50 protein-coding genes, 1 tRNA gene and 2 pseudogenes (2 of these 53 only partly in view) are annotated in these 57,671 nt (G+C 66.4%); 26 read left to right on the top strand and 27 right to left on the bottom strand.

Annotated elements, in window-relative coordinates:
• Nucleotides 1–1,157 carry the 3' portion of a hypothetical protein gene (locus tag L1892_RS02930; RefSeq protein ID WP_235721923.1) on the top strand. The gene continues 499 nt to the left of window position 1, outside the view, so the window shows 1,157 of its 1,656 coding nt (coding positions 500–1,656); the start codon falls outside the window, past its left edge; it ends in the stop codon at nucleotides 1,155–1,157.
• Nucleotides 1,158–1,264: 107 nt separating this feature from the next.
• On the opposite strand, the gene L1892_RS02925 is transcribed toward L1892_RS02930, so the two are convergent.
• The gene (locus L1892_RS02925; protein ID WP_235721922.1) at nucleotides 1,265–2,011 is read right to left on the bottom strand and encodes an SDR family oxidoreductase; all 747 of its coding nucleotides are present in this window, start codon (nucleotides 2,009–2,011) and stop codon (nucleotides 1,265–1,267) included.
• 171 nt (nucleotides 2,012–2,182) lie between these two features.
• Between L1892_RS02925 and L1892_RS02920 the strand changes: the two genes are divergently transcribed.
• Nucleotides 2,183–3,040, top strand: a complete 858-nt coding sequence (locus tag L1892_RS02920; RefSeq protein ID WP_235721921.1) for an MmyB family transcriptional regulator — start codon at nucleotides 2,183–2,185, stop codon at nucleotides 3,038–3,040.
• On the opposite strand, the gene L1892_RS02915 is transcribed toward L1892_RS02920, so the two are convergent.
• From L1892_RS02915 to L1892_RS02905, 3 genes are all read right to left on the bottom strand, one after another.
• Complete coding sequence (locus L1892_RS02915; protein ID WP_235721920.1) at nucleotides 3,041–3,976, bottom strand: oxidoreductase; 936 nt, start codon at nucleotides 3,974–3,976, stop codon at nucleotides 3,041–3,043.
• A 43-nt stretch (nucleotides 3,977–4,019) separates the two neighbouring features.
• Nucleotides 4,020–4,409 (bottom strand): hypothetical protein, encoded by a 390-nt coding sequence (locus L1892_RS02910; RefSeq protein ID WP_235721919.1) that lies wholly within the window; start codon nucleotides 4,407–4,409, stop codon nucleotides 4,020–4,022.
• Between the two features lie 86 nt (nucleotides 4,410–4,495).
• On the bottom strand, nucleotides 4,496–5,293 hold the full coding sequence (locus L1892_RS02905) for an SDR family oxidoreductase (protein ID WP_235722018.1): 798 nt from the start codon (nucleotides 5,291–5,293) through the stop codon (nucleotides 4,496–4,498).
• A gap of 207 nt (nucleotides 5,294–5,500) precedes the next feature.
• Here L1892_RS02905 and L1892_RS02900 point away from each other — a divergent pair, with 207 nt between their 5' ends.
• Nucleotides 5,501–6,679, top strand: coding sequence for a zinc-dependent alcohol dehydrogenase (locus L1892_RS02900; protein ID WP_235721918.1), 1,179 nt, complete (start codon nucleotides 5,501–5,503; stop codon nucleotides 6,677–6,679).
• A 23-nt stretch (nucleotides 6,680–6,702) separates the two neighbouring features.
• Here L1892_RS02900 and L1892_RS02895 read toward each other — a convergent pair whose 3' ends face one another.
• Nucleotides 6,703–7,470, bottom strand: a complete 768-nt coding sequence (locus L1892_RS02895) for a SigB/SigF/SigG family RNA polymerase sigma factor (protein WP_235722017.1) — start codon at nucleotides 7,468–7,470, stop codon at nucleotides 6,703–6,705.
• 382 nt (nucleotides 7,471–7,852) lie between these two features.
• Here L1892_RS02895 and L1892_RS02890 point away from each other — a divergent pair, with 382 nt between their 5' ends.
• Nucleotides 7,853–8,254 carry an STAS domain-containing protein gene (locus L1892_RS02890; RefSeq protein ID WP_235721917.1) on the top strand — a complete coding sequence of 134 codons (402 nt, stop codon included), beginning with the start codon at nucleotides 7,853–7,855 and terminating at the stop codon, nucleotides 8,252–8,254.
• Nucleotides 8,255–8,310: 56 nt separating this feature from the next.
• On the opposite strand, the gene L1892_RS02885 is transcribed toward L1892_RS02890, so the two are convergent.
• The 3 genes from L1892_RS02885 to L1892_RS02875 form a co-directional block, all read right to left on the bottom strand.
• On the bottom strand, nucleotides 8,311–8,751 hold the full coding sequence (locus L1892_RS02885) for an anti-sigma factor (RefSeq protein ID WP_235721916.1): 441 nt from the start codon (nucleotides 8,749–8,751) through the stop codon (nucleotides 8,311–8,313).
• Between the two features lie 123 nt (nucleotides 8,752–8,874).
• Nucleotides 8,875–9,939: a hypothetical protein gene (locus L1892_RS02880; protein ID WP_235721915.1), complete on the bottom strand. Its 1,065-nt coding sequence runs from the start codon at nucleotides 9,937–9,939 to the stop codon at nucleotides 8,875–8,877.
• A gap of 128 nt (nucleotides 9,940–10,067) precedes the next feature.
• On the bottom strand, nucleotides 10,068–10,283 hold the full coding sequence (locus L1892_RS02875) for a hypothetical protein (protein WP_235721914.1): 216 nt from the start codon (nucleotides 10,281–10,283) through the stop codon (nucleotides 10,068–10,070).
• A gap of 204 nt (nucleotides 10,284–10,487) precedes the next feature.
• On the opposite strand from L1892_RS02875, the gene L1892_RS02870 reads away from it, so the two are divergent.
• Entirely contained in the window at nucleotides 10,488–12,623 is a 2,136-nt protein-coding gene (locus tag L1892_RS02870; RefSeq protein WP_235721913.1) for an acyltransferase family protein, read from the top strand.
• Nucleotides 12,624–12,772: 149 nt separating this feature from the next.
• The gene (locus L1892_RS02865; RefSeq protein ID WP_235721912.1) at nucleotides 12,773–14,029 is read left to right on the top strand and encodes an acyltransferase; all 1,257 of its coding nucleotides are present in this window, start codon (nucleotides 12,773–12,775) and stop codon (nucleotides 14,027–14,029) included.
• A gap of 54 nt (nucleotides 14,030–14,083) precedes the next feature.
• Here L1892_RS02865 and L1892_RS02860 read toward each other — a convergent pair whose 3' ends face one another.
• The gene (locus L1892_RS02860) at nucleotides 14,084–14,701 is read right to left on the bottom strand and encodes a SanA/YdcF family protein (RefSeq protein WP_235721911.1); all 618 of its coding nucleotides are present in this window, start codon (nucleotides 14,699–14,701) and stop codon (nucleotides 14,084–14,086) included.
• 158 nt (nucleotides 14,702–14,859) lie between these two features.
• On the opposite strand from L1892_RS02860, the gene L1892_RS02855 reads away from it, so the two are divergent.
• From L1892_RS02855 to L1892_RS02830, 6 genes are all read left to right on the top strand, one after another.
• The gene (locus tag L1892_RS02855) at nucleotides 14,860–16,269 is read left to right on the top strand and encodes a WS/DGAT/MGAT family O-acyltransferase (RefSeq protein WP_235721910.1); all 1,410 of its coding nucleotides are present in this window, start codon (nucleotides 14,860–14,862) and stop codon (nucleotides 16,267–16,269) included.
• A 271-nt stretch (nucleotides 16,270–16,540) separates the two neighbouring features.
• Nucleotides 16,541–20,026 (top strand): (Fe-S)-binding protein, encoded by a 3,486-nt coding sequence (locus tag L1892_RS02850; RefSeq protein ID WP_235721909.1) that lies wholly within the window; start codon nucleotides 16,541–16,543, stop codon nucleotides 20,024–20,026.
• A 160-nt stretch (nucleotides 20,027–20,186) separates the two neighbouring features.
• Entirely contained in the window at nucleotides 20,187–21,440 is a 1,254-nt protein-coding gene (locus L1892_RS02845; protein WP_235721908.1) for a pyridoxal phosphate-dependent aminotransferase, read from the top strand.
• Nucleotides 21,441–21,680: 240 nt separating this feature from the next.
• Entirely contained in the window at nucleotides 21,681–23,468 is a 1,788-nt protein-coding gene (locus L1892_RS02840; protein ID WP_235721907.1) for an SDR family oxidoreductase, read from the top strand.
• Between the two features lie 4 nt (nucleotides 23,469–23,472).
• Complete coding sequence (locus L1892_RS02835; protein WP_235721906.1) at nucleotides 23,473–24,366, top strand: metal-dependent hydrolase; 894 nt, start codon at nucleotides 23,473–23,475, stop codon at nucleotides 24,364–24,366.
• A 4-nt stretch (nucleotides 24,367–24,370) separates the two neighbouring features.
• Nucleotides 24,371–25,507, top strand: a complete 1,137-nt coding sequence (locus L1892_RS02830; RefSeq protein ID WP_235721905.1) for a PDR/VanB family oxidoreductase — start codon at nucleotides 24,371–24,373, stop codon at nucleotides 25,505–25,507.
• Here the strand turns inward: L1892_RS02830 and L1892_RS02825 are convergent.
• Nucleotides 25,472–27,031 carry an MFS transporter gene (locus L1892_RS02825; protein WP_235721904.1) on the bottom strand — a complete coding sequence of 520 codons (1,560 nt, stop codon included), beginning with the start codon at nucleotides 27,029–27,031 and terminating at the stop codon, nucleotides 25,472–25,474. The genes L1892_RS02830 and L1892_RS02825 overlap by 36 nt on opposite strands.
• Before the next feature lie 98 nt (nucleotides 27,032–27,129).
• Between L1892_RS02825 and L1892_RS02820 the strand changes: the two genes are divergently transcribed.
• Nucleotides 27,130–27,705 carry a TetR/AcrR family transcriptional regulator gene (locus tag L1892_RS02820; protein WP_235721903.1) on the top strand — a complete coding sequence of 192 codons (576 nt, stop codon included), beginning with the start codon at nucleotides 27,130–27,132 and terminating at the stop codon, nucleotides 27,703–27,705.
• Nucleotides 27,706–27,740: 35 nt separating this feature from the next.
• Nucleotides 27,741–28,520, top strand: coding sequence for a MerR family transcriptional regulator (locus L1892_RS02815; RefSeq protein WP_235721902.1), 780 nt, complete (start codon nucleotides 27,741–27,743; stop codon nucleotides 28,518–28,520).
• A 25-nt stretch (nucleotides 28,521–28,545) separates the two neighbouring features.
• On the opposite strand, the gene L1892_RS02810 is transcribed toward L1892_RS02815, so the two are convergent.
• The 4 genes from L1892_RS02810 to dcd form a co-directional block, all read right to left on the bottom strand.
• Entirely contained in the window at nucleotides 28,546–29,538 is a 993-nt protein-coding gene (locus L1892_RS02810; RefSeq protein ID WP_235721901.1) for a hypothetical protein, read from the bottom strand.
• 204 nt (nucleotides 29,539–29,742) lie between these two features.
• A complete protein-coding gene (locus tag L1892_RS02805) occupies nucleotides 29,743–31,392 on the bottom strand; it encodes a hypothetical protein (RefSeq protein WP_235721900.1) in 1,650 nt (549 codons plus the stop codon).
• Nucleotides 31,393–31,491: 99 nt separating this feature from the next.
• Nucleotides 31,492–32,901: a UDP-glucose dehydrogenase family protein gene (locus L1892_RS02800; protein WP_235721899.1), complete on the bottom strand. Its 1,410-nt coding sequence runs from the start codon at nucleotides 32,899–32,901 to the stop codon at nucleotides 31,492–31,494.
• Nucleotides 32,902–33,020: 119 nt separating this feature from the next.
• Nucleotides 33,021–33,596 (bottom strand): dCTP deaminase, encoded by a 576-nt coding sequence (dcd, locus tag L1892_RS02795; protein ID WP_235721898.1) that lies wholly within the window; start codon nucleotides 33,594–33,596, stop codon nucleotides 33,021–33,023.
• Between the two features lie 212 nt (nucleotides 33,597–33,808).
• On the opposite strand from dcd, the gene L1892_RS02790 reads away from it, so the two are divergent.
• On the top strand, nucleotides 33,809–35,278 hold the full coding sequence (locus tag L1892_RS02790; RefSeq protein ID WP_235721897.1) for a hypothetical protein: 1,470 nt from the start codon (nucleotides 33,809–33,811) through the stop codon (nucleotides 35,276–35,278).
• Nucleotides 35,279–35,287: 9 nt separating this feature from the next.
• On the opposite strand, the gene L1892_RS02785 is transcribed toward L1892_RS02790, so the two are convergent.
• The 3 genes from L1892_RS02785 to L1892_RS02775 all read right to left on the bottom strand — a co-directional run bounded on the left by L1892_RS02785 (nucleotide 35,288) and on the right by L1892_RS02775 (nucleotide 37,597).
• On the bottom strand, nucleotides 35,288–36,076 hold the full coding sequence (locus L1892_RS02785; RefSeq protein ID WP_235721896.1) for an SDR family NAD(P)-dependent oxidoreductase: 789 nt from the start codon (nucleotides 36,074–36,076) through the stop codon (nucleotides 35,288–35,290).
• Nucleotides 36,077–36,092: 16 nt separating this feature from the next.
• Complete coding sequence (locus L1892_RS02780) at nucleotides 36,093–36,725, bottom strand: TetR family transcriptional regulator (RefSeq protein WP_235721895.1); 633 nt, start codon at nucleotides 36,723–36,725, stop codon at nucleotides 36,093–36,095.
• Between the two features lie 83 nt (nucleotides 36,726–36,808).
• Nucleotides 36,809–37,597, bottom strand: a complete 789-nt coding sequence (locus L1892_RS02775) for an SDR family NAD(P)-dependent oxidoreductase (protein ID WP_235721894.1) — start codon at nucleotides 37,595–37,597, stop codon at nucleotides 36,809–36,811.
• Nucleotides 37,598–37,774: 177 nt separating this feature from the next.
• Here L1892_RS02775 and L1892_RS02770 point away from each other — a divergent pair.
• The 3 genes from L1892_RS02770 to L1892_RS02760 all read left to right on the top strand — a co-directional run bounded on the left by L1892_RS02770 (nucleotide 37,775) and on the right by L1892_RS02760 (nucleotide 40,254).
• Nucleotides 37,775–37,848 (top strand) — tRNA-Gly (locus L1892_RS02770).
• A gap of 609 nt (nucleotides 37,849–38,457) precedes the next feature.
• Nucleotides 38,458–39,312 carry a hypothetical protein gene (locus L1892_RS02765; protein WP_235721893.1) on the top strand — a complete coding sequence of 285 codons (855 nt, stop codon included), beginning with the start codon at nucleotides 38,458–38,460 and terminating at the stop codon, nucleotides 39,310–39,312.
• 168 nt (nucleotides 39,313–39,480) lie between these two features.
• Nucleotides 39,481–40,254, top strand: a complete 774-nt coding sequence (locus L1892_RS02760; RefSeq protein ID WP_235721892.1) for an enoyl-CoA hydratase — start codon at nucleotides 39,481–39,483, stop codon at nucleotides 40,252–40,254.
• Between the two features lie 32 nt (nucleotides 40,255–40,286).
• Here L1892_RS02760 and L1892_RS02755 read toward each other — a convergent pair whose 3' ends face one another.
• From L1892_RS02755 to L1892_RS02735, 5 genes and pseudogenes are all read right to left on the bottom strand, one after another.
• Entirely contained in the window at nucleotides 40,287–40,493 is a 207-nt protein-coding gene (locus L1892_RS02755) for a hypervirulence associated TUDOR domain-containing protein (protein ID WP_235722016.1), read from the bottom strand.
• A gap of 129 nt (nucleotides 40,494–40,622) precedes the next feature.
• Nucleotides 40,623–41,108: pseudogene (locus L1892_RS02750) on the bottom strand (dihydrofolate reductase family protein); the annotation flags it as partial.
• A 103-nt stretch (nucleotides 41,109–41,211) separates the two neighbouring features.
• The gene (locus tag L1892_RS02745) at nucleotides 41,212–41,649 is read right to left on the bottom strand and encodes a hypothetical protein (RefSeq protein ID WP_235721891.1); all 438 of its coding nucleotides are present in this window, start codon (nucleotides 41,647–41,649) and stop codon (nucleotides 41,212–41,214) included.
• Nucleotides 41,650–41,732: 83 nt separating this feature from the next.
• On the bottom strand, nucleotides 41,733–42,956 hold the full coding sequence (locus L1892_RS02740) for an alpha/beta hydrolase (RefSeq protein WP_235721890.1): 1,224 nt from the start codon (nucleotides 42,954–42,956) through the stop codon (nucleotides 41,733–41,735).
• Nucleotides 42,957–43,130: 174 nt separating this feature from the next.
• The gene (locus L1892_RS02735; RefSeq protein ID WP_235721889.1) at nucleotides 43,131–45,860 is read right to left on the bottom strand and encodes a cation-translocating P-type ATPase; all 2,730 of its coding nucleotides are present in this window, start codon (nucleotides 45,858–45,860) and stop codon (nucleotides 43,131–43,133) included.
• A gap of 218 nt (nucleotides 45,861–46,078) precedes the next feature.
• On the opposite strand from L1892_RS02735, the gene L1892_RS02730 reads away from it, so the two are divergent.
• The 4 genes and pseudogenes from L1892_RS02730 (at nucleotide 46,079) to L1892_RS02720 (ending at nucleotide 48,551) form a co-directional block, all read left to right on the top strand.
• Nucleotides 46,079–46,501, top strand: coding sequence for a hypothetical protein (locus L1892_RS02730; RefSeq protein WP_235721888.1), 423 nt, complete (start codon nucleotides 46,079–46,081; stop codon nucleotides 46,499–46,501).
• 187 nt (nucleotides 46,502–46,688) lie between these two features.
• Nucleotides 46,689–47,090 (top strand): annotated as a pseudogene (locus L1892_RS24995) (DUF1254 domain-containing protein); the annotation flags it as partial.
• A gap of 293 nt (nucleotides 47,091–47,383) precedes the next feature.
• Complete coding sequence (locus L1892_RS02725; RefSeq protein ID WP_235721887.1) at nucleotides 47,384–47,833, top strand: DUF1214 domain-containing protein; 450 nt, start codon at nucleotides 47,384–47,386, stop codon at nucleotides 47,831–47,833.
• 109 nt (nucleotides 47,834–47,942) lie between these two features.
• A complete protein-coding gene (locus L1892_RS02720; protein ID WP_235721886.1) occupies nucleotides 47,943–48,551 on the top strand; it encodes a pyridine nucleotide-disulfide oxidoreductase in 609 nt (202 codons plus the stop codon).
• Between the two features lie 206 nt (nucleotides 48,552–48,757).
• Here L1892_RS02720 and L1892_RS02715 read toward each other — a convergent pair whose 3' ends face one another.
• On the bottom strand, nucleotides 48,758–49,186 hold the full coding sequence (locus tag L1892_RS02715) for a hypothetical protein (RefSeq protein ID WP_235721885.1): 429 nt from the start codon (nucleotides 49,184–49,186) through the stop codon (nucleotides 48,758–48,760).
• Between the two features lie 271 nt (nucleotides 49,187–49,457).
• Here L1892_RS02715 and L1892_RS02710 point away from each other — a divergent pair, with 271 nt between their 5' ends.
• On the top strand, nucleotides 49,458–50,177 hold the full coding sequence (locus L1892_RS02710; protein ID WP_235721884.1) for an alpha/beta fold hydrolase: 720 nt from the start codon (nucleotides 49,458–49,460) through the stop codon (nucleotides 50,175–50,177).
• A 49-nt stretch (nucleotides 50,178–50,226) separates the two neighbouring features.
• On the opposite strand, the gene L1892_RS02705 is transcribed toward L1892_RS02710, so the two are convergent.
• A complete protein-coding gene (locus tag L1892_RS02705; protein ID WP_235721883.1) occupies nucleotides 50,227–51,981 on the bottom strand; it encodes a BCCT family transporter in 1,755 nt (584 codons plus the stop codon).
• Between the two features lie 207 nt (nucleotides 51,982–52,188).
• Nucleotides 52,189–52,758, bottom strand: coding sequence for a DUF4333 domain-containing protein (locus L1892_RS02700; protein ID WP_235721882.1), 570 nt, complete (start codon nucleotides 52,756–52,758; stop codon nucleotides 52,189–52,191).
• Nucleotides 52,759–52,922: 164 nt separating this feature from the next.
• Here L1892_RS02700 and L1892_RS02695 point away from each other — a divergent pair, with 164 nt between their 5' ends.
• Both L1892_RS02695 and L1892_RS02690 read left to right on the top strand, forming a co-directional pair.
• Nucleotides 52,923–55,706, top strand: a complete 2,784-nt coding sequence (locus L1892_RS02695) for an ATP-binding protein (protein WP_235721881.1) — start codon at nucleotides 52,923–52,925, stop codon at nucleotides 55,704–55,706.
• A gap of 93 nt (nucleotides 55,707–55,799) precedes the next feature.
• Nucleotides 55,800–56,006 (top strand): hypothetical protein, encoded by a 207-nt coding sequence (locus L1892_RS02690; protein ID WP_235721880.1) that lies wholly within the window; start codon nucleotides 55,800–55,802, stop codon nucleotides 56,004–56,006.
• A 39-nt stretch (nucleotides 56,007–56,045) separates the two neighbouring features.
• On the opposite strand, the gene L1892_RS02685 is transcribed toward L1892_RS02690, so the two are convergent.
• Nucleotides 56,046–56,291, bottom strand: coding sequence for a three-helix bundle dimerization domain-containing protein (locus tag L1892_RS02685; RefSeq protein ID WP_235721879.1), 246 nt, complete (start codon nucleotides 56,289–56,291; stop codon nucleotides 56,046–56,048).
• A gap of 131 nt (nucleotides 56,292–56,422) precedes the next feature.
• On the bottom strand, nucleotides 56,423–57,316 hold the full coding sequence (ppk2, locus tag L1892_RS02680; RefSeq protein WP_235721878.1) for a polyphosphate kinase 2: 894 nt from the start codon (nucleotides 57,314–57,316) through the stop codon (nucleotides 56,423–56,425).
• Nucleotides 57,317–57,630: 314 nt separating this feature from the next.
• On the opposite strand from ppk2, the gene L1892_RS02675 reads away from it, so the two are divergent.
• A protein-coding gene (locus tag L1892_RS02675) for a MarR family winged helix-turn-helix transcriptional regulator (protein WP_235721877.1) crosses the window boundary here: on the top strand, nucleotides 57,631–57,671 show its start. Its footprint extends 436 nt past the window's final position; 41 of the gene's 477 nt are visible here — the first part of the coding sequence; the start codon lies at nucleotides 57,631–57,633; the stop codon falls past the right edge of the window.

The raw sequence follows: 57,671 nt of genomic DNA, 5'->3' as shown, positions 1-57,671 counted from the left end.
CAGACGCGTGCGCCGACAGTGACGCAAGCGTTGACGCAGACGCGAGCGCCGACAACGACGCGTGCACCGACGACGACCCGGATACAGGCGATGCAGTCGAGGACCACGCACCCGAGGACCCAGCGCAGGCGCCCGTCGATTTCGAAGACATCGCCCTGGAACTGGCCTACCGGCCCACCCCCGACACCGTGCTGCGCGACGAACTCGACAGCGCACTGATCAGCCTGGACCCCGACGCGCACGCCCAAGCCCGCGAAGACGTCGCCCAAGCCTTCCAGAACGTCACCTTCGCCAAAGAAGCCTTCGGCCACATGCAAATGTCGGCCTGCCTGAGCGCCGAACACGCCATCCACCTCCAACACCGCATCGCCGACCTCATCGCCGAACGCGTCTGCCGCCGCGACCCCCGCCGCGTCGGACACCGACGCGCCATCGCCCTCGCCGAAATCCACAGCGTCCCCGACACCCACCTGCACTGCGAATGCGGCTACGACACCTGCACCGCCCGCACCCGCAAGCAGACCGCCGACACGACCCCGCCGGTAGCGGTCGACGACGCGACCCCGTCGGTGGCGGTCGACGACGACGACAAGGTCACACCCGAGACCACGGCCACGCACACCGCCGACAGCACGGACTCCGCCGAACCCGCAGAGCCCGACACCACCACTGTCGAACCTTCTGCTGCACAGTCACATACCGCCGAAACCACCCCCGACCCGACATCCGACGACCCCGGCGACGGTAGCGAATCGACCCGACCCTGGACCGCACGCTGCGACGCGCCCACCCCCGACGAGCGCGCATCGTCACACACCGGCCCCGACCACGTAGGGTCTGCACATAACCCCACCGAGGCCGACCCACTCGCACACCACCACGCCGCCGAACGCACAGTCGACAACGAAAGATCAGGCCACCAAAGCCCACTCGACGCAAAACAGCACCCAGTCAACGGAAAACAGCACCCACTCGACGGGAAACGACGCCCACTCAACGAGAAACGACGCCCAGTCGACGTGCGGCGGGTGCGTTGGAACGAGTCCACACCTGCCGTCCTCCCACCGACACCTGCAGTGCTCGAATCCCGCTGCGCGGGCACCCCACGCGCCCACCGCATCGTCCGCTACCGCGACTACCGCTGCCGACACCCCTAGCCTGCAGGGGCCTCGGCAAGGCCCGCCCCGCACCCGTGCGTGACGCTCCACAACCGACCTTCCTGGCCGGTCGTTGAGTCATGTCTCCCGGTGATCTGCAGCGTGTTTCAGTGGGCCTGATGTGCCAGGGCCGCCATCAGGTCGTCGCGGTTACCTGCCGACTCGGCGAAGCGGAGCGGCTTCACATTCTCGACCAGGATCTCGCGCGTCGCGGAAGGCAGCAGCGACATGACCTCGTCGACGAAGTCGTCGAGGGGCATCGCCCACTCGGCGTCGGCCTGACCGGGCATCAGATCGGTCTGCACCGCCGGCGGTGCGAGTTCGAGCACCTCCACACCGGTGTCGGCGAGTTGCAGGCGCAGGCTGTCGGTGAAGGAGTGGATCGCAGCCTTGGTGGCGCTGTAGGTGGGCGTGGTGGCCATCGGTGTGAACGCCAGCCCCGACGACACCGTGATGATGGTTGCCTGCGGTTGCGCCACAAGGTGTTCCATAAAGGCGGCAATCAGGCGCAGCGGGCCGAGGATGTTGGTCTGCACTTCGGTGACCGCTGTCGGCAGGAAGTCGCGGTCGCGAAGGTTCTCGGCACGCATCAGACCCGCCATGGTGATCAGCACGTTCACACCGCCGAACCGTTCGAGCACCTCGGTTGCGGCGCGATCTACGTCAGCGGCATCCGCCACGTCGATCCGAACTGTGTCGATGCCGGGATACTCCTGTGCGACCTGCGCGAGCAGTTCGGTGCGTCGGCCACCGACGATCACATGGTTGCCCTCGTGGTGCAGCCGAACCGCCAGTGCCAGGCCGATACCGGAGGTGGCGCCCGGGATGAAGATGGTGTTGTCGTGGATGCGCATATCTCGTCTCCTGCGTTGTCGGTTCCCGATCGATGCCAGTGCATCGATCGATGGGATCCAGTCCAATCCGAGTCGCCGGTGACAACAAGGACGCACCGATCGGGGGATCGCCGATCCCTGGATGACGGGCTGCCGATAAGCCACAGTGGATGTCGACGATGCGATCGACGAATGACCGCAGGAGAGGAGCCACCGATGGCGATGGATCGGGCGGGACTCGCCGGGTTTCTCCGCCGCAGGCGCGAGGCCCTGCAACCGGCCGACGTCGGTCTGCCCGTAGGCGCGCGGCGCCGCACCCGCGGACTACGCCGCGAAGAAGTGGCGATGCTGGTCGGAATGTCGACCGACTACTACACCCGCCTCGAACAGCAGCGTGGACCGCATCCGTCCGAACAGATGCTGGCCGCGCTGGCTCGCGCCCTGCATCTCTCGCTGGACGAACGGGATCATCTGTTCGAGCTCGCGGGCCAGCACAGCCCCGTCCGGCGCGCACGGATCGACCACATCGGGCCGGGCATGATGCGGATCGTCGACCGCCTCGCCGACACCCCGGCAATGGTGGTCAACAGCGCCGGGGAGACGCTGTTCCAGACCGGCCCGGCGGCCGCACTCGTCGGCGACGACATGGCGTTCCGGGGACTCGACCGCAGCATCGCCTATCGGTGGTTCACCGATCCGGCGACCCGAGACCGTTTCCCGGCCGAGGACCACGATCATCACGCTCGCGCACACACCGGTCGTCTGCGCGTGGCGGCAACCCGCGAAGGACCGGACTCACGCGCCGCGGAGATCGCCGAGGCACTGCTGCCGATCAGTCCGTCCTTCGCCGAGTTGTGGCATCGCCACGATGTCGGTGCCCGACTCACCGATGAGCGCAAACGGCTACTCCACCCGGAGCTCGGTGTGATCGAGGTGTTCTGCCAGACGTTGCTCGACCCGGATACGGCGCAGGTGCTGCTGGTGTACACGGCGACCCCGGGAAGCGACGACCACGAGAAGCTGGCGATGCTCAGCGCCGTGAGCGTCTGATCAGAAGGGGTAGCGCACACCGGTCAGCGCTTCGGCGACCTCCCACAGCCGTCGTCCCAGGGCTGGGTCCTGCACACGTGGGCTCGGTCGCACCAGCACCGGTGGCCCGCTGAATTCCATCACACCCGATGGGCCGAAGTACTGTCCGCCGGTGACCTCCGAATCGGTGGCCGCCCGTAGTGACGGCAGAGCGCCGTCAGGTGCCTCCATGATGAAGGTGCTGCGTACCCGATGCAGCGACGGTGTGGTGAACAGCCAGCTCAGCACCCGGCCGGAGTCACGCATGACGCCGCTGTGCGTGGCGCCCGGGTGGGCGGCCACCGAGATCGGAGTTGTGTGACCGGTCGCGGTCAGTCGACGCTGCAACTGGACGGCGAAGACCAGCTGGGCGAACTTCGCTCGCTGATACGCACGCGAGGTGCTGAAGTTCCGGGCCAGGGTCAGATCGTCGAAATCCACCGTGCCGCCCCGGTGGGCGTTGCTGCCCACCGTCACCACCCGACCGGCATCGGCGGCCAGCAGACGTTCGAACAACAGGCCCGTCAGCGCGAAGTGCCCCAGAAAGTTGGTGCCGAAGTCCATCTCGAAACCGTCGGCGGTCAATTCCCGCCGGCCGGCCATCACGCCGGCGTTGTTGATCAACACGTCCACCACGGGATGGTCGAGCTCGATCTGATGTGCCGCTTTGCGTATTGATCCGAGTTCGCTGAGGTCGGTCTGCACCACGTGCACATTCGCATCCGGAACCGTGGCCAGCACGTCGGACCGTGCGGCGTCTGCGCTGTCGACGTTGCGGCAGGCCATCACAACGCGGGCACCCAGACGGGCCAGATGTCTGGCGGTCTCCAGGCCGATCCCGGAGTTGGCACCGGTCACCACCGCCACGCGACCGTCCAGCCGCGGCGCCTGAGCCGGTCCCCATCCACTCCTGGCCATGCTCCACCCCTGATATCGACGGATGGTTCACGATACCGAGCCGTCACCGGTTCGAGCGATAGGCCTTGCGTCCGGACAGCTGCACCACGCCGTCATCGTGCGTCGCCACCATGAGGCCCTCGACGGCGCGGTCGAGCAGACGCCACGCGTATCCGCGGCGCACCAAAGCGACATCACCGAGGAGGTGACCGGTCACCTGCAGTTCCGCACAGTCATCACCCACCGTGCAGACGCATCTCAGCCGACGGGATTCGCCCGAGGACGCGATGACCACGCTGCACATCGCGTCCAGAGCCAGCAGCACGTCCAGGGCGGTACTGTCGGGTACGGCCGAATCGGTGAGTACACCGGAGATCGCATGCCGGACCAGACCGACCTGCTCGGCCACTGCCGGCGCCGTGACCTGGACCGAGACATCACCAGTGATTTCCATGGTCGATCAGTTCCACATGTTGGCTTCTGTGATGGACAGTTACACAGCCGTACCGCTGCTCGGCCACGACAAACGCATCGCGGCGCTCACCCCGGAAGCGTCTCACCGCCGATCGGGGCCAAGACCTCGCCGCTGTAGTACGACGACAGTTGCTCTGCAGCAAAGAACACGTACGACGGCGCGATCTCATCCGGCTGCGCCGCTCGTCCGTAGGGCACCTGACGGCCGAACTCGCCAACCTGATCGGCGGGCAGAGTCGCCGGAATCAACGGCGTCCACACCGGGCCGGGTGCGACGCAGTTGACCCGGATTCCGCGCTCGAGCAGCGATTGCGCCAGCGAATAGGTCAACGCGGTGACAGCGCCCTTGGTGGCCGAGTAGTCGATGAGTTGCTTGTTGCCACGCAGACCGTTGATCGATCCGGTGTTGATGATGGCCCCGCCGCCGGTGAGATGCGGAACCGCGGCGCGGATGGTGTGGAAGAAGCTGTCGATGTTCACGTCGAACGTCCGACGCCACTGACTCGGCGTCAGTTCCATGAAATCGTCGACCGGGCTCTGGAACGCCACGTTGTTGACGAGCACGTCGAGACCTCCCAGCTCGTCGGCGGTCCGGGCGACCACATCGGCGCAGTGCTCCGGATCCGCCAGGTCACCGACAAATGAACGCGCACTACGCCCTTCTGCCTCGATCAGCTCCACGGTATGGCGCGCGTCGTCGGTCTCGGTCAAGTAGGCGATCGCCACGTCGGCCCCCTCCTTCGCGAAGGCCACCGCCACTGCTCGGCCGATCCCCGAATCCCCACCGGTCACCAGGGCAACCTTTCCCGCCAGCAGGTCGCGACCACGATACGCACGCATCTCGTCGTGCGGCTGATCGGGCATCTCCTGCGTTCGACCGGGATATTCGATTGTTTTCTCTGCGTGTGGTTTCTCGCTACTCACGCTTCAACGCTTACCCGCGCCGCGGCGGGCACAAACCGTTGCGACACGTGACCGAGAAGTGTTTGCCCCCACCATCTGGTGGGCACTCTCACCACGAACCGACATCGACCGGGCTCCGCAGCGCGGACCGGAGACAGGAGTGACGCGATGCGCGCAGTCACATGGCAGGGCAAGCGAAATGTCAGTGTGGACACCGTTCCCGATCCGAAGATCGAGGAACCCTCCGATGCCATCATCAAGGTGAGCTCGACCAATATCTGCGGCTCCGATCTCCATCTCTACGAGGTCCTGGGCGCGTTCATGAATCCCGGCGACATTCTCGGCCACGAACCCATGGGCATCGTGGAGGAAGTCGGCAGCGATGTCGGCGATCTGAGCGTCGGCGACCGGGTGGTGATCCCATTCCAGATTTCCTGTGGCAGTTGCTATATGTGCTCTCAGGACCTGTACACCCAGTGCGAGACGACGCAGGTGCGTGAACAGGGCAGCGGCGCGGCCCTGTTCGGCTACTCGGAGCTCTACGGATCCGTGCCTGGTGGTCAGGCGGAGTATCTTCGGGTACCTCAGGCGCAGTTCACCCATATCAAGGTGCCCGGCGATGCCCCCGATTCGCGCTACGTCTACCTGTCGGATGTGCTGCCCACCGCCTGGCAGGCAGTCGAGTACGCCGACATCCCGCCGGGTGGGTCGGTCACCGTCCTCGGCCTCGGGCCGATCGGGGACATGGCCGCGCGTATCGCCCAGCACCGCGGAGCACAGGTGTTCGGTGTCGATCGAGTACCGGAACGGTTGGCACGGGCCGAATCTCGTGGCATCACTACGATCGACCTCGATCGGGTCGACGACCTCGGCAGCGAGATCCGCGAGCGCACCCAGGGGCGCGGCACCGATGCCGTCATCGACGCGGTCGGCATGGAAGCCCACGGTTCGCCGGTCAACAAGATGATGCAGCGGATCGTCGGCGCCATGCCCGACGCCGTTGCCGAACCGCTGATGCAGCATGCCGGCCTCGACCGGCTGTCCGCGCTCTACTCCGCGATCGACATCGTCCGTCGCGGTGGGACATTGTCGCTGATCGGCGTGTACGGTGGCACGGCCGACCCACTACCGCTGATGACGTTGTTCGACAAGCAGATACAGATCCGGATGGGCCAGGCGAACGTGAAGAAGTGGGTGCCGTCCATCATGCCGTTGCTCGGCGACGACGATCCACTGGGGGTGGATTCCTTTGCGTCACACGAGTTGCCGTTGGAGGATGCGCCGCATGCCTACGACATCTTCCAGCGCAAGGCCGATGGAGCGGTCAAGGTGATCCTGAAGCCCTGATCGTCCCCGGAGAGATCGTCGGCTCACGCCTCGGTCGCTGCCGCGGCGGCTGCCTCGCCATCGGGGCCCGCCGCGGCGCCCTTCGGCGCCATCTCCGCGCGCAGTTGGGTCAACGTGCGCGAAAGCAACCGCGACACATGCATCTGGGAGATCCCCACCTTGGCAGCGATCTCACTTTGGGACATGGAGTGAAAGAACCGCAGCGACAGTATCTCTCGCTCCCGCTCCGGTAGCTTCTCCAGCGCCGGGCGCAGCATCACGAACTCTTCCACCTGGTCGAAGCGCTCGTCCTCCTCACCCAGTGTGTCCCGGATGGAACGACTGTCGTCGTCGCCCTCCGGCTCGGCGTCGATGGACATGGCGTTGTAGGCCGAGCGCGCCATCAGCCCGTCGATGACCTCATCGACCGGCATGTCCAGATGCGCAGCCAGTTCTGTCGGCCGCGGCGACCGACCCAGTTGCTGTACGAGTTCGTCGCTCGCCCGCCCTATGCGCAGCGACGTCTCCTTGGCCCGTCGCGGCACCCGCATCGACCACATGGTGTCGCGGAAGTGCCGCCGAACCTCACCCATCACCGTGGGCACGGCGAAAGACAGGAAGCTGTTGCCCCGATCCGCATCGAACCGATCCACGGCGTTGACCACACCTACACGCGCCACCTGCAACAGGTCCTCGAACGCTTCGCCGCGGTCACTGAAGCGACGGGCGACGTGCTCGGCCAGGGGCAGACATCGCTCGACGATCTGCGCGCGCAGCGCTGCCCGCTGCTCGTCATCGGACTGCTCGTGCATGCGCTGCAAAGATCCCGGCACATCGGCGTAATCGTCGTTTGTCGAGCTCCGACGGGGCGCAGATGAACTGTCGTCGAGTGCGTTGCCGACGGTCTCGGACGCGGAATCACCTTCCGATTCCGAGTGCACGGCCGACCCCTGTTCGGCCGATGGCGACGACTGCAAGCGAGCCCTCCGATCTGCGTGGCGTTGGGTGTCGACTGTGGCGTATCGACGATTGAGACACTATCGACTACCCCGCGCGAACCGTTTGGAAACACGGGTTGCTGCGCAGACGTCGTCGCCGTACGGTAGACGAAGCGGTTCAGTGAAAAGCTGCAGGCGAACGACCTTGTCGATGCCGGGTCGCTCGCGCTCATCCCGATATGAACGGGCGTGCTCGATGAACCTCGACACTCAAACCACCTTCCAGCCGTCGCACACCGCCGCAGAGTCGCGTCACCGCACTTCAACCGCCGGCCTGCGGGCAGACAATTCCTTTTGTGTGCAACGCTTCTCCGGTGAGATCGACATGGACAGCGCCGCCGACTTCGCGGCAGCGTTGGACCGGGTGATCAGCCGAGACCCCGAATGCGTGGTGCTCGACATGACCGGAATCGGTTTCTTCGGCGCCTCGGGCCTTCCGGTCTTGGCGCGTTTCGCCTCTGATGCAGCTGATCTGCACATCCCGGTGGCCATGGTGTGCCCACGCGTGGTTGCGCGTCCGCTCGAGGCGTGCGGACTGACCGATTTCATCGCCGTGTACGAAACAATGGAGGATGCGGGCAACGCGCTGAGCGCGTAGACACCCGATCATTGATCCGACCAACCCGGCGTCGGCCAAGTTGGTCGGATCAGTGGTCAGGGCGTACGACTCTTGGCCACCCGCACCACGACCTGACGCCGACGCCCGTCCCCCACATAAGCGACGGATTGGGCGTCGGTGACCGTTTCCACCACGCGCCAACCGAATCCGTTGGTGTCGACCTCGAAATCACCCTCCGGCCAGCCGTCGATCTGAACAATCGCTCCGACTGGGCCGGCCGCGACCGCTACCTCGATGCAGCTGCCGGGTTCTGCGGCCGCGATCAGCTGCGAACAGATCTCGTCGACGCCGAGTTTCACATCGGCCACGTCGTCGACGTTCCAGTCGTCGACGAAGAGGGTCCGTTCCACCACCGACCGCACGATAGTCAAGCGATCGGCATCGGCGGCGACCGACAGTTTCACCGGGGCTGCAGCAGCCTCCGTGATCACGTCGATCACAGAGTGCTCGTCGGTGATCCCTCCGAAGTCGGCCACTGGAAATCTCCTCAAACGACGGTCTCGGTGCAATCGAACCATTGTTACCCCTCGACTGTTACCCCTCGGCGGCGGAACCAAAACCTCAACCGCGCGCGTACCGCGGGTCACCACCCGAGGGCGTCACGACTCCTCTCGGCGTCGCTCCCGTTCGTCGGCGCGCTGACGACGGATGCGCTCACGATGCCCGTAGGTGGCCCGCAGGACGTCGTCATAGCTATCCGTACTGGACCCCAATCCGCCGGCGACCATACCCATCGATGTCGCCAACCACGCCAGATAAGCGTATTCGCGGATTCCGACGTCTTGCCCGAGCGTCTGGCCCATGAAATCCGACTCGATCACCACCAATGCGGCGACGAGCGTCGCGCCGAACAATCCGACGTAGAGCACCATGGCGCTGAATCCGACCGTCCCGATGGTCGCGGTGTTGTACAGCACACGCCGCCACCTGGGCATCACCCCGGCGGTTTCCCAGAGCCGATTGTTGACGATCAGCCAGACCGACGCCATGGCGATCGACAGCACGCTGATCAGGCTCAGACGTACCGGGCTCAGCGCGTTGGCCATCGACCAGATCGACGAGAAGAAGACGCCGAATGACGCCGTCGCGGCTGCTGCTGCGGTCATCCCGGTCAGGGTGGGAATCATCCGCCAGGGTCGATTTCCGCGGATCATTCCGCAGATCAACCGCACCCGGCTCGAGATACCGCGGGCGATCAACAGCTCCGTGTCCCCGTTGTCCTCGCTGCGCCAGCGACCACCCACCGGCCCGGTAGCGTCACGCGGTCCACCGGCCAGCCTTGCGAGGACCGCCTCAATGCACGCGACAAAGGCGCGCGACGGCAACAGGCCCAGTGCCGGCGTACAGATCACCGCCGCCGACCGCGTGTGGTCGAGCTCGACGACCACCACATCGCGCCCTTGCGCGCGCGGCAGTTCGGTCACGAAGATCACCGCATCGGATTCACCTGCTGCTTCTCCGGCCCAGCCCGAATCGAGGTCACCCTGCGGCGACATGTGCAGAGATGTCTGCTCGGTGACCGCGAACTCGCGGTAGGTGACGGCGCTGTCCTCGAGGATTTGATGAATACGCAGATCGGCGTGGTCGACAAGGGCCGCAGGCAAGCCGGGTTCGGTCACGATGCGCAGTCCGTCGGGGCGTCGTGGTGTGGGTGCTTTGTCCATATCGCGGGCGAGCGTACCCACCAGACGCGCTTTCGATACATGCTCTACCGGCGGTGCCGGGCGTCCACATCGGACAGTGAGGTGAACGTGTCGAAATCCGACACGTTCACCTCACTCCAGACCGATGATCAGTCCGGCGGCTCGGCATCGCCGGCCTCGGGACTGTCCGGGTCACCGGTCTCGGAATCGGTGGCGGCCTCGGGGTCGACGGTCGTCTCCTCGGTGGGCGGATTGACCACTTCCTCCTCGAGTCGGTCCACGGTCTCGCGGGCCGAACGCGGGTCCGGCTGCTCCTCGTGACCCTCCGGGACGCCCCCGCCGTTGGTCGATTCCGGGTCGGTCATGTCAGGCCCCTTGCTGTCGGAATCAGATGAGCCCAGAGTCCCCGTCGACGGCACCGACGAAACGTTGCGCATAGGCGAAGCCCTCCGGGGTGTGACCGGTTTGTGAGGTTGGTCGCGAATGACGCCGCTGACCACCCACAACAGCCCGGGAGTGTCGCCGCCAAATGCGGGTTCTGGCGGCCGCGCCCCGTAACATCCCTGGCTGTGAGCACGGCCGTCACCCCTACCCGGACCCCCAACGAGGATGCCGCCACCGGCAACACCTCGGGATATCGGCATGACCTCGACGGCCTGCGCGGTGTGGCGATCGCGTTGGTGGCCATCTTCCACGTGTGGTTCGGCCGCGTGTCCGGCGGCGTCGACGTGTTCCTGACCCTGTCGGGCTACTTCTTTGTCGCATCACTGCTCAAACACGTGGTGGCCACCCAGCCGGCGACGGTGTCGTGGCGCCGCGCGATCGACCCGTGGCCGCGGTTGTGGCGGCTGGTGCGCCGACTCCTGCCGGCGCTGCTGGTGGTGTTGGTCTTCGTAACCGCGATGATCGCGCTGATCATGCCGAAGACCCGGTGGGGTCCGCTGGGTTCAGAGATCCAGGCCAGCGCGCTGTACTACCAGAACTGGCATCTTGCGTTCGATTCGCAGGACTATCAGGCCGCCGATTCGGCGATCAGCCCATTGCAGCACCTGTGGTCGATGTCGATGCAGGGACAGTTCTTCCTACTGACGCTGCTGAGCGCACTCGCCTTGGGTGGGGTGCTGCGGGCGTTGTCGCGCCGATTCACCGTATTCGCCAACCCGACGGCCATCCGAGCCGTCGTGGGCGGGTCGCTGCTGGCCGTGGCGCTGGTGTCCTTCGCCTGGGCCAACTACCGGCACGGCATCAACCAACCGTTCAACTACTACGACACCGTCGCCCGACTGTGGGAGCCCCTTGCCGGCGGCCTGCTCGCCGTGTGGATACCGCGGGTACGGATGCCGGGGTGGCTGCGCAACGCGCTCGGCATCATCGCGCTGGGGCTGATCGTCACCTGCGGCTGGTGGATCTCCGGCGTGCAGGCCTATCCCGGCGCGATGGCACTGGTGCCGGTGGGCGCCACCCTGCTGCTGATCTGGACCGGTTCGGCGACCACGTTGCCGGATGCGACCTCGGCGCCGGGGGCGGTCAGCCGCGGCCTGGCCCACCCCCGTCTGGTGTGGCTCGGCTCCATCGCCTACGCCCTCTACCTGTGGCATTGGCCGCTGCTGATCTTCTACTTGAGCTGGCGTTACCAGGACGACGTGAACTGGCTCGAGGGAACCGGCATCCTCGCGGTATCGGTGGTGCTGGCGTGGGCCACCACCCGTTTCATCGAAGCGCCGCTGCGGGCCGGTCGCACCAGCGGCATTTCCCGAGGCGTCCGACGCGGCCTGGTCGCGCTGATCGTCATCGCCACCGTGATCGCCGGCACCACCGCCGTCGTCTGGCAGCGCGACGCGGCCAACGCGACGGTCAACACCGAGAACCTCGACCCGCGGCTCTACCCGGGTGCCCGGGCCTTCCTCGACGGCGCGGCGGTGCCGAAGGTCGATCCGCAGCCCAGCCCCGAGGTCGTCGACAAAGACTGGCCGATCACCTCCTACGACTCGGTGATTTCCGGATGGAAGGACCCGTCGATCAAGGTCGGCGTCTACGGCGACCCCAACGCGACCCGAACCGTCGCCCTCGTCGGCGGTTCACACGCCGAGTACTGGATCACCGCGCTCGACGCCGTCGGCAAACAACGCGGCTTCAAGGTGACGACCTACCTCAAGGTAGGTTGCGCGCTCACCACCAGCCACGTCTTCATCTGGTTCGGCCAGAAGTACTACCAGTGCAACGACTGGTCGCGGCGCGTGATGGACCGCCTTGCCGTCGACAAACCGGACGTGGTGTTCACCAACTCGACCCGCCCGGTGGAGGGCAAGGGGGCTCGCGGCGACTTCGTCCCGCAGGACTACAAGGACATCTTCGCCGAGTTCCGCGACCGCGGTCAGCGGGTAGTCGCCGTGCGCGACAACCCATGGGCGCACGGCAAGCTGACACCACCGGAATGTCTGGCCGAAGGCAAGAAACCCGAGGTGTGCGGGGTTGCGCGCGAAGTGGCGCTCGCCCCCACCGACCCGGCCCAGGCGATCGCGGCCGACTACCCGAACATGAGTTTCCTCGACTACACCGACGCCATGTGCGACCCCACCTACTGTCCGGCGGTGGTCGGCAACATCCTGCTCTGGCATGACTATCACCACCTGTCGGCGACATTCGTGCGCAGTCTCGTCCCCGCGCTCGACGCCGACCTCGGCCCGGCGCTGCAGTGGTGGTGACACGCGACACCACCGACAATGGGATGCAGCCCGCGGGATGGCCGGCGACGACGCCTCAGCCTGCACCCAGGTCGGGTTGCTAACTTGAGCGACGCGATCCGCGCCACGGCGGATCGGCCATCGAACGGTTTTGGGGCCCTGGCACACGCATGACGACCTACACACCACGGCACGACGACGGGGACTCCACGTCCACCGGCGGTGAGTCCGCTCCCACTGACACCAGCGCGGCAAGGGCCGCCGCGACAATCCACCGGGTCGGCAAACGTGCCTACCTCCACCATCTCGATCTCATCCGCGCGACCACATTCTCGCTGGTCATCTTTGTGCATTGCCTGACCCAGACCACCGACGAATTCAACAACCTGCCGGTCAACACCACCTCGTTGCTGCTGCACTTCACCCGCAACACGTTCTTCGCCCTCACCGGTTTCGTGTTGATGTATCAGAACTACGACAAGGCCGACTTCCAAACCACGACGTTCTGGCGGCGCCGCATCAAGTTGGTGATCTTCCCGTACCTCATCTGGTCGGCCATCTACTGGTTGGTGCAGCAGGTGTGGGCGCGCGGCCGAATCGGCGAGCTGGCCGCCGACCCGATCGGCGGTCTCCGCGAGTTCGCCGAGCTCGCGGCCTGGGGGCTGTCGGGCTTCCAGATGTACTTCCTGTTCGTAATGCTGCAGGTGTACCTACTCTTTCCGCTCATCCTGTGGCTGGTGCGGCGTACCGCCGGCCGCCACGCGCTGTTGCTGGGCGCCAGCCTGGCCGTGCAGGTCGCCATCACCATAACGATCACCTGGTGGACGCCCCCGCCGACGGTCGCCGAGTACTGGTGGCATCACTACGCGACCTTCGTGCCGTATCAGTTCTTCATCCTCTACGGCGCGGTGGCCGCGGTGCACCGCGACGCCATCGGCCGGTGGCTGCAGGGCAAGGGGTGGTGGCTGTTCGGTGCGCTGGTCGCGACCGGCACGCTCGCCGTGGGCATCTACCTCGGCGGCGTCTGGTTCGGCGGGCAGCCCGTGCACGACCACGACTCCGCGTTCTTCCCGTGGCTGTTGCCTTTTCTGATCGTGGCCATCACCTGCCTCTACGCGGCGGCCGCACACTGGGGAAAGACGTGGCGCGAGTTCACGCCTCGGTTCGCCCGCGTCGTCGCCTTCGCCTCCAACCGGTCGTTCGGGGTGTTCCTGGCACATGTGCTGGTGTTGTATTTCGTACTGAAACCGCAGTCCGGCGATCAGCCGTGGATTCTGGCCACCCTCGGTCAGCCGTGGGGCACGATCGGCACCTACGTGCTCACCATCGCCGGTTCGCTGCTGTTGATGGAGCTACTGCGTCGCCTGCCCGGTTCGGTGTATCTCACCGGTCGCCCCCGACTGCGCCTGCGACGCACCGCGGCGTGACGCCGGCCGGGCCGGTGGGCCTCATCTGACTGCCAGGCGTCGACGGATTGCGGCCTACCGAGCCGCCGAGAACAGAGAGCCGCGAACCGGCAATCCCAGCAACGCACGGGGTCTCGCCAGCAGCAGTTCGCGCAAATGGTTGCGGACGACAGTCCAGGTGGCGCACTCACACCGAGCCGTGACTCCGGTCGCGTCGACCCCATGCGCCCGGCACAGTGCGATGGCGCGGGTGAGGTGGAAGTCCTGGGTGACGATCACCACGGCGCGCAGGCCGAAGTCGTCGTGGACGCGGCGGCAGCTGGCATCGGTGTCCATACCCAGCGGGTCGTCGACGATGACGTCGGCCGGGACACCGCGTGACTTGAGGTCGCGGCGCATCACCGCTGGTTCGTCGCCGGCCGCGGCAGTGCCGTTACCCGAGTTGATGATGCGGCTGACCCGGCCCGATTCGTAGAGTTCGACAGCGGTGTCGAGGCGGCCCTGGACGTAGGAACCGGGTGTACCGTCCTCGACGAGCGACCCCAGAACGAGGGCAGTGGACCCGGCCGGCACGTCGTCGATCTCGAGAACCCTTCCGGCGGAAGCGAAATAGATCCAGGTCCCCGCACTGGTGACGATCAGTTCCACCGCCACCAACCCGATAAGCACCACCCACCGCGCCGCCGACTGCATCGGGGATCACGATACCCGAGCGCAGCCACCGATCCCCGTGACACGAACCCCACCAACTCAAGTGGCCGAAAACGCCCGCGCGGCGTGGACCCGGGCCGATACTGGAACAACGCATTGTCGCGGAGCACCCTGCTCGATGATCCCGGGAGGTCCTAACGATGCCCTACATGCCGGTCACCGAATCGATGTTCCTCATCGCCGAGACCCGGGAACAGCCGATGCATGCGGGTGGACTGCAATTGTTCATCCCGCGCGAGGGGCAGTCGGCGACCGAGCTCGCCGAGGAAATCGTCGAGACGTTTCACTCATGCGCGGACATTCGGCCACTGTTTCGCAAACGCCCGGCGTCACCGGCCGCGCTGCTCGGGACGCTGGCCTGGTCGTACGACGACGAGATCGACGTCGACTATCACGTCCGACGCGCGGTCCTACCCCGTCCGGGCCGGATCCGCGAACTACTGCGCTATGTGTCGCTCAACCACAGCGCGCTGCTCGACCGCACCCGGCCGATGTGGGAACTGCACATCATCGAAGGCCTCGACGATGGCCGGGTGGCGATCTACACCAAGATCCATCACTCACTGGTCGACGGGATCTCCGCACTGCGACTGTTGGAGAACTCGCTGTCGCCGGATCCCAACGACCGCACCGGGACCGCGTGGTGGGACACCGCACTGCTGCGCCGCCGACCGCCCCGCGAGACCACCGGCGCTTCCGTGCGCTCGCGGCTCACCGCCCCGCTCGGTCAGGCGCTGAACCTGACGGGGCAGATCGTGGGCGCCGGTCCGGCCGCAGCGAAGATCGCATGGGCGGGGATCACCGACGACGCCTTCGCGCCGCCGTTCGTGCCCGCACCCAAGACGATCCTCGACGTCCCGATCGGCAGTGCTCGCCGATTCGCCGCCCAACAGTGGCCGCGGCAGCGCCTCGATGCGGTCGGTCAGGCGCTCGACATCACCCTCAATGACGTCGTCGTCACAATGTGCGCCGGCGCGTTGCGCGCCTACCTGATCGACCAGGACGCGCTTCCGGATGACCCGCTGATCGCGGCGATGCCGGTCTCGACGCGCACCGACAAGAGCTCCGAGGGCAACGCGGTCACCGCCATCATGGCGAATCTCGCGACCGATCAGCCCGACCCGGAGCGCCGCCTCGCCGCCGTGATCGCCTCCACCCGCAAGGCCAAACAGGTGATTCGCGGGCTCTCACCGCTGCAGGCACTGGCGTTCGGTGCGGCGACATTCGCTCCGCTGGCGCTGGCGCCCATCCCGGGATTCGTTCGATCCACACCGCCGCAGTTCAATGTGCTGATCAGCAATGTGCCCGGTCCGTCGCGGCCGATGTACTGGAATGGTGCGGCCCTCGACGGCTGCTATCCGGTGTCGATCGCGATGCACGGGCAAGCGCTCAACATCACCCTCACCACCACCGCCGATCAAGTGAATTTCGGATTGATCGGCGCTCGCAAGGAACTGCCGAGCCTGCAGCGCATCCTCACCCACCTCGACACCGCGCTCGACGATCTGGAGAAGGTCGCCGGGGTTCGCCCGCTGAGGTCGGTCCCATGAGATCCACCCCATGAGACCCGCATCGCCGCTCCCCTCCGGTGACGCTTGCCACAAGAAGCGCCACCTACCGCGACCTGACTCGACAGTAAGTTACTCGCGAGTATTATCCAGTGGACCACGGCGGTGGACACCGAGCGTTAGTTAGGTCAGCCTTGGCAGCGCCGATCCACCGCCAGGAACTACGGTTACCTGTAGTACACGTCGGCCCGCGTGCGCCAAAGCCCTGCGCAGATGGGCCGATGCCGACCCAAAGAAAGGCCGGGACGCGCCCGTGACTTCCACGACGATCGCCATCGGTACCATCACGACCCTCGTCAGTCTCGTCTGCTGGGCGATCTTCTTCCAGGGCGTCGGGAAGATGGTCCGCACCATCAGCCACGGCCAGAAGATCGACTCAGCGCGAATCTTCCCGATCCTGCCGCGTATCAAGACGGTCGTCGTCGAGTTCGCTGCGCACACCAGGATGGCGAAGTTCCGAACCGTCGGTTGGGCGCACTGGCTGGTGATGGTGGGCTTCCTACTCGGCTTCATCTTCGTCTTCGAGGCCTACGGGCAGGCCTTCGATCCGCACTTCCACTGGCCGTGGCTGGGCACCTGGGGCCCCTACGTGCTGGCCGAGGAGGTCCTGGGCTGGGCCACTGTCATCGGCGGTGTCGCACTGGTGATCGTGCGCCAGCTCAACCACCCCCGTGTCCCGGAGCGCCTGTCGCGGTTCTCGGGCTCGAATTTCGGTGCCGCCTATTTCGTCGAAGCGGTCGTCATCATCGAGGGCCTGGGCATGCTCGGGGTGAAGTTCTTCAAGATCGCCTCGGGCATCGAGCACGCCCCGATCTGGGCGTCACCGACGCTGCACTACCTGGCGATGCCGTTCGAAGGCGCGCCCGAGTGGACCGTCTCGGCGATGGCCGTGATCAAACTGCTCTCGGCGATGATCTGGCTGGCCGTGGTCGGGCGCAACATCAACTGGGGTGTGGCCTGGCACCGGTTCGCGGCGTTCGTCAACATCTACTTCAAGCGTGAGGCCGACGGGGGCGTCGCTCTGGGCGCGCTCAAGCCGATGATGAGCCAGGGCAAGGTCCTCGACATGGAGACCGCCGACCCCGACGTCGACGCGTTCGGTGCCGGCAAGATCGAGGACTTCTCCTGGAAGGGCTGGCTGGACTTCACCACCTGCACCGAGTGTGGCCGATGCCAGAGTCAGTGCCCGGCATGGAACACCGGTAAGCCGCTGTCGCCGAAGCTGCTGATCATGTCGCTGCGCGACCACGGCTACGCCAAGGCGCCCTACCTGCTCGCGGGCGGCAAGCAGGACATGGCCGGCGACGAGGTGGGACTGGTCGACGCCGACGGCAACGTCGATGAAGCCAAGCTCAACGCGATTCCCGAGGAAGCCCGCGCCGAGGCAGCGCGCAAGCTGGTCGGCGAATCGCACGGCGCGCTGGGCGGCGGCAACGGCATCGAGGCCGCCGACGGCGAGTTCGATCCGGCCGCCCTCGGTGCCGTCATCGACACCGAGACCCTGTGGAGCTGCACCACCTGCGGTGCCTGCGTGGAGCAGTGCCCGGTCGACATCGAACACGTCGACCACATCCTGGACATGCGTCGCTATCAGGTGCTGATCGAGTCGGACTTCCCGACCGAGCTCGCCGGCATGTTCAAGAACCTGGAGAACAAGGGCAACCCGTGGGGCCAGAACGCCTCGGCGCGCACCAACTGGATCTCCGAGATGGACATCGAGATCCCGGTCTTCGGCCAGGACGTGGAAACCTTCGAAGGCTTCGAGTACCTGTTCTGGGTCGGTTGCGCCGGCGCATACGAGGATCGCGCGAAGAAGACCACCAAGGCCGTCGCCGAGCTGCTCGACGTCGCGGCCGTCAACTTCCTGGTGCTCGGCGAGGGCGAGACCTGTACCGGCGACTCCGCACGCCGCGCGGGCAACGAGTTCCTGTTCCAGATGCTCGCCCAGCAGAACATCGAGATGCTCGGCGAGGTGTTCGCCACCGCGCCGCAGCAGCGCAAGAAGATCGTCGTCACCTGTGCGCACTGCTTCAACGCGCTGGGCAACGAGTACCCGCAGCTCGGCGCGAAGTACGAGGTCGTACACCACACGCAGCTGCTCAACAAACTGGTCCGGGAGAAGCGCCTGGTGCCGGTCGCCCCGCTCGGCGAGGGCGTCACCTACCACGACCCCTGCTACCTGGGCCGCCACAACAAGGTCTACGACGCCCCGCGTGAGCTGATGGCCGCATCCGGCTCGAACCTCACCGAGATGCCGCGGCACGGCGAACGGTCCATGTGCTGCGGTGCCGGTGGCGCCCGCATGTGGATGGAAGAGCAGATCGGCAAGCGCATCAACATCGACCGGGTCGACGAGGCGCTCGATACTCTCGGCACGCCGAACGGGGATGCGCCGCAGAAGGTTGCCACCGGCTGCCCGTTCTGCCGCGTGATGCTCACCGACGGCGTGACCGCCCGCACGGCGAATACCGAGCAAGAAGGCAAGATCGAGGTCGTCGACGTGGCCCAGCTGCTGCTGGAGTCGGTCAAGCGCGGCGCCCCCGAGGTCAAGCGTGGCGGACGGTACCTCGGTCCCGCATCGGCGCCGACCACCGAACCCGAGCCCGCAGCAGCGCAGGAATCCGAACCGGAGCCGGCTGCGGCTGCGACGGCGGCGGGGGCAACCGCGACGGCCACCGAGGCCAAGCCGAAACCGAAGGTCGGCCTGGGCATGAAGGGCGGCAAGAAGCCGGGGGCGTCGGCGAAGGCCACGGCGCCGGCCGAGGCCAAGCCTGCCGATTCCGCACCAGCCGAAAGCAAGCCCGCCGAGAGCAAGCCTGCCGAGAAGAAGCCCGCTGCCAAGGGCTTCGGCATGGGCGCCAAAGCCAAGAAGCCCGGTACGGCCAAGGCCGACGCCGGGTCCGCGGCACCCGCGCCCGCCGAGGCCGAGTCGTCGGCGGCAGTCGAATCCACCGCGGCGGCCACCTCCGCCGACAACCCGCCGGTGGAGAAGAAGCCGGCCGCCAAGGGCTTCGGCATGGGCAAGGCCAAGCGCCCGGGTGCGGCGTCGAACGCCGCGGCCCCGGCCGCGGGGGTGACCGCGCCGGCGGAGAACAAGGTGGCCGAAGCGGAATCGGCGCCCGAGGCAGCAGCCACGGCCGACACCGAGACCGCCGCGACCTCCGGCGGCGCAGCCACTGAGGCAAAGGCGGGGAAGGCCAAGGGCTTCGGCATGGCCGCCGGCAAGAAGCGTCCCGGTGGCGTCGGCAAGGCCGCCGCGCCGGACGCGTCGGCGGCACCGGCGGGGACCGCGGCACCGGCTGAGGCGTCCGCTCCGGCGGAGACCGCCGAGTCTCCTGCCGATGGCGGGGCCGCAGCAGCCGAGGATGCATCCGCGACGACCTCCGCAGCTGCTGCCACGGAAGCGAAGCCCGGCAAGGCCAAGGGCTTCGGCATGGCGGCGGGCAAGAAGCGTCCCGGCGGCATCGGCAAGGCGGCACCGGCCGCAGCCGCACCGTCTCCCGAGACAGCAGAGCCTGCGACACCGGAGCCCGCGAGCGAACCGGAGCCGACCCAACCCGCACCCCCGGCGGAACCGGAGACGGCCGAAACCCCAGCCGACACCGAAGCCGATTCGCCTGCCGAGGAATCGGCCCCGTCGCCGAACGGGTCGTCGGACAAGACGATCGCCGAGACCGGCGCATCCAAGGCCAAGGGATTCGGCATCGCCGCGGGCAAGAAGCGGCCCGGCCACTCCTAGTCATCGGGTCGCCACCCTTATTCGCCAACACCACCTTGGAACCGAACCAAGGTGGTGTTGGCGCTTCGGGGTATCTGTTGTGACACCGTGAGCTCGCCGCGTCGTCGTGGTCACGGTGTCGCGGAAAACCCGTTTGCGCTGGACTGTCACAATTGAACTCGTGAGTAGACCGCATGTATCCCACCTGAACCAGAACCTCAAGCCGCTCGAGCAGTCACAGAAGCTGCAGAACGTGTGCTACGAGATCAGAGGTCCGGTTCACGCGAACGCGGCGCGGCTCGAGTCCGAGGGACACCGGATTCTCAAGCTCAACATCGGCAATCCGGCGCTGTTCGGGTTCGAGGCCCCCGACGTGATCATGCGCGACATGATCCATGCGCTGCCCTACTCCCAGGGCTATTCGGAGTCCGCGGGGGTGCTGTCGGCGCGGCGCGCCGTGGTCACCCGCTACGAGCTCCTCCCCGAGTTCCCCTACTTCGACGTCGACGACGTCATCCTCGGCAACGGGGTGTCCGAGCTCATCACCATGACGATGCAGGCCTTGCTCAACGACGGCGACGAGGTGTTGATCCCGGCGCCGGACTATCCGCTGTGGACGGCGATGACGTCACTGTCGGGTGGTCGGCCGGTGCACTACCGCTGCGACGAGGACAACGGCTGGAACCCCGACGTCGCCGACATCGCTTCCAAGATCACCGATCGCACCAAGGCGATCGTGATCATCAACCCGAACAACCCGACCGGCGCGGTCTACTCCCGCGAGGTACTCGAGCAACTCGTCGAACTCGCCCGGCAGCACTCGCTGCTGATCATGGCCGACGAGATCTACGACAAGATCCTCTACGACGACGCCGAGCACATCAACGTCGCCTCGCTGGCGCCGGATCTGTTGTGCCTGACCTTCAACGGATTGTCCAAGGCCTACCGGGTGTGCGGATACCGCGCCGGCTGGCTGGTACTGACCGGCCCCAAGGACCATGCGCGCGGCTTCATCGAAGGGCTCGGCATCCTCGCGTCGACTCGCCTGTGCTCCAATGTCCCCGGCCAGCACGCCATCCAGGTGGCCCTCGGCGGCTACCAGAGCATCGACGCACTCGTCGCACCGGGCGGACGCCTGTTCGAGCAACGCAACGTGACCTGGGAGAAGCTCAACAACATCCCCGGTGTCAGCTGCGTGAAACCGATGGGCGCGCTCTATGCCTTCCCGAAACTCGACCCCAACGTGCACGAGATCCACAACGACGAGCTGTTCGTCCAGGACCTGCTGCTACAGGAGAAGATCCTGGTGGTGCAGGGCACCGGCTTCAACCTCACCGACCACAACCACTTCCGGATCGTCACTCTGCCGTGGGCGCGTGACCTCGACGAGGCGATCGATCGGATCGGCAATTTCCTGTCGTCGTACCGACAGTGACCGCCAAACCGCTGGTCGATCTCGATACGCCACTCACTTCGTTCGCGGCTACTCGATCCACGCAGTAACTACCAAACCGCTGGTCGAGTAACCGCCGAGCCGCTAGGCGAGGTGGTGTATCGAGACCAGTCCTCACCCGACGCCCCTTCACTGTGACTCCTTGTCACAGACAACTCTGGACGTATTGCTGTGACGCTTGGTAACGTCTAGCACCATTCGATCGTCTCGAAGGGGAGTCGCATGGTCGATTGGCGTATACAGCGAGTCAACAACGACGGCGTGTCATTGGCCGTCTTCGAGGTGGCAGGGTCGGCCACCACCGACGACGACGGGCACCGGCCGACGGTGCTGCTCGTACATGGCTGGCCCGACACCCACCATCTGTGGACACATGTCGCACCGGCGTTGGCCGACGCCTTCCACGTCGTGGCCTACGACTGCCGCGGCTTCGGCGAGAGCGACCGTCCCGACGGCGATGCCGCCTACCGGCTCGAAGGGCTCGCCGACGACCTGTTCGCGGTCGCCAACGCCGTGAGCCCCGACCGGCCGGTACATGTGATCGGCCACGACTGGGGGTCGGTGCAGGCGTGGGAGGCGGTCACCCGGCCTGGCGCGGAGAACCGGATCGCGTCCTTCGTCTCGGTATCGGGACCCAACCTCGATCAGCTCGGCACGTGGGCCCGGGCGAAGCTGCGCCGCCCGACGCCACGCAACCTCAGACACGCTGCGGCGCAGATGGGTTCGTCGGCATACACCGTGTTCTTCCAGCTGCCGGTGCTGCCGCGGCTATTCTTCGGAGTCGCCGGTTCTGCGGCGGTGTGGCGCGAGTTCCTGCACCGGGTGGAGGGCACTGAGCGTGACCAGGTGATCGTCGGCGACACCCTGCGCCAGGACATGATCTCAGGGCTTCGACTGTACCGCGCCAACATTCGCGCCAAGCTGATCGATCCGCGGGCCCGACCGACGTTGGTCCCGACTCTCGAATTGGTCAACGAACGCGACATCGCCTTGCGACCGGCGATCTTCGATGACACCTACCAGTACGCGCAGCGCTTGTGGCGCCGCTCTACCCCAACCGGTCACTGGCTGCCCTACACCAACCCAGACCATCTGGTGCGCAGCGCATCCGACTTCATCGCAACGCAGGCCGCGCGGTCGACGCCCGACATCGCCGCCCGAATGGACCGCACCCGTGTGTTCGGTGCGCCGCAGGCGTTGTCGGGGAAGCTGGCCGTGATCACCGGAGCCGGCAGCGGCATCGGGCGCGAGACCGCATTCGCCCTGGCCGAGCAAGGGTGTGAGTTGGTCGTCGCCGACATCGATCTCACCAGGGCCGACGAGACGTCCCGGCAGAGCAAGGCACTGGGCGCGCAGGCCGCGGCCTACGAGGTCGACGTCGCCGATGTCGAGGCGGTGACCGAGTTCGCCACGCGGGTGCGTGATCGACACGGCACTCCTGACCTCGTCGTCAACAATGCCGGGATCGGACTGGCCGGAGGCGCGTTGGCCGCCACCGATGATCAGGTCGACCGACTACTCGACGTGAATCTGCGCGGGGTCATCTCCGGCAGCAGGGCGTTCGGCCGGCAGATGGTGGAACGCGGGATCGGCGGGCACATCGTCAACGTGGCGTCGGCGGCGGCCTTCACCCCGCAGCGCTCCCTGGGGTTGTATGCCGCTTCCAAGGCGGGTGTGCTGCTGTTCTCGGAATCGTTGCGCGCCGAGCTCGGCGAGCATCGGATCGGGGTGTCGGCGATCTGCCCCGGCATCGTGGACACCAACATCGTCGGCGCCACCCCGATCGCGGGCCTGCAGGCCGATGATGAGGACGCCGAACGGCGACGCCTCGACGGCCTGTACCGTCGCCGGGGATTCACACCCGACCGCGTCGCCCGCGTCATCGTCGACGCGATCGTGCACAACAAGGCCGTCGTGCCGGTCACCCCGGAAGCCGCGATCGGTTATTGCATCTATCGATTCGCGCCGTGGCTGTCGCGGATCGCCGCGCGCCGGAAAGTGACGGGGTAGCCCCATGATCGGCCAACCGCTCGATGTCGACAGCTCCGATCCCGGGCCGGTCGAGTTGCATGCCCGCAACGTGACCTTCGACTGGACCGAGACCCCGCTGCACTGGATACCCGGCCACCCGGTCGCATCGAACTTCATCAGCGTGCTCAATCTGATGCTGCCGGAGGGCGAACGATGGTTCGTGCAGACCTACAACGAGGCGCTGCCCCTGGTCGCCGACGACGAGCTCGCGGCGTCGATGCGCGGATTCATCGGCCAGGAGGCCATGCACGCCGAAGCCCACGACCATGTGCTGTGGGAATTCCTGGACATCCACGGCATCGACCCCCGGCCATATCAGCGGCAGATGGAATGGATCTTCCGCAAAGTGTTGGGTCCCATGGACTCCGGAACACCAGTTGCCCGGCGCAAGCACCTGATCGAACGCCTCTGGCTGATCGCGGCGCTCGAGCACTACACCGCCATCCTCGGGGATTTCGCCCTCAACAACACCTGGGTCGAGACAGGTGCCGACCCCGCAATGACCGACCTGTTCACCTGGCATGGCGCCGAAGAAGTGGAGCACCGTGCGGTGGCCCACGATGTGGCGGTCCATTTCGGTGACAGTTATCTCCGCCGCGGCCGCGCGATGCTGGTGGTGCTACCCATCCTGCTCGTGCTGATCCATCGAGGGTTCGGATTCATCATGAAGCAGGATTGCACGGTGCACTACAACTTCTTTCAGCGCCAGTACCATTACTACCGCGGGGTGCGTGCCGGTGTGCTGCCGAAGATGCGCAAGATCGTGTGGGCCACCTTCAGCTACTTCCGCCCCGGTTTCCATCCCAACGAGATCGGCAGCACCGCGCAGGCGGTGGCCTACCTCGCGGCATCACCGGCAGCGCGCAACGCAAGGTGATCCGGTGAATCAGCGCGCGCACCCGCACAGCACCGAGATGACTTCTCCCCCACCGCATCTTTATGGCCGTTGGCGGCACGATCCGTTGCTGTTGGCCGGCACCATGATTGCGAAGATGTGGTGGCCGTTCTGGCGTCCACTGGCACCGCTGCACGAGCCGCCCACCGACGACGGCGTACGGACTCTGCGGGTCATCGACCGCACCGTGGTGGCCGAGGACGAGAATGTGGTGGCCCTGACCTTCGGCGCCCCGGATGGCGGTCCGCTCCCGCAGTGGCATCCCGGCGCGCACCTCGACCTGCTGCTGGCCTCGGGACGTATGCGCGAATACTCACTGTGCGGCGACCCCGCCGACCGCCTCCACTACCGGATCGCGGTGCGGCGCATCCCCAACGGCGGTGGCGGATCGATCGAGGTCCACGACACCGTGACCGTGGGCACCGATGTGTCGGTCAAGGGACCACGCAACGCTTTCCCGTTGTCGATCCCCGGGCACGGATCGCCGGCACGCACGGTTCGCTTCATCGCCGCCGGCATCGGCATCACCCCGATCCTGCCGATGCTCGCCGCGGCCGAGCGCTTCGAACTCGACTGGTCGATGGTCTACACCGGGCGCAGTCGCGCGTCGATCCCGTTCGTCGACGAGGTGGCCCGCTACGGCGATCGGGTGGTGATCCGCACCGACGATGAACACGGACTACCCTCGATGGACGACCTGTTGGGACCGCTCGACCCGCACACCGGCCGCGCCCCGTCCGGACTCGCGGTGTACTGCTGCGGACCGGTGCCCATGTTGGAGTCCCTACGCGCCCATCTCGCCGACCGACCGGACATCGAACTGCATTACGAACGGTTCAGTCCGCCCCCGGTCGAGGACGGCGAGCCGTTCACGGTCACCATCGCCTCGACCGGCCGGCAGGTCGCGGTGAGCGCCGACGAGACTGCGCTGGCGGCCTTGCGGCGTGAGGTCGGATTGGTGCCGTACTCGTGTCAGCAGGGCTTCTGTGGCACGTGCAAGGTGAGAGTGTTTTCCGGCGAGCCCGATCACCGCGACAACATCCTCACCGAACCCGAACGAGCCGGCGGCGCATTCCTCACCTGCGTGTCACGCGGTCGCGGGGACCTCACGCTCGAGCTGTGACGCTTCGGTGTCGGGCTGGGCGCGGTGGCCGCGCGGTGCGCCCCGCAGCAGAATCAACGCAGCGAGCGCAGCGGCCGAAGTGATGGCGACGGCCACCCACACCGCGCCGTGGAGTCCGTCGACGAACACCTCCTGCACCGCGATCCGGATCGGGTCGGCCACCGTCGCGGGCGCCTGTCGCGCCACCTCCACGCCGGCCATCACCGAGTCCTCGGCGAGGCCCGACACGGTCTGCGGCAAACCCAACGCAGACAGTCGATCCGCCACCCCCGTGGTGTAGACCGAGGTGAGCACCGATCCCAACACCGCAACGCCCAGGGTGCCGCCGATCTCGCGGGTGGTGTCGTTGACCGCCGACCCCGCGCCGGCCTGCTCGGGGTCGAGCGCGTCCATGATCACCTGTGTGCACGGCCCGGAGATGAACGCGAGGCCCATCGCCATCAGCGACATCGACCAGATGATCAATTCCCAATACCCCGAGGTTCGCGACGACACCTCGACCAGGGCGAAGCCGCCGGACATCAGCAGCGCCCCGGCCACCGCCACCAGTCGCGGCCCGAACCGATGCGACAGCGCCATCGCCACCGGTGAGAACACGGCCATCACCACTGCGAACGGCACCGTGCGCAGGCCGGCCTCGAGCGGACCGTAGCCCTTGACCGCCTGGAAGAACTGGGTGATCAGGAAGATGAAGCCGAACAGTGCGAAGAAGGCGACGCTGATCATCGCTGCGGCGGTGGCGAAGTGGCGGTTGGCGAACAGCCGCACGTTGAGAATCGGATGGTCCACGGTGAGCTCACGCCACGCGAACAGGCCCAGCGCCACCACTGCGACCACCAGACCGCCGATCGTCCGCGGGTCGGTCCACCCGAAGTGCGGCCCCTCGATCACCGAATAGGTCAGCAGGCCCAGGCCCACCACCGACAAGGCGAGTCCGGGCAGATCGAACCGGGAGACGCGCGCGGGCCGGGTGCCCGGGACCACCGCGACGATGGCGATCACGGCGAGTGCGGCGAGCGGCAGATTCACCCAGAACACCGAAGCCCAGGTGTAGTGCTCGAGCAGCCAGCCACCCAGCACCGGACCGATCGCCACCGCGATACCCGAGGTCGCGGCCCAGATACCCACCGCCGCAGCACGTTCGCGTGACCCGACGAAGATCGAGACGATGATGGCGAGGGTGGCGGGAAACACCAGCGCGGCGAACAGGCCGAGTCCGGCGCGTGCCGCGATGAGCTGCCCGAGGGTCTGAGAGGACGCGGCGAGGGCGGAGACCGCGGCGAAACCGGCGATGCCGCTCAGCAGCATCCGCCGATGTCCGAAGCGGTCACCGAGGTAGCCGCCGGTGAGCAGCAACCCGGCGAACACCAGGGTGTAGGCGTCGACGATCCACTGCAGCCCGGAAATCCCGGCATCGAGATCGCGCGCCATGGTGGGCAGCGCGACGTTGACGATCGTGTTGTCGACCATCACCAACAGCTCGGCAAAGCAGAGGGCCGCCAGGGCCCACCAACGAGTACGCATGGTCTTTCCTCCGAAGAAGCGGACATTTAGAACGTTGTCATAGTGTTGTAGCACGTTGTTCTATTCAAGTAGAACGCCGTGCTAGTAGGGTTGTCAACATGTCGCCGACCAAGAATCCGCGCACCCGCGCGACGGAGGTTCGCGCCAACCTGCTGTCCGCGGCGCGCACATTGCTCGAGCGGGAGGGTCCGTCGGCCTTGACCGTGCGGGCGGTGGCGACCGAAGCCGGCGTGGCGCCGATGGGCGTCTACAACCATTTCGACGGCAAGGACGGCCTCCTCGACGCGGTCGTCACCGACGGTTTCCGGGACTTCAGCACGCATATCGCGGCGGTCGACGCCGATGCTTCGGCGCGACTTCTGGCCAGCGGGCACAGGTATCGGGAGTTCGCGGTGGCCCACCCCCGTCTCTACGAGCTGATGTTCTCCACCGAGTGCCACGCCGACGACGAGGTGGCGGCGGCCGCCTTCGGGGTCCTCGTCGACATCGTGCGATACGGCCAGGCAGCAGGCGTCATCCGCGACGGCGACCCCGTGGCGCTGGCCGCGCAGACATGGGCCTGCGTTCACGGGGCGGTGAGCCTGGAACTGACGTCGGCGCATCCGCCGTTCGTCGACGCCGCCGCAAACTACGAGGACGTCCTGCTGTTGATCGCCCGGGGTCTCGCACCCTGACCCGAGATCGGCACCCGATCTGGGAGAATGTCGCGGTGACCGAATACCGGATCGACGATCTCGCACGCGCCGCCGGCACCACGACCCGCAACGTCCGCGGCTACCAGGACCGCGGTCTCCTGCCCCGGCCGTTGCGCCGCGGCCGGATCGCGATCTACACCGACGCACATCTGGCGCGCCTCAAAGTGATCAACGACCTTCTCAAACGAGGCTTCACGATCCGCCACATCGGCGAGTTCCTGTCGGGTTTGCAGCGTGGCGAGAATCTGGCCGAGGTACTCGGTGTCGAAGAGCTCGTCTCCGAGCCGTGGTCGACGGCGACCTCGACGACGATCTCCGCCGACGATCTGCGCGACCTGCTCAACTCGGGGAACCCCGCACACTACGAGCGGCTGGCCGCCTACGGGCTGATCGAGGCCGACGGACCCGGCGACCCACCGGAGCGGTACACGATCCTCGACCAGGAGACCGTGTCCGCCTACGGACGTCTGGTGAAGCTCGGTCTGCCGTTGAGCGGCATCCTTGATGTACACGGTCGGCTCGACCACGAGATGTCGGCCGTCGCGGAGATCGTCATCTCGGCTGGCCGACGCGCCGTGACCGAGGGTCACGAGGATGGGTGGATACCTCGCACCGCAGCCGAATCTGACTGGGCAGCACAACTTTTGGGGGAGCTGAGGCGAGCCGGTTCGGTGTCGGCGCACAACGCGCTCGACCGTGCTCTCGATCGCGACCTGGCTCGCCAGCTCAACGACTACCTCAACCGGGCGCGCGCGTCGGCCACGGGCCCCGCGGACATTCCGCCCGCACAATAGACCGGGGCCCGCGACCTCCGCCTCGTCAGAACGGCACGACGATCGGCGGAAGCCCAGGAATCGGATTGGGAATGGTCCGCTGCTGGGGTGGAGGCGGTGCCGGGATCGGCGCCGGAGCGGGGGCCGGCGGAGGCGGTGGCGCCGGTTCGCCCGGAGTACGCCGCTGCGGCGGACCACCCGGCGCCGGATCGGTGGCCGACCACGTGGGCTCTGGCGGTGGGGGTGGGACGTACTGCGCGGCCGGTCGCCGCGCCGCGTCGAGTTGCGTCGGCTCCACCTGACCGGGATTCACCGGATCGGGCTGCTTCGGCCCCGAATCGTCGTCGCCACCGCCGGCAGGGTCGGCCGGGGCCGACGTCTGTTCGTCGCCGACGAATGCGGACAATCCGTCGGGGTTGTCGACGTCGTCGCCGGCGAACACTGCGATCACCGCAGCGAAGACCAGTGCGGTGCCGACGCCGATGATGGCGCAGACCGCGACGATACCGAGGGCGACCCGAGGTTTGGCGAGCCACTGTCGCTTCTCGGCAGGCCGATCCGACGTCGGATCCGTGGCCGGATCGGGCGGCGTCTGCGCCGTGGGCGCCGGTGTCGGCATCGCGCCGCCACCGGCATGCGGCGAGCGCGGCTCCACTACCAGGACCGGTAGCTCGGTCTGCGCTTCGATCGTCGCGACGAGATCGGGAGATGAGTCGTGACCGGTCGAGAGCACTACCGAGCCGACGTGTCCCGGCGCGGTCAGTTCCGCCGTGTGACACATTGCGGCGACATCGCGTTGGGCAGGTCGGCGCATGCGGTCGCGGCGATCAGCGACCACCGCCGCGGTCTCCGGGTCGATCGTCGATACGTGCGCACCGTTCTCGGTGATGTTCACCAGCAGAAACAGCGGCGACGGGTCGATGTCCCGCGCCCGTTGACTCTCCGCGACCTCACGCAGAAAGCCGGCACTGAGTCGGCGCACCGGAGATCTGGTCGTGGCGGTGGCGCCGCGACCGACGGTTGTCACAGAATGAGTCATGGGACCTGATGCCCTGCGGTTTCGAGCAGTTCCGGACCGCACGCCGGCTGGTTGCCGGTTCTCCAAATGACATGGCGATCATCGATCAACCGACCTCGGCACGACGGATCGTCCCAGCGTGCCGCGTTCCCGACAGTAACACGCATCATCGCAGGACACAGTTACAGCCGCATCGCCGGCACAGCCTTGCCGGGACGGTGCCCGTCAGCCGGGCAAGATGATCGGCGGCAACCCGGGAATCGGGTTGGGGATCACGCGCTGACGCGGACGCGGGCGTGGACGCGGCTGATTCTGCTGCTGTTGGGTCGGCTCGCTGGTGGTGGTGGACGGCGGTGGTGGCGGGGGCGGCGTGTAACGTGCCGCCGCCACCCCCGCGTCCACCACATCGGCCGGGTCCGCATAGGTCGGCGTGGGGGCGTCAGTGGTGTGGCTGGCAGCCGACGATGCGGTCGGCCGCTCGGCCGGGTCGCCGTCACCGCTGGCCGCGAATGCGACAGTCACCGCGATCGCCGCTACCACTCCCGCAGCGCCGACGCCCACCAGCAGCCTTGTCGGCATGCGCGGCCGCGACTTTCCGGCGGGCACCGACGGCACCGCAGCGGCGGGTTCGAGAGACCAGTCGCGCGGGTCGTAACCACCCGGGGGCGGGGACGGAACGTCGGTGACCGTGCGCGGTGCCGGGTCGTCGAGCGTCGCGGGGGCATCGAGCAGATATGGGTCGCCGGCTGTGCTCCGCTCGGGTTCGCCGTGGGGCGAAGGTGGCTGACCGGCACGCGCCGCGACATCGTCCGGCCGATGACCGTGGCGATCGTGAGTGGCGGTCACCACTGCAATCGGCTCGGTGATCGGTGTCAGCACATCGTCGATCCACGCGACGGGGAAGTCCCCCGATTGAGTGGGTTGCGCGACCGGCTCGGCGTCAGCAGGTTCTGCGGCAACGGATTCCGCGGCAACGGATTCTGCGGGAATCGTTTCGGGGGCAACGGATTCTGCGGGAATCGTTTCGGGGGCAACGGATTCTGCGGGAATCGGTTCGGGGGTAACGGATTCGGGGGAAACGGTGTCGGCGCCGAGGAGTTCCGCGTCGACGGCCTCCGAACCACCGTCACTGTGCGGGAATTCGGTTGCCACCGAGTCGATGAGCTGCGCCCTGATCGCCTCGCTCGGCATCGGACCGGCCGGCCGCTCGACGACCGATTCACCGACCTCATCGTGCGCGTCATGGCGGCTACGCGGGCCCGCGTCGACCGCCGTCCCGATCGCCAGGACGGGCCACGGTGTGCGAGCGGCGAGCGCCGTGAGCAGACCCGGCCATGTCTGATGTCCTGGCGCGAGCACCACCGACCGCACAGATTCGGTGGTGGTCGTGGCCACCTCGTCGCAGAGTCGGACGACCTCGTCGGCCAGGGATGCCGTCGCCTCGTCCAGGTCACGTTGGGCGACACGAAAGAACCGCACGTGCTCACGGCCCATGATGAAGGTCGCATCCGCGGTGGCCAGCCGAGCGCGGGCTCGTGCGGCAAGCGTGAGTAACTCCGCGGTCCACTCGTCACCGGTCGGCTCGGCAACACGACCGGTGCTCACGAGATGATCGGCGAGGAGCTGATCGAGCACGTCTGGACGGATACCGGCGGCGGTGCGCTCCCCGATCACCGCTTCCAGTCGCGGGTCGGCCAGCCCCACTCGTAGACCGCCGGGCCGCACGTCGATCACGACGAACGGCAGCTCTGGCGGGATGGCGAGCGCGTTCTGCTGGGCCGAGACGTCAGCGAGAACCGACCGGTCGATCGGACGTGCGTCGAAGTCGGTGGTCGCGTCGACCGACCGATCGTCATCCGTCGAGTCGTCTGTCATCCGATCCGATGCCCTGCGTCCGTGAACACTTCCCCCGGGTGCGCGCCTCGGCGACAACGTCGCTCCATGGCACGCGGTCACGACACTAACATGACCGCCTCACACGTGCGGTCGGGCGATCTCCGGAGCCATCGGATCGCCGCCGGATGCCAGGTCTGCGGGAAAGTAAGAGACCGCAGGCCGCATGGGGCCGCCGAGCGCATGCAACCGCCACCCCGCCGACCGCCAGGCGCCGGCGTCCAGGCAACGCCGACCGTCGACGATGACCCGAGCGCGCACGACGTCGGACAGTTCCTCGGGCACCATGTGCACGAACTCCGCCCACTCGGTCGCCACGACGACGGCGTCGGCGGCCTCACAGGCTTCCACCGCGCTGTCGGCATAGCCCAGCGTCGGATACAGACGACGCGAGTTTCCCGTCGCCTTGGGGTCGAAAACCGTCACGGTGGCGCCGCGCAGCGCCAACTGACCGGCGACGTTGAGTGCGGGCGAGTCCCGCACGTCGTCGCTCTCCGGTTTGAACGCGGCCCCCAGGATCGCGATGTTGGTGCCCAACACGTCGCCGCCGACCGCGTCGGCGACCAGGTCGACCAGCGCGCCGCGGCGACGGGTGTTGATGGCGTCGACCTCCCGCAGGAACCGCAGCGCGCGCCCGGCGCCCACTTCATCGGCGCGGGCCAGGAACCCGCGGATGTCCTTGGGCAGGCAACCGCCGCCGAATCCCAGTCCGGCATTGAGGAATCGACGACCGATGCGGTTGTCGTAGCCGATCGCATCGGCCAGGGTGGAGACATCGGCGCCCACGTTCTCGCAGATCTCGCTGACCGCGTTGATGAACGAGATCTTGGTGGCCAGGAAGGCATTCGCCGATACCTTGACCAACTCTGCGGTGGCCCAGTCGGTTCGAACGAACGGTACGCCGGATTGCAGCATGTCTCGGTAGATCTCAGCGAGCACTCGCGCCGCGCGGGTGTCGTCGCGGTCGGGATCGGCGCCCAGCACCAGTCGGTCGGGTTCAAGGGTGTCCTCGACGGCGAAACCCTCCCGGAGGAACTCCGGGCTCCACACGAGTTCGACGTGTGTGTCAGGTGCGGCGAGCACCGCGATCCGCTGTGCGAGTGCTGCCGCGGTCCCCACCGGCACCGTCGACTTGCCGATGATGAGGTGGTCGCCGCGGACCAGCGGCGTCAGGGCGTCGACCGCCGCCTCGACGTGCGACAGGTCGACCCCGTACCCGCGACGCTGCTGCGGGGTGCCGACGCCGAGGAAATGCACCGAGGCGAAGTCGGCTGCCTCGCGGTGATCGGTGGTGAAGCGCAGCCGTCCGGCGGCCAGATTGCGACGCAACACATCGGACAGTCCGGGCTCGAAGAACGGGACCTCGCCGTTCTGGAGCCGCGCCACCTTGTCGGCGTCGACATCCACACCCAGTACGTCATGTCCCAGCTCGGCCATGCAGGCCGCGTGGGTGGCCCCGAGGTAGCCACACCCGATCACCGTCAACTTCATGGTTCTGTGGGTACGCGGGGTATCCGTCGTCGACGCTACGGTGACGTGACCCGCCCCGATCGATCAGGTGAACACCAGGTCGTCGACGGTGAACGCGGCCCGAATCGGGCGCGGTGTCCTCAGTCGGCGGGCTGGGTGAAGTTCAGATATGCACGCGACGGCGTCGGGCCGCGTTGGCCCTGATACTTCGAACCGACCGACGAGCTGCCGTAGGGATGTTCGGCCGGGCTCGACAGCCGGATCAGGCAGAGCTGGCCGATCTTCATTCCCGGCCACAAGGTGATCGGGAGGTTGGCGACGTTCGACAACTCCAGGGTGATGTGGCCGGAGAACCCAGGGTCGATGAAACCGGCCGTCGAATGCGTCAGTAATCCGAGGCGCCCCAGTGAGGACTTACCTTCCAGACGTCCGGCGAGGTCGTCGGGCAAGGTGCAGACCTCGAGGGTTGAACCGAGCACGAACTCGCCCGGGTGCAGGACGAACGGTTCGCCCTCCGCGGGTTCGACGAGAGACGTCAGTTCATCCTGCCGCTGCGCCGGGTCGATGTGGGTGTACTTCGTGTTGTTGAAGACACGGAAGAGCCGATCGAGTCGCACATCCACGCTGGACGGTTGGACCAGCGCGGGATCGAACGGCTCGAGCGCCAACCGTCCGTCGGCGATCTCGGCACGGATGTCGCGGTCGGAGAGGAGCACGTTGTGAGGTTATCCGACGCGGGCCGGTGAACGACGGATGGCCGCCGGCTGTCGAACCGAATGCGAATCGTTCCGAAGCATGGTCAACGGGTCGAATCGTCTTCTACAGTGAGCCGCGTGATGCTCGCGTGATCGCTGCGTGACATGCGCGAGACAACGACCGTAGGTGGGTCCGGGGCGAACCCGGCGTCGCGTGTGGGAAAAAGGGGCACATGCGCAAGCGTGGGGGGTCGGCTTTGTCGGATGTGAGTGGTCACGCCGGACGGCGGGCGCTGGTGGTGGGGATCGCCGTAGTAGTGGTGACCGCGGTGGCGATGTCGTTCGGCACCGAGCGGGGCGTCGGCGCACTGGCCTCGGCGGCGCCGACCGTACCGTCGGCTGCAGTCCCATCGAGGACGACGGCCGAGCCAGAGGAATGCGTCGGGTCACGGTTCGCGACCTTCGGCGCCGTCTACGACGCGATCTTCGATTCGTTGCTACCGACGATGCCTGCCGATATCCAGCAGCGTGCACCGTCGATCAAGGCGCGCGCCCATCGCGATATGCAGGGGCTGCGAATCTCGAAACTCGCGGTCTCCAATCACCCCTACGACCTCGGCGCCGACGACGAGGACCCGATCATGACCTACCGGGACCCGATCTCGCAGTGGATCGTCACGCAGTTGCTCAACGTGCGCAACGGCGAGGCCACCGAGGCGATTCCGGCGGAGAACCTGACCGTCGCGCAGGCGGTCGAGACGGTGTGGCTGTACCTGTACGTCACGGTGATGGTTCCGCTCACCATTGCACGCCGGACCATACCGTCGATCGCGACGATCGCCGGGCCGATCTCGGTCGGCACGTTGATCACGTTGCCGATCCTGCTGGGGGTGTTTGCCGCGACACAGGTGTACCAGGCCGTGAGTGCACGTCTGGTCGAGGCGTGCATCGTGTCGGTGACGCATTCGGAGAAGGAGAATGCCGGCAAGTCGGTGAAGGATCTACGCTTCACCCGGGCCGTGCCCGGCCTGCTGCGCGACATCGCCGGTCAGGTGGACCTCGCCGACCCGGAGAACTGCCCGTCGATCGGCACGCTGCCGCTGTCGCGGATCGTCGAGCGTACCTCGAATTATCTCCAGTCGATCACCACTGATTCGGCAACCGATCGCCGGATCGCTGCGATGGGTGACGGTGTGGCGCAGTGGATGCGGAACACCCGGGTCCATCAGAATCTCATCCCGGCCGATCCCGCCGACTACAACACCGCCGAGTACGCGATCTCACAGATCGGCGTGTTGATCCCGTACGTCGGTGGCGCACCACTCGACGTGGTGATCGGGTTGAGCCACAACCGCAATCAGGGTGCCGACTTCGCGGCGACGGCCCCGATCGCCGATCTTTCGGTGACGAAGACGTTGACCGCGGCTTACTACGCGTACGCATTGACCGCACACATGGTCGAGTTGGCCTGGTCGGAAGCCGGGGTCGATCCGGCCGCCGCCCTGCTCAACGACCTGCTTCCCGACGCCGGCATCACTGCGGACATGATCCCGAAGTCCACCGGCCTCGTCGGCGCACCCAACCTGTATGGACTTGTGGTGTACCACAACGTATTGCGGTCGATGTGCCTGGCCGAGGACAAGCGTCCGGCTGGAGCGGGAGCGACAACGAAGCGAGGGTCGGTGTCGGCTGCGCGGTGGTAATGGACGCCGTCAGGCCCGGCGGCGAGGCCGCACGGCCCGCTCGGTGATCGCCAGCACCACGCGCCGAGGCGCAAACCGGTTCGAGACGGCCATGATTCGGTTCTGCATGCCATCGACCACGCTCGGTTTACCGGCGTCCAAAGCACGCAAGGCGGTGTCGACGACCTGGCGTGTCGAGCGCCGCGCACCGACAGCCGCGTCGTCGGAACCAGCCACGTCGAAGAACTCGGTATCGGTGGCGCCCGGACACAGAGCGAGAACCTTCACACCGTGCTGCCGACCCTCCCACCAGAGAGCCTCGCTCAGCGACAACACATACGCTTTCGTGGCGCCGTAGACCGCCATGTGTGGGATCGGTTGAAACCCTGCGGTACTGGCCACATTGACGATGGTTCCGGCGCCACGCTGCGCCATCCGCTGAAAGAAGACCGTGGTGAGATCGGTCAGGGTAGCGACGTTGAGGGACACCTCGCCACTGATCCGCCCTGGGTCGGCGTCGACGAGATCACCGTGGGTGCCGAAACCCGCGTTGTTGATCACCATGTCGACGGTCAGTTCTCGCTTGTCGATCTCGGTGATCAGGGTGTGCGCAGCCCCCGGTACCGACAGGTCGCAGGCGATGACCTCGGCGCGAATGCCGTGCCGGCCGGCCAGTTCATCGGCCAGTGCGGCGAGCTTGGCCTCTGTGCGGGCAACGAGGATCAGATGAGAACCCCTGGCCGCCAGCGTGCGGGCGAACTCGGCGCCAATGCCGCCGCTGGCGCCGGTGATGAGTGCGGTTGTGTCGCGGTGGTCCACGGTTCGCTCCTGTCGGTCAGGCTGCCGGAAGGTTGAGGATGCCGAGCCCGGCGAACGCGAGGTCGGCGAGAATCTCGGCGTGACGCTCCAATTGGGGGCCGCGGTCCGCGGGTGTGCCGGCGTCGGCGAGACTCTTGATGCCGTGGAAGGCACCCACGAGGACAGTCGCCACCCCGCCCGCGTCGAGTTCGGCACGGAATTCTCGCGTCTTCTGGCCGGCTCGGATGATGCCGGCGAGCAACTCCACCCACGCATCGGTCGGCTGGGCCACGTTCCCGTCGAGCGCGCCGTCGGCACCGAGTTCGCCGGCCAGCCGGACGACGCTCCAGGCACCGGGTTCGTGCTTGAGCAGGTCGAGCATCGCCGGGAGCAGGTCGGCCAGCTGCTCGGTCGGTGTCTGGTGGGCCAGGACCCGCTTCTCCACCTGGTCGACCCATCGTTGCTCTTGGTCGGCGATGACAGCCGAGGCCAACGCCGCCTTGGACGGGAAGTAGAAGTAGAACGCACCTTTGGTGAGTCCCGATGTTTTGATGAGCTCACTGAATTTAGTTGCCGAATAGCCCTTTTCAGCGAATCCGATGGCCGCGACCTCGAGCAGGCGGGCTCGCGTTGCGGCGCCTTTGGCCGTGGAAGGTTGTGGAGAGCTCACACCTGCCAAGAGTAAACCTGTCGGTTGGTTTTTACAAACCTCCCGGTAGGTTCTTTGCCCGTGCTGGAGTGACGGACGCCTGCTCAGCCCTGTGCGCTGGGCCGGACGGCCAGTTCGGCGACGGCCAGTGCAAGCCGCCGCGGGACGAGTTGGCTGACTGCAACGACGACCAGGTTGTACAGCCCGTCCACGAGGCTGGGCTTGCCCGCATCGAGAGCCCGAAGCGCCGTGTTGACGACCTGGCTCGTCGACCGTCGCGGTCCGACGGAATCGGCGTTGGCGCCGGCAGCTTCGAAGAACCCGGTGTCGGTGGCCCCCGGACACACGGCGAGCACCTTGACCCCGTTCTGCTTCCCCTCCCACCACAGCGCCTCACTGAGAGACAGCACGTAGGCCTTGGTGGCCGCGTATACGGCCAAGTGCGGAACCGGTTGGAAAGCAGCGACACTCGCCACGTTGATGATCGCTCCTGCGCCCAGTTGTGTCATCCGCGACATGTAGACGGCGCAGAGGTCGGTCAACACCCCGACATTGAGTGCGACCGCGTCACGAATCCGCGCCGGATCGGAGTCCGCGAAATCGGCGTGCATCCCGAACCCAGCGTTGTTGACCAGGATGTCGACGGCGAGTCCCCTACGATCGAGTTCCTCGACGACGTCATCGGACGCGCACGGCTCCGACAGATCCGCCGCCAGGTACTCGGCACGTATGCCATGACTGTCGTGCAGGTCGGTGGCGAGTTCCTTGAGCTTGGCCTCATTGCGCGCGACCAAGATGACATTGGCTCCGCGGGCAGCGAGACCCGTCGCGAAAGCGGCGCCGATACCTCCACTGGCGCCGGCGATCAGGACGGTCTTGTCGCGGTAGTCCACGCGTGACTCCTTCGTCGGGCATGTGCGGTCCGTCGAGTATGGAACCCACCTGCACCCCACGTCTGCCGAACGGCAGTCACCGCCACCGAACGACCCGTCACACCATCCACCGGGGCGTCGGCATCACCGCATGTCCGACCGTTTGCTAGGCTGTCGTTCGCGAGTCTCGGCTCGCACGCCGATGTAGTTCAATGGCAGAACATCAGCTTCCCAAGCTGAATACGCGGGTTCGATTCCCGTCATCGGCTCCACGTTTGAGTCAGATCGTGCTCAATACTCACTGTGAGCGCAGATGCCAACCACAGACGCTGTCCGCGGCAAGAGGCGGGAAAAGCGGCGCGTTCGGGCTTGGACACGTCGCGAAGGGCCTGGCGTGATTCGTGAACCTGACGGCGTCGGCGTTCTGGTGAGCGGAAGTTTTGGCTATGACTTCGACCATGGCCAAGCAACGTCGGGTTCCCGTACGGCAGCGCCGGCAACGGACCAAAATGGCGGTCCGGTCTCGAAGGTGCCGCCGTCTCCCCCACGCCGACTCCGGCGTGCGGGGGATCGGAGGTTCGTTCGTTCACGCGAATGAACTTCCGACCTTTCGTGATCGGCTGCGCGGGGCCGCACCACGGACGGTACATCGGCACAATTCGGCTGCACCCACCAAAAGCCACCTCGAAACCATCTGTCCCCCAATAGATTATGCGCCGCAATGTCGTTGCTTCCGGTCCGACCCGGATGGCCGCTGACACTCCTGATCGAGACAACTCCCGACCACCCCCTTGGCAGAGTCCGACCTCCACATCCGCTACGGTCGGCCCGTCCGGCTGATCGTGCCGATCATGCCGTCGGGGAATCAAAGGGGAACTCTCATGCAATTGTCGCGTGTGCGCACGACGTCGCTCAAGATGATCACCGGTGCGGTCACCGTGTCCGCAGCAGTCCAGTTCGGCCAGCTCGCCGGGCCTGCCGCCGCAGCTGCGCCGGCGGTGCAGCCGGTGACCACTGCGCCGGCGCAGCTGACGACTGGTGCGGCCGAACAGGTGATGAAGGTGATCCCGTCGACGCAGTCGGATCGGCTCACCGGGAAGCCGGCGGCAACCACTCCGACCGATGTCGCCGATGAGGTGATCGTGCTGCCGGCATCCGCGATTCCGACCAGGGCACCCAACGTCAACCCGTGGGCCTTCACCCCCGCCGACTGGCAGCGAATCGGCAGCGATGCGCAGACCGGCGCGCAGGTCGCGGGCTATGTCATCTTGGTGCCCCTGTTGGCCTTCGAGACCGTGGCGCTCATCGGCGGCGCGGCAGCGGGAGGCGTGATCGGCGCCGCGATCGGTGCCGGCATAGGCGGCCTGGCCGGCGGGATCGGCGCGATTCCCGGCGGTGTCATCGGCGGAGTGATCGGAGTTCCGGTCGGATTCGTGGCCGGAGCGGCGGCGACCCTCGCGGTCAGTTGGACGGCTGCGGGTGTCGGTGCGGCACTGGGCGGCGTCGGTACTGCGATGATGATTCACGACGAAAAACTCGGCCTGCGCAAGGGCGACGGAGCAAAAACCCTCGGGAACAACAACCTCGGCATGCCGACGACAGCACAGTGGCACAGGACCCAGCGGGACGTCGAGCAGACGGTACGCACGACGATTGACAAGACGCTCGACGACGCCAACAAGCAGTTCAACGGAGCCATCAAGGGCATCACAGACGCGCTACCCAAGCTTCCGTGACCCCGATCGCCGAAAGCTGACATTCTTCCCCGGGCATCGTTTCCTTCCCGCCTGTTACTCGGCGGCGAGCGAAACGAAACCCGGGGAAGAACACGTGTGGCAGTCGGCCTGTCCGGGCGGGGCGTGCGTGCTACAACCGTCCGGGGGGACTCGGGCAAGGAGGCCGTCATGTCACACGGAATCGACATCACCCGCGACGACAGCATCGGGGTGATCACCCTCACCGATGCACGTCGCCGCAATCCGTTGTCGACCGAGACGATGACGGCGATTACGGCCGCGCTGCACGAGTTCGGCCTCACGTCCGAGGTCCGGGTGATCGTGATCCGGGCACTCGGTCCGGCCTTCTCCGCCGGCCACGACCTGTCCGAACTGGTCGACCGGACTCTCGACGACGAACGCGCGGTGTTCTCCGCGTGCACCGAGATGATCTCGGCGGTGCACGCCGTTCGGCAACCAGTCATCGCCGAGGTCGCCGGCTTTGCCTTCGCCGCCGGTTGTCAGTTGGTCGCGACGTGTGATCTCGCCGTCGCCGCACGCTCGGCCATGTTCAGCACGCCGGGCGTCAAGATCGGCCTGTTCTGCTCCACCCCGATGGTCGCCCTCAGCCGGGCCGTCGGGCGCAAACGCGCCATGAAGATGCTGCTCACCGGCGACGCAATCGACGCGACCACGGCCGCCGACTGGGGCCTGGTCAACGACGTCGTCGACGACGACGCGCTGGGCTCGACAGTCATGGACCTGGCGCAGAAGGTGGCGGCGTCGAGCGCGATGACGGTTGCTATCGGCAAGAAGGCCTTCTACCAGCAGATCGATGAGAGCGAAGCAGACGCGTATGCGCTCATGCAGGAGACGATGGCGACGAACGCACTGACCTGCGACGCCCAGGAAGGGATGTCTGCGTTCCTCGGCAAGCGTGATCCGGTGTGGACGGACTCATGATCGGCCGAGACACCGTGACCCGCTTCTGAGCATCACTGTTTCTTCGTCAAGGACGATTCCTTGTGTGCAGCCTTGGCGCCGGTCTTCGACGACTCCACGATCCAGTACGGCTCCTCCTTGCTGGCATTGAACTTTTGCCCCTCGAAAGTGAACTCCGAGACCCGCTTCTCGCGGGCGTGTCCTTCCGTCGTGCCCTGCGACGTGTTCCATTCGACCTTGTCGTCTTTGCTGATCGCCATGTCACGAGCATGCCCCGCCGCAGCCTCGAGGAAACGGCCTACGACGCCGATGGTGTGAAGTCGAGACACAACGCCGGACAGATCACGGGATGGCCACAGCACCCGCCAGGATCCAGCTGACCGAGACCACTGCGGCGGCTCAGCGCCTTGCGGGAACAGGCGGCGTCCGCGTCCCTGCACCGTGAGATAAACGAAGAGCCGGAACTCGTCGACGAGCCGCGCCGAGATCAGCTCGTGTGTCAGTGAGATGCTGCCGGTGACCACAATGTCCTTGCCGTCCCGGTGCTTGAGGTCGTTCACCTGCCGCGCCACGTCTTCGGCCGCCAGCACAGTCGAGTTCTGCCAGGCGGGGTCGGCCATCGTCGACGAGACGACGTACTTGTGCACCGCATTCAGATAGTCGGAGATGCCAGTCGGATCGTCGTGTTGGTGTGGCCAGTATCCACGGAAATCTTCGAAGGTTTGTCGTCCCACCAGAAGGGCCTCCGCCGCGGCGTCTTGTCGGTGCGATTCCTCGATGAGGTCAGGGGCGTCCTCGGTCGGGTCGAACCAGGTGGTCAGCATCTCGATGGAACCGTCGAGGGTGATGTTCTGAGTCACGACGAGCTTGCGCATGTGTTCTCCTCTCTTCGATCTCGATCGCGTGCCACAAGAACAGACAAAACCCGCGGCCGTGATTCATCGGCCGACTACTCGCCCGGGGGATCGGCGCAGATCGCTAGCGGCGAACCCAGGAGCGGGTGAGAAACCCGGTGACCGTGGTGATCTCGACAGCGGGCAAGGTGCCGCCGTCGGCAACGCCGAGTTCCCGGATGAAGTAGCACGGAGTGGTCAGCCGGATGTGCAGCCGCGTGGTGTCGACAGCGACCCGGAAGATCCCCACCGCGCCGATGCCGGGGTCATCGTCATGCCACCCGATACCCACCGGAGCGAGAACCTCGTGCAGGCGCCCGACGTCGATGCCGACGTCCGATGCAAAGACGATGTGTGCGGAGTACAGCACACCGTTGTAATGCGTGCCGTAGGTGAGCGAATCGGCGACTGCGCAGCAGCCGGCCCACTCCTCGGTGGATGCCCGATCGTCGAGGATGACGTGTTCGGCGTCGACCAGCAGGTCGATGATTGCCTGCGTGACCTCCCTGGCACGTCGGCGCACCACCGCGCTCTGCGCAGCGGTCAGTGGCCGTTCATCGTCGACGGCTGATGTCCGATCTGGTAATGGTGCTGAGGAACTCGCTCTCACCGTCCTGCCTTTCGGGAGTCGACGGCCGGATCGCGACGCCCGCCGGACAGCTGACCGGCCACGACATCTGCCACGCTGCGTCGGTTCTCGCGCGTGATGTCACCACCTCGGCCCGACACGATCCGTCCCAGGTTCTCCAACGATTCCGAACCGATCTGGAAGTAGCTGCTGTGGTTGCCGACAACCGGCGCGAGGTCGCCGCCCTCGGCACGGAAACGTTGCGCCCCGAAAGCGGTTGTGGCGGGATCGATACCCAATCCGCCGATGCCGGTGGTCGACGTGGCCCCGCCCAGGTGTCCGATGGCGTCGTCGGATGCCGCACCCACGAAGACGTTGCGCGCCCCGATCCCGAACTCATCGGCCGTCGCGACGCCACCGGCACCCGGCGACCCCAGCATCGTGACCGTGTCGAGGGCACCTGACAGGCGCCCGTTGTCGCCGGCCCAGCCGACCGTCGTCGATCCATAGCTGTGGCCGATGAGTCCGAGGTTGAGGTGGTCGTCATCTCCGACCCCCAATTGTTCTCGAGCGGCGATGAACCCGCCGATGTCATCGGCGAGCATCCGACCGCCATCGCGGGCCGAACCGGTCCCCACGATCGCACCGAGATCGGCACCGCTGGGTGCGTCGTAGCCGATCCAGGTCACCACGGCGACATCACCGAGCTCCCCGCCGGCCTGCTTGTACAGGTCGGCCGCGTTCTGCACGTTGCCCGGGGTCGTGGAGATCTCGGTGCCGGCGCCCGGGACCAACCATGCGACGTTGCGTGCGGAGTCCAGATCACCGACGGCGACGACGGCCTTGCCGTCCTCGCCGAAAGCGTGCGGGTCATAGGCATAGAGCGTGACCGCGGCGCCAGGTGCCGTCTGTTGCGCCTTCACGAGGCCTGCGCGCACCGATTGTGCGTTGCGCAGTGTTCTCCGGGCATCGTCGCTGCGATCCTCGAGCGTGACCACAGCCTGCGCCTGGGCGAGGTCGCGGTCGAGCAGCAGGCGGTTGGCCCTGTCGCGCACCGATGCGGGCAAACCCTGTCCGACACCGATGATCTCGGGAAAAGCGAGCCCGACTGAGACCTGCTCGGTGGGTGTGAGCCCAGCCCACCAGCGGGCGCGTTCGGTTGCCGTCATCCCGAGTAGGTCCGGAGGCGACGCGCCGGGACGCACCTTGTCCAGCGCGGACCGGACACTCCCGGCCCGTTCCTGGTTCGTCGCCGTCGTCATCGATGGACCCCTCACGTCCTGCGACCAGTGTGTCACGGTGGCCGGCGACGGTTGGAGTTGTTCGTGCCCTTCGTGAAGCTCGCTCCTCAGGGAACAAACGGTGACGCTCGCAAGCTCGCTCCCCAGGAATCCGGAGGTGAAGCTCGTTCCAGGGGGAACAGGTGGTGACGGGCCTCAGTAGCCACCGGAGACAGATGCCATGCGCCGCAACTGGATGGCCTTGTCGATCCCGACAAAGGCCGGCGCGACCAGCGACAGACCGAGGACGACGAGCCACTGTCCACCCGAAAGCGACACGGTGTCCAGCAGACGTTGGAGCATACCGAGTTCCACGGCGGCCCACGCCAGCGACCAGCCGCCGATCAGCCACCCGAAGTACGGGAACACCGGCGACGACCACGGCGCCTCACGTTCCCGGCGCATCACCACGCCGAGGTTGACGCCGCTGAAGGCAACCACGGCGAACGCCATCGTCATCGCCACCGAACCGCGATCGGCGGACGGCTCGTCCGGCCCCCACTGCAGAACTGCGAGCGCACTACCCGCGATCAGGAAGCCACTGATCACCCAGCGAGCGATCTGTGGGCCGTTGACGATCCGTGTTCCCGGGGCGCGTGGCGGCCGCTGCATGACGCCGGGATCGGAGGCGTCGACGATGAACCCGACCACCACCGTCACGATGACGAAGAACTTGCAGAACAACAGCTGCATCGGCAACAGTGCAACGCCGCCGTTGATGTTGAGGATCGTCGCCAACACCATCATCTGCAGCACCGCCGACAACACGGTGAGCTGCAACCGGATGTAGGAGGAGATGCGTCGATAGATGTCGCGGCCGAGTTCGACCGCGCGCACCAGGGTGGCGAAGTTATCGTCGGTGAGCACGATCTTGGCGGCCTGTTTGGTCACCTCCGAGCCGCTGCCCATGGCCACGCCGATGTCGGACTGTTTGAGAGCCGCCGCATCGTTGACGGCATCGCCCGTCATCGCGACCACGTCACCGTCCTCCTGCATGAGCCGGGCCAACCGCAGTTTGTCCTCGGGCGCGACCCGGCCGAACACATGCAGGTCGGGCAGTTGCGCCCGGACTTCGTCGTCGCCGAGATGTTGCAGATCGGTGCCGGTGATGACGCCGGGTCCCAGACCGAGTTGGTCGGCGATGGCCCGAGCGGTGATGGTGTGGTCGCCGGTGATCATCCGGACATCGATCCCCGCCCCGAGCGCGGTGTGCACAGCCGCGGTCGCCTCGGCGCGCAGCGGGTCGATGATGCCGACGAGCCCGATCAGCACGAGATCACCGACGGCGGCCATCGGGTCAGCAGTGGCGGCTGCCATTGCGGTGTCGTCGAGCCCTTTCGCGGCGAACGCGAGCACGCGCAATCCCTTCTCGGACAGCTCCCGGTTGGCGTCGAGGATGTTCTGGCGCATCTGGTCGACGGGCACGATATCGCCGTGCCGCAGCGCGTGGGAGCACCGATCGAGCACCACGTCCGGCCCTCCCTTGACCACCACGAGATGGGGCTGGTCCACCACGGTGCCGTGGACTGTGTCGGGACGGTCGTGGAATGTCGCCATGAACTTGTAGTCCGAGTCGAATGGGACCTCGGTGACGCGCGGGATGGCTCGGCGTGTGACCTCGGCGTCCACCCCGATCTTCGCGGCCAACACGACCAACGCCGCCTCGGTCGGATCGCCGATGATCGATTCGTCGTCGGCGACTGTGGCGTCCGAACACAGACACAACCCCAACGCGAGTGGCGTGAAGTCGGGCAGATCGCCTGCCGCGCCGAGGATTGCGCCGGTCTTGGCGTAGCCGGAACCCTCCACGCGGAACCATTGGTCCCCCGCATACAGCGCCGTGACGGTCATCGCGTTCATCGTCAGCGTGCCGGTCTTATCGGAGTTGATGACGGTGGTGCCGCCGAGGGTCTCGACGTCGGCGAGCGACTTGACCACCGCCTTCTCGTCGGCGAGATGTTGTGCACCCGAGGACAACATCGTCTGCACGAAGGTCGGCAGACCGGTGGGGATGGACGCGATCGCGGTGGAGATACACAGTAACGCAAGCGTTTCGCCGTTCTGTCCGCGCAGAAGTCCGATGATGCCGATGACCGCGACGGCACCCCAGGCGAGGAAACCGAAGACCTTGGTCATCCCGTCGAGTTCGCGCTGCAGCGGCGACTTGGACCGTTTGGTTGCGGTGACCATGTCGGCGATGCGGCCCATCTGCGTGCCGGCTCCGGTCGCGGTCACCACGAACTGCGCCGACCCACGGGTGACCTGGGTGTTCTGGAATGCCATGTTGGTGCGGTCACCCAGCGCGACCTCCGTGCCCGCGATCGGCGCCGAGTCCTTGGGCACCGGCGCACTTTCACCGGTCAGCGCGGCCTCCTGAACCTCCAAAGTCGCGGAGTTGAGGAGTCGTCCGTCCGCCGGAACGAGGTCGCCCGCCTCCACCAGCACGATGTCGCCGGGTACCAGCTCGGCGGCCGGCACCTCGGCCACCTGTCCGTCACGGCGCACCCGCGCCACCGGAACCTGCAACTGGGCGAGCGCGTCGACGCTGGCCTGGGCTTTCATCTCCTGTTTGGTGCCCATCACCACGTTGAACACAACCAGCAGCCCTACCACGATGCCCGTGGCGAACTGGCCGATCGCGAAGCTGGCGACGGCAACGATGAGCAGCATGATGTTCATCGGATTCGCCAGCTGACCACGGGAGACCGCCCAGAGTGTCGGCGGCGGCTCGGGAGTCACCTCGTTGGGGCCGAAACGTGCCAACCGACCTGCGGCCTCCGCGGACGTCAGCCCGACGCGGGCGTCGACGTCGAGCGCGGCGGCCACGCCGGTCGTGTCGCGGAGGTAGGCATCGGTCAAAGGCGCTGCGACACCAGTGGAAGCCATGGAAGTGGTCCTCTCAGAGAGCCCGTGGGCGGCCTCACGACCAGGCGAGGACCGCCCCGCCTTCTCGGCGAAACACCAGACAATCATGCCGGACGATCGGGCGCGATGCCGGATTTCACCGATCTCGAGCGCACAAAATCGCAAACCACCTCGCGGTTCGCGATTGAGATCGACCCCGTCTGGGTATCTCCCGGTGCACTCGAGTGAGGAGAAACATCATGGACACCGCAGTCTGGATCATTCTGGCCGTCGTCATCGTGATCGTCGTACTTGCAGTCATCGCCCTTTTCTTGCGTCAGCGCACCGTGCGGCGCCGCAGCAAAGCACACGAGATCCGCGAGAACGCCACTTCGCAGGTGTCCGAGGTCCGCCACCGCGAGGCGATCGCCGAGGAAGCCGACGCCCGCGCTCGCAAGGCCCAGGCCGAAGCCGACGCGAAGGCCGCCGAGGCCAAACAACTCAACGAAGAGGCCCAGACCCACCAGGGCCACGCCGCTAAATCCCGTACCGAGGTCGAGCGCGAGTTCGCGCGCGCCGACAAGCTCGACCCCGACGTCAAGAACGACCGAGGCACTCGCAACGGAGCATCGCCCGAGGTTCCCGTGGAGCCCGGACCCGACGACACTCCGACCCACCGCTGAGTACGCCCGCCGTGCGGCTCTGACCGCGCGGCGAGCACGCGCCCGTCACCATCCACGCAGAGAACCGATTCCGACATTTCGGTACCGGCAACACCCGGCTCGCAGCAAAATCGCGCAGGTCGGCTCGGGCCCGGCCGCGATTTCCGTGCGGACACTTCGTCGAACGCGAGGTGCGGAGGCCGCCGCCATGTCCACCAGCCCTGCCCGGTTCACCAGTCCTGCTCGGTTCACGAGATCTGCTGCGCGAGTATCGTTTCGGGTGACAATGGCGGTCGCCGTCGTCTTGTGTCGCGGCCGCCGCGCTGATTTCTGTGCCGGCTCATGCCGACACGGTGTCCGCGCTGACGAAGCGGTAGGTGGAGACGTTCTATCCGTTGTGGTTCGCGCAAACCCAGTTCGACGTCGCCCCGCACAACGGACTCATCGGACCGACACCATCTCGCCGCTCTATCAGGGCGTCGTGGACATCAATGACGACACCCTGTATGCCAGTTCGCCTGTCGACACCTCGGTCGGGCCGGTGATGGTGACCGTACCCAACACACCGGTCAGCTATTCGGGCCTATTACTCGATGCCTACGGAAACGTCTACGACTCGCCCCACCGCATCCGCCCGGTGGCCGAGTTCGCCCTTCCCGTCAAGACCCTCGCCGACACGCTGATCCAAACCGCACCAGTCGAGTTCTTGCGTCAAACCCAACGTGCGGCCGACAATGCGGCGCGGGTGCCTTCTTTTGTCGCCCGACAGCGCACCCTGGCAACCGCTTTCGATCGGACCTTCGCCGTCGGCACCGATCTCATCCGCGCTGATCAACAACTACCTCGGAAACCGGTACCGCAACAATTGGATCCATTTCACCAACCTCGGCAACTGGGGCGACAATGTCCTCGACCGCGCGTCGCTCACCGAGCTCATCCAGTTCGGCAACGGAATCGCCACCGCCGCCTATTACCACGCGTTCCGCGACCAAGCCGGCGTACTGCTCGACGGCAGCCAGGCCCGGCGGCTACGTCCTCACCTTTCCGGCATCGGTGATCCCCGAGGCCTCCCGCTTATGGTTGTTGACGGCCTACACGCCGAATTCCATCGAGATGATCCCCAATCCGATCAACAAGTATGTCGTCGCCGGCTACACACCGGGCCTGGTTCGCGACCGCGACGGTTCCATCTCCATTCACATCGCGCGGGTGCGGCCTCCCGGAGTGCCAGAGGCGAACTGGTTGCCAGTCGGCTTCCGTCCCTTCAATGTGATGCTGCGCCTCTATGGCGTCGCGCCCGGATCAGCCGCGGCGAACAACACATACGTGCCACCACCGGTGGTGCCGCGGTAGCCCGGCCGGGAATCAGACCAGCCCGGCGTCCACGACCAAGTCGACTCCAAGCGCCCCGCAAGAGCCGATCGACAAGCTGACGGCAACTCAGCTACCGAAAGGCTTTCCGATGTCCACCCACGCGTCCACCCCGCAAACGCCCATCACCTACATCACCGACGAACCCCCACACCCCAGCGCGCGGTGGCCACTTGCTCGACACTGCGCACTCCTGCTGGCCACGGTCGGACTCGCCGCGATGACGGCGTGCAGCGTCTCGATCGGTACCGACGACTCAGCGGTGGAATCCACCTCCGACATCACGATCGGTGACTGCCTGCAGATCGACGACGAAGCCGATGACCAGGGGAACGTCCGGGCCACCACCATCGCCTGCGACGCCGACGGACTCACCTTTTACGCCGCCGAGACGGTCGCCGCCGACGCCGACTGCGCCGGGGACAACAGCGCAAGCCTGTCCTTCGACGGAGATCCGCAGAAGCTCTGCATGACTCCCAACTTCGTCGACAGCCGGTGCTATCAGATCCCGTTGCCGGGCGGACAACTCGTCGACTACCGGGAGTCGGACTGCGCGGCCCCCGCGGCCACCGACACCGTCATCGCCAAGGCCGTCACCCGTTCGGACGACTCGATCACCTGCGCCGCCGATCAGACCGCGTGGGTGTTCTCCGAGCCGGAGGCGATCGGATACTGCCTGCGTGCGGTCGAACCCGCCTGAGCCGTTGCGCCGTCCGTCCGAGAGCGACGCCCGTCCGGTGTATCTGTCTGCAGCCTCAGCAGCCACCAGCGTCAATTATCGTCGCCGCCCACCGCTGGCACCGCAGACAGATACACCGACCGGTGGCCCATCGGTGCCGGTGCTCCGCGACCTCGCGGCAACTCGCCCGCAGCCGCTGTACCCGACCACCGCGCGGTGAGCGCAACTCAGAAGTCGAGGCTTCCGCTCCCGATTCCACCTCCCGCACCCGAGGTGGTCTGCACGCGCACCGAGGCACTGCCGATGTCCAGGTCGGCGATGCTGGTGCAGGTCACGGTGACGGTGTAGTCGGTGTCGGCCTGCAGGTTGGTGATCGTCAGGTCCGTCGCTCGGTTGGGTGCAACAGGTACCGGGTTGCTCGGAATGGACACGTTGACACCGTCCGGGAGTCCGTCGGGCTGCGCCACGGCGAGGCACAGGTATGTGCCGGCGCCATCGTCACCTCGGGCGACCTGCACGGTCACCGAATTGGCGGTCTCCCCCGCCGACGTCACCCCGAATTCGGGAAGCGCAGCGGCCGCGTTGCCCGCCGCGGCGACACCGACTCCGAGGGCCGCCGACAAACCCACTACAGAACAGAGAATTTTCTTTGCCATGGCGACCGAAGGTATCAGCCCGAACGTCCTCCAACAATCCATTCTCGTCACCTTTTTCGCCATTCTCATTCTCCACGCCCGTTGAGTTGCGACTGCGCGAAGATGGCCTGCGGCAATACTTTTGGTCGTACTCGTGCAATCGAATATCGTGTCCGACGGCAGTGCGGAAATGCCATCGACGGACAAGTGCCGAAATGACACTGCCGACCTGGTGTTCCGCGTCGGTGGCACACCGGTGACGTGTGCGACCGCGGCGCGGTAGTCTCCGGCAATGGCGCACCACGTCCAGAACTCCGATCGCACTCTCGTGCTGTTGCACGGTGCGCCGCTGACACCGGAGATCTGGGCGGACACCGTCACACATCTGAGTGGGCGGACAGTGATCACGCCCGATTGCACGCATGTGCCGAACTCCCGTGATGCGCAATCGATCCTGGCCGAACAGGTGGCTGCCGACCTCGAGGGTGATCTCGATCTTGTCGGGCACTCGTTCGGTGGGCAGATCGCGATCGACCTCGCGCTGGCGCACCCCGATCGGGTTCGGACGCTGACCGTGCTGTGCACCCGCGACACCCCGTTCCCGGCGTTCGGACCGGTGGCCGCGCAGGTCCGCGCGGGGTCGGGACCATCGGTTGTCGGGTCGCTGGCACGCTGGTTCACCGCCGCCGAACTGATTGCCGACTCTGATGCGGTGTGTGCTGCCCGAGAACAACTCTCCCAGGCCGACACCGAGGATTGGGCTGCCGCTCTGGCCGCAATCGCCACCTATGACCGATGGTCGCGGACGAGCTCCCTGGCCATGCCGGTCACCGTGGTGGCCGCGGGTAAGGACGGCGTGTCCACGCCCGAGGTCATGGCCGATCTCGCCCGACGCATCCACGGTGCCGAGTTCGATCTGCATCCTGACTGGTCGCACATGTCGGCCTTCATCGACCCGAAAGCATTGGCAGGGCTGATTCAACGCGCCACCGCAGCCGATCACGCCGAGTGATCGATCCCCTCCGATCGATCACTCGGCGCGGGGCACCGCAGTGTGCGTATCAGCTGGTGTCAGAACGTGTTTCCGGATTCGCGGTGGGTGTCGCGGTTTCCGATGGCGGCGTTGTCGAGGCGCTAGGCGCCGCACCGGACTTCGGCGCGCTCACCGACTCGTCTCCCCCGCCGGATGCCTCTCCGGTGTCCGACCCGTTCCCGTTGCCGTTGAGTTGATCGGAGTACATCTGCACGAAGTGCTGATGGGTCATCGGCGTGACCTTGTGTTTCTCGTGGCGCAGACCGATAAACAGCGTCGGGATCATCAATGTCACCAGGATGAAGATGGGTAGGCCGACCACCGTGATCACTTCCTGCAGCGCACTGAGTCCGGCCTCGCCGCCGACGACGATGAGCGTTGCGGCCACCGCGCCCTCGGTGAGTCCCCAGAAGGCGCGCTGACGGATCGGGCCGGCTTCGGCATCGCCTGAACACAACATGTCCACCACCAGGGATGCCGAATCCGACGACGTGGCAAAGAACAACGCCACCACCACGACGGCAATACCCGAGATCAACGTGGTCAGCGGGAAGTTGTCGAAGAACTCGAACATCGCCAACGGCACACTCTCGGCGACGGCCTCGGAGATCGGGCCGCCGTCACCGCCGATACCGTCGATCTCCATGGCCGACCAGCCGAAGATCACGAACCAGACCAGGGTGAACAGCGACGGCGCGACCAGCACACCGATCACGAACTGGCGGATGGTGCGGCCGCGGGAGATGCGGGCCAGAAACACCCCCATGAACGGCGCCCAGGTCACCGTCCACGCCCAGTAGAACACCGTCCAGCCGCCCTGCCAGCCCCAACCGCCGTCCTTGGTGAACTCGGCCATGGCGTCGTTCCAGAAGGCAAGGGGCACGACGTCGGAAGCATATGTGCCCAGACTCTCGATCAGCTGCCGGAGCAGGAACACGGTGTCGGAGAAGATGAGCACGAAGATCATCAGGCCGACCGCCACCAGGATGTTGATGTTGGAGAGCCGTTTGACGCCTTTCTCCAAGCCCACCACGATCGATGAGGTCGCGACGATCGTCAGCGTGGTGATGATGATGACCTTGGCCCACACCGAGTCCGGCAGACCGATGAGTTCGCTGAGACCGGCGTTGATCTGCGAGGTGCCCAGACCCAACGAAACCGCAAGCCCGAAAACTGTTCCCAGCACCGCGACGACGTCGATGGTCTTACCGATACGCCCGTGAATGCGCTCCTTGAGGACCGGATAGAACACCGACGAGACACGCATCGGCAGCTTGTAGCGATAGATGAAGTAGCCAAATGCCAAGCCGGGCAGGGTGAAGATGGCCCACGTGTGCAGGCTCAGGTGATAGAGCGAGATGCTCATGGCATCTTCGGCGGCCTCCGCGCTGTAGGGTTGCACCCCCTCGAACGGCGGATTGGAGAAATGTGAGATCGGTTCTGCCACACCCCAGAACATCAACACCGTGCCGATACCACCGGCGAAGAGCATGGCGAACCACGACAGGTTGGAATACGCCGGTTTGTCATCGTCGTCGCCGAGGCGGAGCCGCCCATAGCGACTGATGGCCACCCAGATCAGGAAGACCAGCCATACCGTCACCCCGAGGATGAAGAACCAACCGAGGTTGGTGACAATCCATTCACGGCCGGACCCGAATGCGTCACCCACCCAATCCTGGAAGATCAGGAACAGCACCAGCAGTAAGATGGTGAGCCCTGCCGACCAGAAGAAGATCTGCGGGTTCGTCTTGAGACCGAGCTTTCGAGCGAGTGTGTCCACAGGTCGCCGTCTCCATCCTCGACGGCTCGATGTCGGGTCGGGATCGCGCGTGTCGGATGTCGTGTGAACCGTCGACTAGAACCCCAGCATCGTCCCCCGATTCGACGATGGCCACCGATGCAATCGCTTCGTTACATTTGCCCCGATTGCCGCAATCGCGTCGGCTTCCGTTCTGATGCACCCGGAGCCGGCCCGCTCGCCAACCGCTCACGACGCGCCGGTCGGCAGATCCCACGAGAAGTTGACGACCATCCCCTCGGCCCCGTCCATCGTCAGGCGTAGCGGGCCGGTCTCCCCTTCCGCCGTCGAGGCGTCGCAGGTCACGGTGGTGCCCGGTTGAGCGGAGATCTCCTGCTGAGGACACTGGACGGCGGTCAACGTGTAGCCGGTCTGCCGACCGAAGTCCGCGCCGATCGAATCGACGATCGAGGACGCCAACAGCCGCTGAGATCCGTCCTGTACCTGCCAGCTGAAGTCGATGGAGTCGTTGTCGTCGTCCACATTCGTGACCTTCACATCCCAAATCGCGACCACCCCCTTCTCGGTCACCGAGCAGTTGGTGGCGTCGTCGACCTCCGCGTCGAGACCATTGGTGCAGTCGATGGCGTCGAGCGCGTCGCCCGTCTGGGCGGCGGCCTCGTCACCGAGTTCGGTCTCGAGTTGATCGGCGCTGAGACCTTGCGAGTCACCGGTGCTGACCGACACCGAGCACCCGGCGAGAACAATCGCCACCGCAAGGATGGCAAACCGGCTCAGGGATTGGTGTTTGCTGGTCACTGCTACTCCTGTCGCGAGGACGGCCGCGGCGGGCGGGCCAGGTCGTGGAAGGGGCGATCTCAAGGCTGTCATGAACGCGCACCCGTCGAGTGGTCTCGGCACCGAAGGGTTTCGGCGGCCGGTCCGTAGGCCAACGGGACATATCCGACATAGGATCTGGTGTCATGCGGTCCGCGGGTGTCGGCAGTCCGGTCCTGATGGAGCGTGACGACGAGTTGCGCATCCTGACCGATGTGCTCGCGCGAGCCGCAGACGGCGACGGCGAGGCAGTCGTGGTCCGTGGGCCTGCCGGCATCGGAAAGACCTCCCTGCTCGAGGCGTTGGCGCAGCGGAACGAACAGTTCCGGACGTGCCGTTATCGGGGTCGCGCCAGCGAGGCCGGCCAGCCCTTCGCCGCCATGGTCGGTTTGCTCGATCAGGCGGTCTTCGACACCGATCCCGCGGTGTTCCGGGGTGCCAGTGCACTGAGTCTGCCTCTCTTCTTCGAGGGCGAGCGAACCGATCTGCACGAGTTCCAACTACTCCACGGCCTGCATTGGCTGACCATCAGCCTCAGCGAACAGCGACCGCTGCTACTCATCGTCGACGACGCACAGCTCGCCGATCCCCAGTCATTGCGTTTCCTCCGGTACCTGGCCGACCGACTCGCGGGTCATCCGATCGCCGTGGTCGTGGCCGCGCGCAGCGCGACCCCCGCCCCGCCCGAACTCGACGAGCTGACGGGCGCGGCGCACCGACGCCTCGAACCGCAACCACTCAGTCCGGACGCAACCCGTGACCTCCTCGCGACCCTCAGCGGCCTCGACGATCACGCCCTCGACGCGGTACTACCCGCGCTGACCGAACGCACCGGCGGCAACCCGTTCTACGTCTGCGAGTTCGCCCGCCATCTCGCGGCGCGGGGCGCTCGCCTCGACGAGGTGCCGGCGACCATCGTCGAATCGACCGATCGCCGGCTCGCCACCGTGGGCCGCGCAGCGCGGTCGATCGCGGTCGCGGCGGCGACATTGGGTGAATCCGCTGTGCTCGGCGACATCGTCGAGTTGGCGCGGGTGTCGACGGCCGAAGCCACCTCTGCCATCGACGAACTCATCGGCTCCGAACTGCTCGACCCCACCGACCCGCGACATTTTCGTCACCCGTTGCTGCGCGACGCGGTGGCCGGGACCGTACCACCCGGTCATCGACTCGACCTCGCACTTCGTGCCGCACAGCTGAACTCGGCACGTCACCCGGTCCGTTCGGCCGAACACCTGCTGCAGGCGGCACAGCTCGCGCCGTTCGACCGCCCGTGGGTGGTTCCCACCTTGACGGCTGCGGCCACCGTCACCTGCGGGCAGGGCGGCAGTACGCGAGCGGTCGCCTATCTCGAACTCGCACTTGGCGAATCGTTGGACACAAGCGCCGAGATCACGATCCGCCATCAGCTCGGCAGACTGTACGACGAGGCGAAGGACCCGAAGGCGCTCGATCACCTGCACCGGGCGTGGGAACTCTCGCGAGACCTCACCGACGCACCCGCGATCGAGATCGTCGAGGCGTATGCGACCGCACTCTTTCATGCCGCGTTACTCGAGCAGGCCGGCGAGGTCTGCCGCGCGGCGCTGGCCACCGTGGACCAGACCTGCGACTACACATCATGGTTGCGGTTGGAGGCCGCAGCGCTCAACGCCGAGGCGATCTCTCGTCGCAACCGCGGCCGCCCAGCAGAACTGCGGCCCGTGGTGTGCGGTGCCACCACCCCTGCCCAGCGTGCGGTGCTGGCACATGTCGCGTGGGATGCCGCGGTGCGCGCGGCAGCCGGTCACCGGGAGGTCGCCGACCTCGCCCGGCGCGCGATCGGTGGAACAGCCCTGATCTCGGAGGTCGGGTCGGCCTCCCCGGTCTTCATCTACGCCGGCAGCGCCCTGGCCTGGACCGGCGAGTATCAGGAGGTCGACGAGTTCGCCACCGCCGGGATCACAGCCGCAGTCGGCAGCGGGTCGCTGGTCGGCGTCGCCTACGCGACGGCGTTGCGCGCGGGCAACTCCGTCTACCGCGGCGCGATAGATCAAGCCGAGACCGACGCACACCGAGTCCTCGACGAGTTGGCCAATGTCGATCCGATGTGCTTCGCGATGACGGTGGGATGGCAGATCGAGGTCGCGGTGGAGCGGGAGCACTGCGCCGGCGCCATGTCGATGCTCGAGCACTACGGACTGAACGGTGAGCTTCCGGACATCGGCACGATCGACACGTTGCTGCTGTCGAGGGCCCGGCTGTTCGCCGCACTCGGCAACCACGAGCGTGCGTTGGCAGACCTCGCCGAGGTGAGCGAGCGCGGCCATCGGTCTGCCTATCTCAATCCGGTCGCGTCGCCGTGGCGCTCGATGACCGCGACCGTCCGGTCGCTGCAGGGCACATTCGACACACGCTGCCGGGATCTGCTCGAGGCGGAGTTGACCGAGGCCCGGCGTTACGGCGCACCCCGAGCCGTCGGCCAGGCGTTGCTCGCGCGAGCACAGCTCCGATCGGGGGCAGCAGCGGTGGCGGACCTGCGGGAGGCTGTCGAGATTCTTCGTCCGTCGCAGGCCGCGCTGGTTTTCGCCGAGTCGCTGGTCGAGCTCGGCGCCGCGCCCGAATCCGGCGACGTCGCCGAGCGCCGCGACCTGTTGCGTACCGGAATGGACGCGGCACATCGATGCGGTTCGTGGCGACTCGTGTCGCGGGCGATGAGCGCACTGCGGGCCACCGGTGCGCGACCGCGTCGACCTCAGGTGACCGGACTGCAGGCGCTCACACCGCAGGAACGCCGCGTCGCCCAGTTGGCCGCCACCGACATCGGGAACCGGGAGATCGCCGAACAACTGTTCCTCACGCGCCGAACGGTGGAATTGCACCTGACCCACACCTACCGCAAGCTCGGCATATCCGGGCGGGCGGAACTCCGGCCTGCGCTTGCGCCCTGAGCCGCGTGACGCCTGCGATGAGTGGGAGTACAACCGGACCGTCGACCCAGTCAGAGTTGGCGCAGGTCGTTCAGGTGACTTACGCTCGTGCGCATGCTCGACGACCTCGACCCTGCGGCACGTGCCCAGGCGCGCCAGTTGGTCAACGAACTGGAACGCGCAGCCGACGCTCTCGTCGACGAGATGGAGAGCGTACCCAGCAGTGCCGCCTCCGCGGCCAAACGGGCCGAGTTGTTCGAGGTACGCGGCTACATCCAGCGCCTACAGCAGCGGTTCGGGCTGAACGCCGCCCACGGCTGAGCCGACGATTTCCTGAGCCGATCGCGATGTCGGCGAGTGTCAGTCTTCGTGATGCGGCGGCGCGAGGTGCGAGTCCGCCATCGGGGCGGAGCCGTTGCCGTTGAGCGACGCGTTCGCCCTACGCTCGACGAGCAGCGGAACGAAGTCCCGCACGCGGATGCCGTCGAAATGTCGATACGCGGCCTCGACCGCGGCCGCCACCGTTTGACTCGGACGATCCGAGTAGGCGGCGATCAATCGTTCCTGCACTTCGCCGATCTGCCGTCGTTCGTCTGCGTCCTCCACAGGACAAGGCTAGGGGTCACCATCAGACGCGGCCCGACAAACCGGACACTGTTCATGGACTGTTCATCGATCTGCATTCGAATGGTGCTCGCGTTTCGGCCGTCCCGTGATCGGGCCCCGGCTGGTGGCGCTCAGAACGCCGACGGCACCCTGGTCACCGGGAGGGACGGCCCCTCGTAGGCACCCACTGTTCGTTTCGGAAGCTCCACGTCGGGCGCTTCGAGCGGAGTGTAGGGCACCAGCCCGAGGAGATGGGTGAGGATGTTGAGCCGACCGCGCTTCTTGTCGTCGGTGTTGGCCACATACCAGGGCGCCCAGCCAGTGTCGGTGTAGCGGAACATGTCGTCGCGGGCACGGGTGTACTCGTCCCATCGGGTGTAGGACTTCAGGTCCATCGGGGAGAGTTTCCAATACTTACGGGGGTCGTCGATGCGGCTCTGCAGCCGTAGGGTCTGCTGGTCGTCGCTGACCTCTAACCAGTACTTGATCAGCAGGATTCCCGACCGCACCATGGCCCGCTCGAACTCGGGAGCATCGGACAAGAACTGTTTCGACTGCTCTTCGGTGCAGAAACCCATCACCCGCTCGACGCCCGCACGGTTGTACCAACTGCGGTCGAAGATGACGACCTCGCCCGCCGCGGGAAGGTGGGGTACGTACCGCTGAAGGAACATCTGGGACTTCTCGCGTTCTGTGGGTGTCGGCAACGCGACCACCCGGAAGATCCGGGGACTGACCCGCTCGGTCAGGGCCTTGATGACGCCGCCCTTGCCGGCGGTGTCGCGGCCCTCGAAGACGATGCAGATCTTGGCGCCGGTCGAGCGCACCCACTCCTGCATCGCCACGAGCTCCGCGTGCACCTGCTTGAGCTGTTCCCGATACTCCTTGTTCTTCATCGGTTTGCCCTCGACCGGTTTGGTCTCGCCAGGCTTGTTGTCGATCGGCGCCGACTGGCCCGAGCCACCGGTTGAGGTGTCGTGCCCGGCGCGGCCCCCGTCGCGCTTCTTCTTCGACTTCTTCCCCATGGCGCCACCCTTCCCTTCGCTCCCCAGACCATGTGTCGCACCGTGTTCGACGTGTCCGAGATGCTACGACATCGCCGACGCGGCAACGCGAACATCGATACACCCGTCGACGGATCCCGTGCGCTCCGGCGACGCCGACGACCACGAAAACACCGCCTCCGCCAACGTGGGTTGTCCGAAATATGCTGCTTTGTCCCAATTTTCAGCTCCGATGTCGCCCAACTCACACCCATCCGAATCGACTGTGCCCACCAGATCCATTTAGGGTGGCTAAGTAATTAATTTAGTGTTACTAAGTTTTTTGGAGGGCAGGGATGAGTCACATCGTCGACGATCCCGCCGACACGATGGCGCT

The sequence above is a fragment of the Gordonia tangerina genome, from assembly GCF_021556435.1.
Classification (GTDB): Bacteria; Actinomycetota; Actinomycetes; order Mycobacteriales; family Mycobacteriaceae; genus Gordonia; species Gordonia tangerina.
The sequence above is the reverse complement of the archived record's forward strand: the minus strand, read 5'-3'. Positions and strand labels throughout refer to the sequence as shown.

Bases quoted from the DNA above. Each gene is read 5' to 3' on its own strand.
- L1892_RS02925 (WP_235721922.1), bottom strand. From the start codon at position 2,011: ATGCGCATCCACGACAACACCATCTTCATCCCGGGCGCCACCTCCGGT.
- L1892_RS02920 (WP_235721921.1), top strand. From the start codon at position 2,183: ATGACCGCAGGAGAGGAGCCACCGATGGCGATGGATCGGGCGGGACTC.
- L1892_RS02915 (WP_235721920.1), bottom strand. From the start codon at position 3,976: ATGGCCAGGAGTGGATGGGGACCGGCTCAGGCGCCGCGGCTGGACGGT.
- L1892_RS02910 (WP_235721919.1), bottom strand. From the start codon at position 4,409: ATGGAAATCACTGGTGATGTCTCGGTCCAGGTCACGGCGCCGGCAGTG.
- L1892_RS02905 (WP_235722018.1), bottom strand. From the start codon at position 5,293: ATGCCCGATCAGCCGCACGACGAGATGCGTGCGTATCGTGGTCGCGAC.
- L1892_RS02900 (WP_235721918.1), top strand. From the start codon at position 5,501: ATGCGCGCAGTCACATGGCAGGGCAAGCGAAATGTCAGTGTGGACACC.
- L1892_RS02895 (WP_235722017.1), bottom strand. From the start codon at position 7,470: ATGCACGAGCAGTCCGATGACGAGCAGCGGGCAGCGCTGCGCGCGCAG.
- L1892_RS02890 (WP_235721917.1), top strand. From the start codon at position 7,853: ATGAACCTCGACACTCAAACCACCTTCCAGCCGTCGCACACCGCCGCA.
- L1892_RS02880 (WP_235721915.1), bottom strand. From the start codon at position 9,939: ATGGACAAAGCACCCACACCACGACGCCCCGACGGACTGCGCATCGTG.
- L1892_RS02875 (WP_235721914.1), bottom strand. From the start codon at position 10,283: ATGACCGACCCGGAATCGACCAACGGCGGGGGCGTCCCGGAGGGTCAC.
- L1892_RS02865 (WP_235721912.1), top strand. From the start codon at position 12,773: ATGACGACCTACACACCACGGCACGACGACGGGGACTCCACGTCCACC.
- L1892_RS02860 (WP_235721911.1), bottom strand. From the start codon at position 14,701: ATGCAGTCGGCGGCGCGGTGGGTGGTGCTTATCGGGTTGGTGGCGGTG.
- L1892_RS02855 (WP_235721910.1), top strand. From the start codon at position 14,860: ATGCCCTACATGCCGGTCACCGAATCGATGTTCCTCATCGCCGAGACC.
- L1892_RS02840 (WP_235721907.1), top strand. From the start codon at position 21,681: ATGGTCGATTGGCGTATACAGCGAGTCAACAACGACGGCGTGTCATTG.
- L1892_RS02835 (WP_235721906.1), top strand. From the start codon at position 23,473: ATGATCGGCCAACCGCTCGATGTCGACAGCTCCGATCCCGGGCCGGTC.
- L1892_RS02825 (WP_235721904.1), bottom strand. From the start codon at position 27,031: ATGCGTACTCGTTGGTGGGCCCTGGCGGCCCTCTGCTTTGCCGAGCTG.
- L1892_RS02820 (WP_235721903.1), top strand. From the start codon at position 27,130: ATGTCGCCGACCAAGAATCCGCGCACCCGCGCGACGGAGGTTCGCGCC.
- L1892_RS02810 (WP_235721901.1), bottom strand. From the start codon at position 29,538: ATGACTCATTCTGTGACAACCGTCGGTCGCGGCGCCACCGCCACGACC.
- L1892_RS02805 (WP_235721900.1), bottom strand. From the start codon at position 31,392: ATGACAGACGACTCGACGGATGACGATCGGTCGGTCGACGCGACCACC.
- L1892_RS02800 (WP_235721899.1), bottom strand. From the start codon at position 32,901: ATGAAGTTGACGGTGATCGGGTGTGGCTACCTCGGGGCCACCCACGCG.
- L1892_RS02790 (WP_235721897.1), top strand. From the start codon at position 33,809: ATGCGCAAGCGTGGGGGGTCGGCTTTGTCGGATGTGAGTGGTCACGCC.
- L1892_RS02765 (WP_235721893.1), top strand. From the start codon at position 38,458: ATGCAATTGTCGCGTGTGCGCACGACGTCGCTCAAGATGATCACCGGT.
- L1892_RS02760 (WP_235721892.1), top strand. From the start codon at position 39,481: ATGTCACACGGAATCGACATCACCCGCGACGACAGCATCGGGGTGATC.
- L1892_RS02755 (WP_235722016.1), bottom strand. From the start codon at position 40,493: ATGGCGATCAGCAAAGACGACAAGGTCGAATGGAACACGTCGCAGGGC.
- L1892_RS02740 (WP_235721890.1), bottom strand. From the start codon at position 42,956: ATGACGACGGCGACGAACCAGGAACGGGCCGGGAGTGTCCGGTCCGCG.
- L1892_RS02735 (WP_235721889.1), bottom strand. From the start codon at position 45,860: ATGGCTTCCACTGGTGTCGCAGCGCCTTTGACCGATGCCTACCTCCGC.
- L1892_RS02730 (WP_235721888.1), top strand. From the start codon at position 46,079: ATGGACACCGCAGTCTGGATCATTCTGGCCGTCGTCATCGTGATCGTC.
- L1892_RS02725 (WP_235721887.1), top strand. From the start codon at position 47,384: ATGTCCTCGACCGCGCGTCGCTCACCGAGCTCATCCAGTTCGGCAACG.
- L1892_RS02720 (WP_235721886.1), top strand. From the start codon at position 47,943: ATGTCCACCCACGCGTCCACCCCGCAAACGCCCATCACCTACATCACC.
- L1892_RS02715 (WP_235721885.1), bottom strand. From the start codon at position 49,186: ATGGCAAAGAAAATTCTCTGTTCTGTAGTGGGTTTGTCGGCGGCCCTC.
- L1892_RS02710 (WP_235721884.1), top strand. From the start codon at position 49,458: ATGGCGCACCACGTCCAGAACTCCGATCGCACTCTCGTGCTGTTGCAC.
- L1892_RS02695 (WP_235721881.1), top strand. From the start codon at position 52,923: ATGCGGTCCGCGGGTGTCGGCAGTCCGGTCCTGATGGAGCGTGACGAC.
- L1892_RS02690 (WP_235721880.1), top strand. From the start codon at position 55,800: ATGCTCGACGACCTCGACCCTGCGGCACGTGCCCAGGCGCGCCAGTTG.
- ppk2 (WP_235721878.1), bottom strand. From the start codon at position 57,316: ATGGGGAAGAAGTCGAAGAAGAAGCGCGACGGGGGCCGCGCCGGGCAC.